Below are 57,671 nucleotides of genomic sequence, written 5' to 3'. Positions count from 1 at the left end.
GGTGAACGAGCGCTTCTGGGAGCGGATCGGCAAGCCCGACCTGCGTACCCACCCCACCGTCGTCCTGCCAGGGCGACAGGACACCACGGCGGTCGTCGTCGGCGTGGTCCCGTCGTACACGTACGAGGTGGATCCCTCGATGTACATGCTCGCCGACCAGGCGGCGCTGCTCGCGGAGCCCGGCGCGGCTGAGCAGTACGGCCCGCCGCAGTTCGAGGCCTGGCTGCCGCCCGACGTGTCCGACCAGCTCGGCACTCGCATCGCCGACGACATGGGCGCTCAACTCGGCGACGGCGTCCAGGTGCAGTCGTACCGCCAGGACTTCGCCGAGCAGAACGCGCAGTCGCTGGCCCAGGTGCAGCTCATCGTCGGCGGCATCGCGCTGCTGGTGCTTCTGCTCGGTGCCCTCGGACTCGTGAACATCGCCCTCGTCACGGTCCGAACGAGGATCCGGGAGATCGGCATCCGCCGCACCTTCGGCGCGACCGCCGGCCGGGTGTTCTTCGCGGTGATGATGGAGAGCGTCGTGGCGACGGTCGCTGCCGGAGTGGTCGGGGTCATGCTGGCGATCCTGCTGATCAAGAACCCGATCACCGAAGGCTTCATCAGCCAGGGGGTGGCGGATGTTCCGGCCTTCCCGACCTCCGCGGCCTTCGTCGGCCTCGCGGCAGCCACGGCCGTCGGAGCGCTGGCCGGCTTGATCCCCGCCCTCGTCGCGGTGCGGGTGAAGGTGATCGACGCCCTGCGCTACTGACCGTCGGGTCACCGGGCATCGGCGAGGCGGTTGCCCGGCTCGTGCGAGCGGGTGAATTGCCTGATCGGGGCATCATCCCGCGGTTCCGCGTGTGGCAGAGTTGCATCGTGAGCGGATTTCAGATCCGGGACGCCGGTCCTGCAGACACTCTCGCGCTCAGCGAGGCCCTCGTCGAGGCCGCCAACTGGAATTCGAACCGCATCGAGCCGCGGGTCAACGTGCTCTCGCACCCGGTCCGCAGCCGCTACGTGGCGGGCTGGCCCCGTCCGGGAGACGGCGGCCTGGTGGCCGAGACGCCGGAGGGCGAGGTCATCGGCGCCGCGTGGTACCGGCTCATGTCGGCGGACCGCCCCGGCTTCGGCTACGTGACCGCGGGCGTGCCGGAACTGACCCTCGGCGTGCGACCGATGTGGCGAGCGCGCGGCGTCGGGCGGGCGCTGCTGCAGGGACTGCTCCGCAAGGCGGCCGAGTCGGGTCACGCCCGGATCAGCCTCAGCGTCGAGCACGGCAACTTCGCCCAGCGGCTCTATCGCAGCGAGGGGTTCACCGTGCTGAGCTCCGGCGAGACCTCCGACGTCATGGTCCGCAGCCTGAACTGAGCGGCGCCCTCCGGTCGTGGGGGAGTCGCCGCGGGCCTGATGGGGGCCTGATTCGCCGTCCTTCGGAGTGATCCTCCGAGGACCGCTGCGTGTCACCCGGTCCGTGTCGCGCCCCCGACGTATCGTGGCCGAATGGCTCAGAGTGGCAGGTCTCCCAGTCGTGCCCGCACAACGGGCACGGGTGCGAAGAAGACGACGAACGCGGCGCGATCGACCGGCACCACCCGCACCGGCTCGGCGCGCACGGGCTCCGGCACGCGCGCCAACGCCACCTCGTCGCGCACCAAGAAGTATCCGGTCGTCCAGGAGGAGCAGGGCCTCATCGCCCGCGCCTGGCTGGGCCTCGCCCACGTCGCCGGCGCAGCCGCCCGCGCCATGGGCCCCGAGTCGCTCGCCAAGGAGGAGCGCCGCGACGGGATCCCGTTCCTGCTCCTGGTGCTCGCCGTCATCGGCGCCTTCGTCGAATGGTTCGGCGTCGGCAAGCCCATCGCGATCACCCTCGACATGTGGACCTTCGGCGGGCTGATCGGCCGCGTCGCGTTCGCGCTGCCCGTCATCCTCTTCGTCTTCTCGATCTGGCTGTTCCGTCACCCGAGCTCCGTCAACGACAACGGACGCATCGGGATCGGCCTTGCCATCCTGCTGGTCTCCATGGCCGGCATCTGCCACATCTACGGCGGGACACCGCTCCCGTGGGAGGGCATCGACACGCTCGCGCAGGGCGGCGGAGTCTTCGGCTGGGTCGTGGCCGACTTCCTCACCTCGGCCATCACGCCCGTCGGGGCGACCATCGTGATGAGCGCGCTGGCCCTGCTCTCGGTCTTCATCATCACCCGCACTCCGCCGAACCGGGTCGGCCAGCGCCTGGAGGAGCTCTACAACTACCTCTTCGGTGCCGAGGCGCCCGAGCCGGAGCCCGCGCCACGAGGCCGCGCTGCGCGCAGCACCGGCTCCGGAGCGACGACCACCGCCATCCCCGACTTCACGATCGATTCCGAGCCCGACCCCGACAACCTGCCGTGGTGGCGCCGCGGCAAGAAGCGCGAGGCCGAGCCCGCCTACGACACCCCGATCGTGGGCACGTCGGCGACCGACATCTTCAGCCCGCTCAACGCGCCGCACACGGGCCCGGCCGTGGCCGGCGGTCTCACGGGAGGGGTCTCGGGTGCCATCCCCGGCTCAGGTCCCGCCGACGACCAGAGCGACAGCGGCGACTTCGGGATCGAGCTGTTCGAGGACATGCTCAAGGCCGAGCGCGCAGTGGACCGGGTGACCGGCGAGCTGTCCGTCGGCGCCACCGGCATCCGCGAGGACGACATCGCGGCCACCGCCATCCTCATCCCCGCCGCCGGCGCGGGGGAGACCATCGCGGTCGATCGGATGGCGACGCCCATCCCCAACGGCAAGTACCGGCTTCCCCCGGTCAACTCCCTCTCGCAGGGCCCGCCTCCCAAGGAGGCGACGGCCGCCAACGAGGAGGTCAAGCAGGCGATCACCAACGTGATGAGCCAGTTCAACGTCGACGCGACCGTCACCGGCTTCTCCCGCGGTCCCACGGTCACCCGCTACGAGATCGAGGTCGGGCCCGGCGTCAAGGTCGAGCGAGTCACCGCCCTCGCCAAGAACATCTCCTACGCCGTCGCGAGCAACGAGGTCCGCATCCTCTCGCCCATCCCGGGCAAGAGCGCGATCGGCATCGAGATCCCGAACCCCGACCGCGAGACGGTCGCCCTCGGTGACGTGCTGCGCTCCGCGGCCGCCACCAAGAGCGCGCATCCCATGACCATCGGCGTCGGCAAGGACGTCGAGGGCGGCTTCGTCGTCGCGAATCTCGCCAAGATGCCCCATCTCCTGGTCGCCGGATCGACAGGCGCGGGCAAGTCGTCCTTCGTCAACTCGATGGTCACGAGCCTGCTCATGCGGGCGACGCCCGACGAGGTGCGGATGATCCTCATCGACCCCAAGCGCGTCGAGCTCACGGCATACGCCGGAGTGCCGCACCTGATCACGCCCATCATCACGAACCCCAAGAAGGCGGCCGAAGCGCTGCAGTGGGTCGTGAAGGAGATGGACATGCGCTACGACGACCTCGAGTCGTTCGGCTTCCGGCACATCGACGACTTCAACGCCGCGATCGTGGCGAAGGAGGTCGTCCTGCCCCCGGGCAGCGAGCGCGTGCTCAAGCCATACCCGTACCTGCTGGTCGTGGTCGACGAGCTCGCCGACCTGATGATGGTCGCCCCGCGCGACGTCGAGGACTCGATCGTGCGCATCACGCAGCTCGCGCGCGCATCCGGCATCCACCTCGTGCTCGCCACGCAGCGCCCGAGCGTCGACGTCGTCACCGGCCTGATCAAGGCCAACGTGCCGTCCCGCCTCGCCTTCGCGGTGACCAGCGTCACCGACTCCCGGGTCATCCTCGATCAGCCCGGCGCCGACAAGCTCATCGGCCAGGGCGACGGGCTCTTCCTGCCCAGCGGCGCCTCCAAGGCCATCCGCGTGCAGGGCGCATGGGTCAACGAGGCCGAGATCGCCCGCGTCGTCGAGCACTGCACCAAGCAGGCGCGCCCCGACTATCGCGAGGACGTCGCGGTCGTGGTCGAGAAGAAGGAGATCGACGCCGACATCGGCGACGACTTCGACCTGCTGGTCGCCGCCATCGAGCTCGTCGTGACCAGTCAGTTCGGCTCCACATCGATGCTGCAGCGCAAGCTGCGCGTCGGCTTCGCGAAGGCCGGGCGCCTGATGGACCTCATGGAGTCGCGCAACATCGTCGGCCCGTCGGAGGGCTCCAAGGCGCGCGACGTGCTCGTCCAGCCCGAAGGACTGCCCGGCGTGCTCGCCGGCATCCGCAACGGCAGCACGACGGGCGCCGGCTCCTCAGGTGCCCCGTCCGCTGGCGGGAGTGCGAAGCCGGCGGCGGCGCAGCAGCCGACGCTCGACGCCGTCGACGAGATGTATGCCGGCCTCGAGGTCGTCGAGGCCGAGTCGGACGAGGACATGTGGGGGCTGACCGGCCGCGACTGAGCCCGCCGCGACTGAGCTCGGCTGCGGCTCGCGCACAGCGCTCTCGGACGCGCTGTGACGGCGCGGCCGGGGTCGTTCTCCCAGCGGTCGATGAGCGGCCCGTCAACTAGTCTGGACTCACCAATGATGCGCCGAGCCGGCAACGGCATGGCCGAGCGGTCGGGAGCAGCAGGTGTCGCGGAGCGACGGCGGAGACGCCCGAGAGCGAGCCAGGGAGACTGCGCGCCGCGCCCGCGCGGAGGTCGTCGAACGGGCTCGCGGCCGCGTCATCGAGAAGGGTGACGGCAAGGCCAGCGACGGCAATCTGGCCAACCTCATCACCATCGCCCGCATCCTGCTCGCGCCGGTCTTCATCTGGCTGGTGCTCATCGACGGCGGACAGGATGTCACCCTCCGCTGGGTCGCGACGGTGCTGTTCGTGCTGGCGATCGCCACCGATGGGGTCGATGGCCAGGTCGCCCGACGCCGCAACCTGGTCACCGACGTCGGCATCATCCTCGATCCGATCGCGGACAAGGTCCTCACCGGCGGAGCACTCGTGTCGCTGAGCATCATCGGCGAGCTGCCGTGGTGGGTAACCATCGTGGTGCTCGTCCGCGAGATCGGCATCACCGTGATGCGGTTCAGCCTGCTGAGGGACCGGGTGATCCCGGCCTCCCGCGGAGGCAAGCTGAAGACCGTCGCGCAGTCGGTCGCGATCTCCGCCGCCCTCGCCCCCTTCGCCGGCACCGCTCAGGCGATGGGCGCACCGGGCGCCGTGCCCTGGATCATGGGCGCCGACGTGGCGCTCATGTCGATAGCGGTCGTGCTCACCGTCGTGACCGGCATCGACTACCTCGTCCAGGCCTATCGGCACAATGCCAGCAGCAGGGCGACGGGACGATGAGCATCGGCGCGATGAGCGACGGCGCGATCGGGTCCGGGAGCGACGCCAGGACCGGCGGGCGGGCCGCCGACATCGTGCGGGCCATGCAGGAGCGCGGTCTGAGCATCGCGACCGCGGAATCGTTGACGGGCGGGCTCGTGGCCTCGGCCCTCGTCGACGTGCCGGGGGCGTCGGCCGTGCTGCGCGGTGGCCTCATCGCCTATGCGACCGACCTCAAGCACGACCTGCTGCGCGTGGACGAATCCCTGCTGGCCGAGCACGGCGCCGTGCATCCCGATGTGGCCGTGGAGATGGCGGCGGGTGTCCGCGAGCTGTGCGGCTCGGACTACGGCGTCGCGACGACCGGGGTGGCGGGACCCGAGCCACAGGACGGGCATGCGGTGGGGGAGGTGTACGTGGCGGTCGTCACGTCGACCGGCAGCGAGGTGCGCGGTCTCTTCCTGGCTGGCGACCGCGGCCATGTCCGCGTTCGGACGGTGGAGGCGGCACTCGAGCTGGTGTGGGAGCGGCTCAGCGAGAGGGCGCTCGTCGATGCCCTCGATCTCCCAGTCCCGACACAGGTTGAGTCGGAATAGCGCAAGTTTCCGTCAGGTTACATCTCACGTGTTCACACGCAATACTCACGACGCGTCATTAGATTTGAACGTGTCTCATCAGGACGGGTGGGATATCGTTTCCCAACCCGAGCTCCCATCAGCCGCAGCATCACACGTGAGGAGGGTCACATGGTCCTAGTTCGACAGGAGCTGGGCGACGTTCTGCGAGACTTCCGTCTGCAGAAGGGACGCACCCTCCGCCAGGTCGCGAGCCGCGCGAGCGTCGCGCTCGGCTACCTCAGCGAAGTGGAGCGCGGTCAGAAGGAGGCCTCCTCCGAGATCCTCGCATCGGTCGCCGACGCGCTCGACACCCCCATCTCGGTCATCATGCGCGAGGTGGGCGACCGTCTCGCCGTCATCGAGGGCATCGACGTGCCCGACGCCCTCCCCGCCGACTTCGGTCGGCAGTTCGGCGGAGACTCGTCGTTCGACTTCGACGCCGATCTGGTCGCGCGCTAGTCGCACATCCGACTCCGAAGGAGCCCCGCTGCATGCGGGGCTCCTTCGTCGTTTAACGTGGATGGATGCGCCTGAGTGAGTTCCGCCTCGCCGTCACCGAGGAGTTCGGGGACAGCCTCGGCCGAGCGCTGGTGCGCGACCTCGTCGTGGACGGACTCGACGGCCGCACGCCGCAGCAGGCGCTCGACGCCGGCGTGCCCGCAGCCGAGGTCTGGACGGAGCTGTGCCGCTCCAGCGACGTGCCGCGCGAGCGCTGGCACGGTCGCGGTCAGCGCTCGCCCGCCTAGCCGCCACGGCACCTGACGCGATCCCGGCCACCGGGCGCGCGTCCGCGGCGTATTCGAGTTGGCGTCGACACGCCGCCCGCCTCTGTCGAAGCTGTGTTCGATCGGCGTACTGTCCTCAACAGGCGGCGAATTCCGAGATTCTCCACCGAATGTCGTGGCCTCCGGTCAATGTCGGAGGCTCCGCGTACGTTCGGAGCAACAGGGAGAACCCACCGGGACGACCTGCCGCGGACACCGTGCTCACCAGTCGCGCAGCCGCACAACTCAACAGCCTTGTCGCAGTGCCGAGCGACCTCCCACCCCTGGGAGCGCTCGGGGGACGACAGCCTATAGGCGCCGATTACGACACGAAACAGGAGACATCATGCCGTCAGCAGCAGACCGCGAGAAGGCCCTCGAGACCGCTCTCGCTCAGATCGACCGCCAGTTCGGCAAGGGCTCGGTGATGCGGCTCGGCAGCGACGAGCGCGCACCGATCGAGGTCATCCCGACCGGCTCCATCGCACTCGATGTCGCACTCGGCATCGGAGGCCTCCCGCGCGGCCGCATCGTCGAGATCTACGGTCCGGAGTCGTCCGGAAAGACCACGCTCACCCTGCACGCCATCGCCAACGCGCAGCGCGCAGGCGGCATCGCGGCGTTCATCGACGCCGAGCACGCGCTCGACCCCGAATACGCCAAGAAGCTCGGCGTCGACATCGACGCCCTCCTGGTCTCCCAGCCCGACACGGGTGAGCAGGCGCTCGAGATCGCCGACATGCTGGTCCGCTCCGGATCCATCGACCTCGTCGTCATCGACTCCGTCGCCGCCCTTGTGCCGCGCGTCGAGCTCGAGGGCGACATGGGCGACTCGCACGTCGGTCTCCAGGCCCGACTCATGTCGCAGGCGCTGCGCAAGCTGACCGGTGGTCTCAGCCAGACCAAGACCACGGCCATCTTCATCAACCAGCTCCGCGAGAAGATCGGCGTGTTCTTCGGCAGCCCCGAGACCACCGCCGGTGGCAAGGCGCTCAAGTTCTACGCGTCGGTCCGTCTCGACATCCGCCGCATCGAGACCCTCAAGGAGGGAACCGACGCCGTCGGAAACCGCACCCGGGTCAAGGTCGTCAAGAACAAGATGGCGCCGCCCTTCAAGCAGGCCGAGTTCGACATCCTCTACGGCATCGGCATCAGCCGAGAGGGCAGCCTCATCGACTTCGGCGTCGAGCACAACATCGTCAAGAAGTCGGGCTCCTGGTACACCTACGAGGGCGACCAGCTCGGCCAGGGCAAGGAGAACGCGCGCGCGTTCCTCATCAAGAACGCCGACATCGCCAAGGAGATCGAGCTCAAGATCCTCACCAAGCTCGGTGTGGGCGTCGGCAAGGAGACCGCTCCTGCCGCCATCGACGCTGCAGCGCCGGCCGAGGCCGCGGCGACTCCCATCGAGCCCAAGCTGGCAGCCCGCAAGGTCGTCAACGCCTGATGTCAGAAGGTCAGGAGCTCGCCCCCGTCATCCCGCTGTTCGGCACGCGTTCCGCCGAGCCCGAAGACGGCGGCGAGCTCCCGGCCGCACCCGACGGCGTCCCCGTGCGGCCGCGCCTCACGGTCGTCGCGCCGGTCCCCGCCGACACCTCGTCGGATCACGTCGAGCCGGCCGATCCGATGTCGGCCATCGCGCGGATGTCGCGCACGATGTTCTCGTCGAACGATTCCGATCCCGATGCCGACCCCGATGCCGGCAGCGTCCGCGAGGCGGACGTCGACGACGAGGCGGATGAGACCTCGTCATCCCGACCCACGAAGGACATCCGCGTGGTGAGCCAGTCGGCGCTCGCCCGACGCGGACTGTCGGTCAAGGAGCTCAGCGACAAGCTGACCACGACCGGCTACCCCGAGGACGACGTGCTCGCCGAGATCGACCGACTGAGCGATCTGCATTACCTGGATGACCGGCGTCTGGCCGAAGAGGTCGTGCGCGTCGAGTCGGAGCGGAAGGGCAAGGGCCGATCGGCCGTCATGACCGAGCTCCGGCGTCGCGGCATCGCCGCGGAGGACTACCTCGAAGCGCTCGACGTGCTCGAGCGCGACAGCGAACGCGAGCGCGCCACCGAGATCGCCGAGAAGCGCATCCGCCAGCTGAGCGGCTATGACGACGCCACCGTCCGTCGCAGACTGCACTCCTTCCTGTCCCGCCGTGGGTTCGGCGGCGACACGGTGGGCGCCGCAGTCGACGCCGCCATGCATCCGCATCGCTGAGATCCTCACCGACCCTCGCCCTTCGCCGACCGGGCATGGCGCCTTCCGCTCGGGTGCTCGGCGGAATATCGTTCAGCCATGACGCGACGTCGATCTCTCGCAGTCCTCGCCCTCTCGGCGATCATCACCATCGGCCTCACCGGCTGCATCGGTCTGCCGTCCCTCCCGGGAGCCGACAGCGGCACATCGGGTGGCACGTCAGGTGGCACATCGGGTGGATCGTCGTCCGAAGAGGCGAGCGCGTCGATCGAGGGCACGACATGGGCCGGCACGGACTCCGACGGCGACACCTGGCAGATCACCTTCCAGAGCGGAGGCGGTGTCGCGTTCAGCTACAACGACGGCACGTTCGATGACGACACCGACATCTGGAGCCTCGACGGCCAGGACCTCACCATCACGATCGTCTTCGATGAGGGCACGGCCACGATGACGGGCACCTACGTCGACCCCACGACGACCATCTCCCTCGACGGGCAGGAGGGGTCCGCCACCTGGACCCTCGACCTGCAACCGGCCTGAGGCCACGAGCGCGGGTCTGAGGCCGCGGCCTCTTCCTGCCTGTCCGCTCGTCGCGGTCGATCTAGGCTGGTGCGCACCATGACACTGCTCGACGACCGCCCCGTGCAGACCGCTCCCGTCCGCACCTATGAGGTGCGCACCTTCGGCTGCCAGATGAATGTGCACGACTCCGAGCGGCTGAGCGGATCGCTCGAGGCGGCCGGATACGTCCGCGCCGACGGAGTCGAGGCCGACGTCGTCGTCATCAACACCTGCGCCGTCCGAGAGAACGCCGACAACAAGCTCTACGGCAACCTCGGGCAGCTCGCGTCGATCAAGCGCGGTCACGAGGGGATGCAGATCGCGGTGGGCGGGTGTCTCGCGCAGAAGGACAAGAACGTCATCCTCGAGAAGGCCCCATGGGTCGATGTGGTGTTCGGAACCCACAACATGGGCTCCCTGCCCACCCTGCTCGAGCGGGCTCGACACAACGGCGAGGCTCAGCTCGAGATCCTCGAGTCGCTCGAGGTCTTCCCCTCCACCCTGCCGACCCGCCGGGAGTCGACCTACAGCGGATGGGTGTCCGTCTCCGTCGGCTGCAACAACACCTGCACCTTCTGCATCGTGCCCAGCCTCCGCGGCAAGGAGAAGGATCGCCGCCCGGGCGAGATCCTCAGCGAGGTGCAGGCGCTCGTCGACGACGGAGCCATCGAGGTCACCCTCCTCGGCCAGAACGTCAACTCCTACGGCGTCGAGTTCGGTGACCGCGGTGCCTTCGCCAAGCTCCTGCGCGCGGCAGGTCGGATCGAGGGACTGCAGCGCATCCGCTTCACCAGCCCGCACCCCGCCGCCTTCACCGACGACGTCATCGACGCGATGGCCGAGACGCCCTCCGTCATGCCGCAGCTGCACATGCCGCTGCAATCCGGCTCCGACCGCATTCTCAAGGCGATGCGCCGGTCCTACCGGTCCGAGAGGTTCCTCGGCATCCTGGACCGGGTCCGCGACCGGATCCCGGACGCCGCGATCACGACCGACATCATCGTGGGCTTCCCGGGCGAGACCGAGGAGGACTTCGCCGAGACGCTGCGGGTCGTCGAGCAGTCCCGGTTCTCCTCCGCCTTCACCTTCCAGTACTCGATCCGCCCGGGCACGCCTGCTGCGACCCTGCCCGACCAGGTCCCCAAGGCCCTCGTGCAGGAGCGCTACGAGCGGCTCGCGGCCCTGCAGGATCACATCTCCTGGGAGGAGAATCGGGCGCAGGTCGGCCGCGAGGTGGAGCTGCTGGTCTCGTCCGCCGACGGCCGGAAGGACGCCGACACCCACAGGCTCACCGGGCGCGCGCGCGATGGGCGACTCGTGCACTTCGCGATCGCCGAGGGCGGCATCGCGCCGCGGCCCGGCGATCTCGTGCGCACCGTGGTCACCGACGCGGCGCCGTACCACCTCATCGCCGACGCGCCCGCCGGAGTGCGGATCACGCCGACCCGCGCGGGCGACGCCTGGGATCGCGCGGAGCAGGAGTCCTGCGGCGTCCCGACGCCTGCCGCAGGCGGAGCCGGCACAGGGGCCACCGCGAGCCGGCGTCCCGTCTCCCTGGGCATCCCGCTGCGCCGACCGGGACAGTGAGCTCGGCCGACCCCCTGATCGTCGTCGCCGGCCCGACGGGGACCGGCAAGTCGGGGCTCTCCCTCGACCTCGCGGAGCTCCTCGCGTCCCGCGGCCGCACCGTCGAGATCGTCGGTGCCGATGCCATGCAGCTCTACCGGGGGATGGACATCGGCACCGCCAAGCTGCCGCCGGCAGAGCGGCGCGGGATCGCCCATCACCTGATCGACACCCTCGATCCCTCCGAGATCTCGACCGTCGCCGACTATCAGGCCGCGGCGCGTGCCGCGATCGCCGACATCCGGTCGCGGGGGAGCATCCCCCTGCTCGTCGGCGGATCGGGTCTCTACATCTCGTCCGTGACCCAGCCGCTCGACTTCCCCGGCACCGACGCCGCGGTGCGCCTGCGGCTCGAGGCGGAGCTGGCAGAGCTCGGATCGGCGGCGCTCTGGACGCGGCTTCGCGACACCGACCGGCCCGCCGCGCTCGCCATCGATGCCGCCAACGGGCGCCGGATCGTCCGTGCGCTGGAGGTGATCGAGATCACCGGTCGGCCGTACTCGGCTGTGCTCCCGCAGGAGAGCAGAGAGCAGGCCGAGCCGATCCGTACGGTCGTGCTCGATGTCCCGGTCGATCAGCGTGAGGCGCTCAAGGCGACCTTGGCGGCCCGGGTGGAGCGGATGTTCGCGGACGGCCTGATCGCCGAGGTCGAGTCGCTCGGTCCCAAGGCTCTCGGCACGACCGCACGGCGGGCCATCGGCTACGCGCAGGCCGTCTCCGTGCTGGAGGGCCGTTCGAGCGTCGACGAGGCGATCGCCGAGACCGTCCAGCTCACCGTGCGGTACGTGCGTCGGCAGCGGTCGTGGTTCGGACGCTATCGGGACGCGCACCGCCTCGACTCCCAGCGGAGCGACCTCGTGGCGGCGGCCGACGCGTTCATCTCGGCATGAGCGCCGGCCCGCGCGCCCTCCGACGAGCATGGCGAGCGGCGGGCGTGCGGAAGTTCGCCAATAGGCTGGCCGCATGACCACGATCCCGTTCACCAAGGGGCACGGCACCGGCAACGACTTCGTGCTGATCGCCGATCCCGACGGTGAGCTCGACCTGACCCCCGCGCAGATCGCGGCGCTCTGCGATCGGCACTTCGGCATCGGCGCCGATGGCGTGCTCCGAGCCGTCCGATCCGCCCGCATCGATGCGGGTGCCGCGGCCCTCGCCGAGGACCCGGATGCCGAGTGGTTCATGGACTATCGGAACGCGGACGGCAGCATCGCCGAGATGTGCGGCAACGGCATCCGGGTGTTCACCGCCTTCCTGCTCGACGAGGGGCTCGCCGAGATCCCCGGCGGCGGCACCATCGCCATCGGCACCCGCGGAGGTGTCCGTGACGTGCACCGAGCATCGGTCGGGTTCTCCGTGGACCTCGGCCGCTGGACGCTCGACTCCGCCGAGCCGCTGGTGCACGTGAAGGACGTCCCGGTCGCCCGTCCTGGCATCAGCATCAGCGTGCCGAACCCGCACGTGGTGATCGCGGTGGCGGATGACGACGAGCTCGCCGCCGCAGACCTGACCTACATCCCGCAGCTCGATCCCGCACCGGCGGAGGGCGCCAACGTCGAGCTCGTCCTGCCGGGGGATCCGCTCGTGCAGGACGGGGTGGGCCGGATCAGCATGCGCGTGCACGAGCGCGGCAGCGGTGAGACGCTGTCCTGCGGCACCGGCGCGGCGGCGGCGGCCCTCGCCACCCGCCACTGGGCCGGAGCCGGCGCGCCGAACGCCTGGCGCGTGCAGGTGCCCGGCGGCACGCTCGGCGTGCGGATGTTCCCGGTCGAGGAGGGCGAGCACGTCTCGCTCAGCGGCCCTGCCGACCTCGTCTTCTCGGGCACCGTGGAGATCTGAGCCGGCTCGCTAGAGCCGGCCCACCCGCAGCACTCGGAAGCCCTTGCTGATCTGCTCGCGCGTCGTCGCGAAGTCCTCGGCGAAGCGCTCGTCGAGCCATCTCTGCAGGGAGTCCGCCCCGAGGTTCTTCTGGACGACGAGCCACGCCTCGCCGTCGGGCTCGAGACGCGGCAGCCAGTGCTCGAGCATGCCGTGCAGCACGGCCTTGCCGACGCGGATCGGCGGATTCGACCAGATCGCGGCGAATCTCAGGTCTCCGGGAACATCTTCGGGCCGGGATGTGTTCAGATTGAGTATGGACAAGTGATCAGCGTTCGCCCGCGTCAGCGCGAGGGCCCGGTCGTTCACATCGACGGCCCAGACCTTCGCCTCTGGCGACGCGAGCGCCAAGCTGATCGCTATCGGCCCCCATCCGCAACCCAGATCCAGCAGGTTGCCGAGCGGAGGGGGCGACGGCACGGTGTCCAGGAGCACCTTGGTCCCCTGATCGACATGATCCGGGCTGAAGATGCTCCCCGACGTCGTGACCTCGATCTCGCGCCCGCCCAGCGAGACTGCGATCCGCCGAGTGGCGAAGGGACCCGACGGGCTCTGCGAGAAGTAGTGCTCGCTCGTCATCGAGGGTCCGATCCGATGGGGATCGACGAGCAGGCCGATGCGCGACTCGGCGCCGAGAGCGGCGGCGCGCACAGCGAAGCTCCGACCCCCGACATAACAGGCAACCTAGCGGAAAGCAGGAACTAGTGTTGAAGCCCATGAATGAGCGCGAGGACGCGGCACCCGAGGACGAGACGACGACGCCCGACCTCGGAGACGACGTCGTGGCCCGCGTGCTCGCACGAGCCGAGGGCCGCGCGGCGGGATACGAGCTCTTCCCCGCCTCGGAGGGAGCGCAGTCGCGCACCCCGTTCCGCTCCGACAGCGACGGCGACCAGCTCGACCTCGAGGAGCGCAACGCGCTCCGACGCGTGGCCGGACTGTCGACCGAGCTCGAGGACGTCACAGAGGTCGAGTATCGGCAGCTCCGACTGGAGCGGGTCGTGCTGATCGGCGTGTACCAGAGCGGCGGCCTCGTCGACGCGGAGAACTCGCTTCGCGAGCTGTCCGCACTCGCCGAGACCGCGGGTGCTGTCGTGCTCGACGGCCTGCTGCAGCAGCGGCCCCATCCCGATCCGAGCACCTACCTCGGCAAGGGCAAGGCGGAGGCGCTGCGCGACACCGTGCGCGCGCTCGGGGCGGACACAGTGGTGGCCGACACCGAGCTGGCACCCAGCCAGCGGCGCGCCCTCGAAGACGTCGTCCGGGTGAAGGTCATCGACCGCACCGCGGTCATCCTCGACATCTTCAGCCAGCACGCCAAGAGCCGCGAGGGCAAGGCGCAGGTCGAGCTCGCGCAGCTCGAGTACCTCCTCCCGCGTCTGCGCGGCTGGGGTGACTCGATGTCCCGCCAGGCCGGTGGCCAGGTGGGCGGCGCGGGTGCCGGCATGGGATCGCGTGGTCCCGGTGAGACGAAGATCGAGCTCGATCGTCGTCGCATCCACACCCGGATGGCGCGTCTGCGCAAGCAGATCAAGGAGATGAAGCCGGCGCGCGACGCCAAGCGGGCCAACCGCAAGCGCAACGCCGTGCCGTCCGTCGCCATCGTCGGCTACACCAACGCGGGCAAGTCCAGCGTGCTCAATCGCCTCACGAAGGCGGGTGTGCTCGTCGAGAACGCGCTGTTCGCGACCCTCGACGCCACCGTGCGCAAGCACGAGACGCCCGACGGCCGCGCCTACACGCTGGCCGACACCGTCGGCTTTGTGCGCAACCTGCCGCATCAGCTGGTGGAGGCGTTCCGCTCCACCCTCGAGGAGACCGCCGACGCGGACGTCCTCGTGCATGTCGTCGACGGATCGCATCCGGATCCTGCCGCGCAGCTGAGCACGGTCCGCGGCGTCATCGGCGAGGTGGGCGCGCGCGACATCCCCGAGCTGGTGGTGTTCAACAAGTCCGACCTGGTGTCGCCCGACGACCGGATCGCCCTGCGCGGCCTCGAGCCGAACTCGGTGTTCGTCTCCGCGCGCACGGGGGAGGGCATCGAGGAGCTGCTCGAGCGCATCGCGGAGCTCGTCCCGCGGCCGCGGCTCGAGGTGCGCGCTCTCGTGCCGTACGACCGCGGTGAGCTGATCGCTCGCGTGCACGATCGCGGCCAGCTCATCTCCACCGAGTACGAGGAGGGCGGAACGCTGGTGCACGCGTACGTCGAGCCCGAGGAGTTCAGTGCGCTGGAGTCCTTCGTCGTCCGCCCGGCCATCGCCGCCGAGTAGACGCGGAACCGAGAACGGCCCGGGAGCATCGAGCTCCCGGGCCGTTCCGTGTCTGAGGTCTGATCACGGAGAAGGGTCGGATCAGACGGCGCGCAGCACCGCGACGATCTTGCCGAGGATCTCGGCCTGGTCGCCCATGATCGGCTCGAACGCGCTGTTGCGCGGCAGCAGCCAGGTGTGGCCGTCGCGCTGCTTGAAGACCTTGACGGTGGCCTCGCCGTCGAGCATGGCCGCGACGATCTCGCCCTGTTCCGCCGAGCTCTGAGTGCGCACCACGACCCAGTCCCCGTCGCAGATCGCGGCGTCGATCATCGACTCGCCCACGACCTTGAGCATGAACAGGTCGCCCTTGCCGACGAGCTGACGCGGCAGCGGGAAGATCTCCTCGACCTGCTGATCGGCGGTGATCGGCACTCCGGCGGCGATGCGTCCGACCAGCGGCACCATCGCCGCGTCGCCGATCGGCGTCCCCGAATCGCCACCGTCATCGGAGGTCGGCAGATCGATGAGCACCTCGAGGGCACGTGGCCGATTCGGGTCGCGGCGGAGGTAGCCCGAGAGCTCCAGCTGACCGAGCTGGTGGGTCACGCTGGACAGCGAGGCGAGCCCCACGGCGTCGCCGATCTCCCGCATGCTCGGCGGATAGCCCCGCGACGCGACCGATCGCTGGATGACCTCCAGGATGGCCAGCTGCTTGTCGCTGAGGCTCTTGCGGCGGCGGGTACCCGGGCGCTCGGCGGTCATGAGTCGTCTCCATCCATCGTCCGCCCGCGCGCGCCGTCCATGGCGATCCATGGACCCGTCTCACGTCCCCCGGGCGATGTCGGAGGCTGCTGATTGCCTGTCTCCGAACATCGAAACTGTATCCGTCACGAGCGTGACTCGCAATGATTCGTTCGGCTGTGTCTTCGAATGACACACAGAAATGGGGTCTTCGGATCGGGTTTGCAATGTTCGACACTCGAAGATATGTTCGGTACAGATCTTCGGGGCCGACGCTCCGGCCGAGAGTCGGCCCCAGGATCGCCAACTTCCCGCCGGCTGCTCGGCAGCGCGGGGAAACGCATTGGGGGATGCAGATGACCAGCACAGCGCTCCACGGATTCGCCATCGGCGGTCAGCGCCGCTCTCGGCTCCGCATCACCGCCCGCGGGCGTGCCGCCCTGGCCGTCATCGTGCTGGCGCCCGTGGTGGCAGCCGCGATCGCGCTCTCGTCGGCTCCCGCCGTCGCGTCAGATGCGCCTCGGGACTCCAACCCAGTCTCCTTCAGCTACATCACGGTCGAGTCGGGGGAGTCGCTGTGGTCCATCGCCGAGCGCATCGCGCCCAAGGCCGATCCCCGCGACGTCATCACCGAGATCTCCGCGCTCAACGGCCTCGACGGCGCATCCGTGTCCGCGGGCCAATCTCTAGCCGTGCCGCAGCAGTACGCCCCCTGAGATCCAGCACTGCCGTGCGGACAGAACACGTCCGTCTGCAGCAGTGTTCGGTCCGCATGACAGTGTTCGGCGGATCGGCCTCAGCGTGGCTGCGCCCGTAAGCTCGTCCGGTGACTTCGCTCGACGACCTGCCCATCCGCGACAACCTCCGCGGCCTCTCGCCATACGGGGCTCCGCAGAAGCACGTGCGAGTGGCGCTCAACGTCAATGAGAACACCCACGGTGTCCCGGCGGACGTCGCCGACGACATCGTCGCATCGATCGCAGCGGCGATCTCGCAGATCCACCGCTATCCGGATCGTGAGTTCACCGAGCTCCGCGAGAGCCTCGCGGGCTATCTCAACGAGGAGAGTGCCGGCGCCGGGCTGAGCGCGGAGCAGCTCTGGGCGGCCAATGGCTCCAACGAGGTCATCCAGCAGATCCTGCAGGCGTTCGGCGGTCCCGGGCGATCCATCCTGGGCTTCCCGCCCACCTACTCGATGCACTCGATCATCGCCTCCGGCACGGATACGGCATACATCACCGGGCAGCGCGACGCGGAGTACCGCATCTCGCCCGAGACGGTGGTCCGCGAGATTGCCCGCACCGAGCCCGACATCGTCTTCCTCTGCGCACCCAACAATCCGACGGGCACGCCCGTCGGGCTCGACACCATCGAGGCCGCATACGACGCGACCCGAGGACTGGTCTTCGTCGACGAGGCCTACGCCGAGTTCATGCCGACCGGCACCCCGAGCGCGGTCACCCTGCTGCCCGGCCGCGAGCGCCTGCTGGTCTCCCGCACCATGAGCAAGGCGTTCGCGTTCGCGGGCGCACGCGTCGGATATCTCGCGGCCGACCCCGCCGTGATCGATGCTCTGCGCCTCGTCCGGCTGCCCTATCACCTGTCCGCGCTGACCCAGGCGGCGGCCGTCGCCGCGCTGCGGCACTCCGCCGAGATGCTGGCTCGGGTCGACGAGATCAAGGAGCAGCGCGACCGGATCATCGCCGAGCTGCCCGCCCTCGGCTACTCCGGCTGGGAGAGCCACGCCAACTTCGTCCTCTTCGGCGGCCTCAAGGATCCGCACGCCACCTGGCAGCGACTGCTCGACGAGGACGTCCTCATCCGCGATCTCGGCATCCCCGGCACCCTGCGGGTCACCGCGGGCACGGAGGAGGAGACGACGGCGTTCCTCGACGCCCTCGCTCGTGCTGACGGCGCCGAGTAGCGGAGTCATTCGGGTATTCGAGCCGGGCGGAAGGCCGGACCCCTCGGCGCTTCTAGAATCGGTGTCATGAGCCCATCCGGAAGCGGCGACCGCACCGCCCGTCTCCAGCGCGAGACGAGCGAGTCCTCGATCGACCTCCGCCTCGACCTCGACGGCACCGGAGCGTCGTCCATCGACACCTCCGTCCCCTTCTTCGACCACATGCTCACCGCCTTCGCGAAGCACTCGCTCACGGACCTGACGGTGAAGGCGAACGGCGACATCGAGATCGACGTGCACCACACCGTCGAGGACACGGGCATCGTGCTCGGCACCGCCATCCGCCAGGCCCTCGGCGACAAGGCCGGCATCGCCCGCTTCGGCGACGCCCTCGTCCCGCTCGACGAGGCCCTCGCTCGCGCCGTGGTCGACATCTCGGGCCGCCCGTACCTCGTGCACGGCGGCGAGCCGGCCGGCTTCGAGTTCCACCTGATCGGCGGTCACTTCACCGGTTCCATGGTGCGGCACTTCTTCGAGGCGCTGACGATGGCGGCCGGCCTCACCGTGCACCTCGAGCTGCTCGCCGGACGCGACCCGCACCACATCGCCGAGGCGGAGTTCAAGGCCTTCGCGCGCGCGTTCCGTCAGGCCAAGGAGTTCGATCCGCGAGTCAGCGGCGTCCCCTCCACCAAGGGCGCGCTGTGAGCGGTCGGTCGGCAGCGGCGGTGGCGTCGTGAGCGCGCCGAAGGTCGTCGTCTTCGACTACGGCAGCGGCAACGTCCACTCTGCGGTCAAGGCCCTGCAGCTGGCCGGAGCCGATGTCGAGCTCACCGGTGATCGGGCGCGCGCGCTTGAAGCCGACGGTCTGGTCGTGCCCGGCGTCGGCGCATTCGCCGCCGTCATGGAGCAGCTGAACGCCGTGAACGGCGCGCAGCTGATCGACCAGCGCCTCGCCGGCGGACGCCCGGTGCTCGGCATCTGCGTCGGGATGCAGGTGCTCTTCGAGCGCGGCATCGAGCGAGGCAGCGATGTCGACGGCCTGGGGGAGTGGCCCGGAACCATCGATCTGCTCGACGCGCCCGTGCTGCCGCACATCGGCTGGAACACCATCGATGCGCCCGCCGACTCGCGCCTCTTCGCCGGTCTCGCGGACGAGCGGTTCTACTTCGTGCACTCCTACGGCGCCCGTGAATGGACGATGGACGAGCAGCCGCAGTACCGGCCGCCGCTGGTGACCTGGGCCACCCATGGCGCGCCGTTCGTGGCAGCGGTCGAGAACGGGCCGCTGTCTGCGACGCAGTTCCACCCGGAGAAGTCGGGGCAGGCCGGCATCCGACTCCTCTCCAACTGGCTGGGCACCCTCGCCGCCTGAGCGTCGCACCTGTCGATCGCCCGCCCGGCGTCGCCGGTAGAGTCGTTGGCGTTTTGACCGCCGCCCGGAAAGCAGCCATGACCGACTTCAGCACCACACCTCCTCTCGTCCTGCTTCCCGCCGTCGACGTCGCCGACGGCCAGGCCGTGCGGCTGACCCAGGGGGAGGCCGGCACCGAGACCGGCTACGGCAGCCCTGTGGATGCGGCCCGCGACTGGGTCGACCAGGGCGCCGAGTGGATCCACCTCGTCGACCTCGATGCGGCATTCGGCCGCGGCAACAACGCCCATGTCATCGCCGATGTGATCAAGGCGGTCAAGGGCGTCAAGATCGAGCTGTCCGGCGGCATCCGCGACGACGCATCGCTCGAGCACGCCCTGGACAGCGGGGCGACTCGCGTCAATCTCGGCACAGCGGCGCTCGAGAACCCGGCCTGGGCGGCCGGCGTGATCTCCCGGTTCGGCGAGGCGATCGCCGTGGGGCTGGATGTGCGCGGCCACACACTCGCCGCACGCGGCTGGACGAAGGACGGCGGCGACCTGTGGGAGGTGCTGGAGCGCCTCGAGGATGCCGAGTGCGCCCGCTACGTCGTCACCGACGTCACCAAGGACGGCACCCTCAAGGGTCCGAACCTCGAGCTGCTGTCCGAGATCATGAAGCGCACCGAGCGGCCGGTCATCGCCTCCGGCGGCGTCTCCAGCCTCGCCGACCTCGTGGCGCTCCGCGGCCTCGTGCCCGAGGGCCTCGAGGGCGCGATCGTCGGCAAGGCCCTGTACGCCGGCGCGTTCACCCTCACCGAGGCGCTCGGCGTCGCCGCAGAGTAGCCGACCCGTGGCGGAGGAGTCGAAGCAGCCGGACGATCCGGAACCCGCGCTGCACGGGCACGATCCACTGACCGACTCGGCGGGACAGCCATGGGCGGGGCGGCACTTCGAGCCGGTCGCCTACGACGGCGACGACGGGTCGGCTCCCGCGGCGATCGTGGACGCGATCGCACAGTTCCGGGCTGGAGCGATCGGCGCCGGCGAGGTCCTGGAGGCGCTCCGCGGCGAGCGCCTGCTCGTGCCGCTCGTCGCCCGCCTCGGCGAGGGCGGCGACGGCGCCCACGGCCTGCGGACGGACAAGTCGGCGGAGCTCTCCATCGTCACGGTGCGGGGTCCGGATGAGCGCACCGTGCTGCCCGCGTTCACCTCGATGGCGGCGATGACGAGGTGGAACGCGAATGCGCGGCCGATCCCGGTGCAGGCGGAGCGGGTCGCGCTGGCCGCCGCCGCCGAGGGCACCGATCTCGTGGTGCTCGATCCGCTGTCCGACACCGAGTTCGCGCTGCGCCGACCCGGCGTGTGGGCACTGGGAAACGGATCCCGCTGGCTGCCCGCGCCCGAGGATCCGTCCGTCCTGGCCGCTCTGGAGTACGCGACGCAGGGCGAGCCCGACATCCGCCGGTTCGAGGTGCTGGACGGCGACCCCGAGGCGCGACTGATCGCCCCGGAGATCGTCGTGCGCCTCACCCTGCGCGAGGGGCTCGATGCCGCTGCGGTATCCGAGCTGCTCGCGCGACTGAGCGCGCGCTGGAGCCTCAGCGAGCTGATCTCCGAGCGCGTCGACTCGATGATGGTGCGCCTCGCCTGATCCTGATCAGGTGACGGGGCCGGTCCACTTCTCGCCGGGACCCTTGCCGATCGGGTCGGGGAACGGCGACGCCTCGCGGAAGGCGAGCTGCACCGAGCGCAGACCGTCGCGCAGCGCCCGTGCGTGGTGGTCGCCGATGTGCGGCGCGGTGGCGGTCACTAGGCCCGCGAGCGCGTCGATGAGCTTGCGCGCCTCGTCGAGGTCGGGCTTGGCATCGGGCTCCTCCCCGAGCCCGCACTTCACCGCGGCGGCGCTGAGCAGGTGGACGGCGACCGTGTTGATGACCTCGACGGCCGGCACGTCGCCGATGTCGCGGGCGTAGTCGTCGTAGCGACCGTCGTCGTGACGGCCATCGGCGTCCGCCGAGGACCCGGCCGACGAGCCCGTCGGGGCCTCGGAGTAGACGTAGCTGTCGGACATGGATCGACCCCTTCGATGCGAGCGCGGTCTCTGCTATCATTCTTCAGGCCGTCGGAGAGATCCGACGCCGGAAAAGTGGAGGAAACTCCCACCCGCGATAACCGCTTCATCAGGTTACCGGGTCAGTGACACCCCCTCGCCCGTCCGATCAGACCCCGTCTGAGCACGACGGCGCAGCGTGGGTGTGGCGCGTTCGCGCGCAGAGCGAGACTCCTCTTTTCCCCAGCCGGTGCCAACCAGGCATCGGACATCGTGAGAAGGAGCAACGCATCAGCGATCCCCGTACAAACGACCGTATCCGCGTCCCCGAGGTCCGCCTCGTGGGCCCGGCCGGCGAGCAGGTCGGCGTGGTGTCCATCGACGTCGCGCTCCGCCTCGCCCAGGAAGCCGATCTCGACCTCGTCGAGGTGGCCCCCAACTCTCGGCCCCCCGTGGCCAAGATCATGGACTACGGGAAGTTCAAGTACGAGGCGGCGCAGAAGGCCAAGGAGGCTCGTCGCAACCAGGCGAACACCATCCTGAAAGAGGTCCGGTTCCGCCTCAAGATCGACAACCACGACTACGAGACGAAGCGCAAGCGCGCCGAGGGCTTCCTCAAGGCCGGCGACAAGGTCAAAGCCATGATCCTGTTCCGCGGCCGCGAGCAGTCCCGCCCCGATCAGGGCGTGCGCCTGCTGCAGCGATTCGCCGAAGACGTCAGCGAGTACGGCACCGTCGAGTCCACCCCGACCATCGACGGCCGCAACATGGTGATGATCATCGGCCCGCTCAAGAACAAGGCGGATGCCAAGGCCGAGGCCGACGCCCGTCGCAAGACCACCCGCCCCGCGGAAGGCGCACCAGCCGCCCCCGAGGCTCAGACAGCAGGAGCCGACGCTCCTGTTCCCACCAAGGAGACAAATGCCTAAGCAGAAGACGCACTCAGGTGCGAAGAAGCGCTTCAAGATCACCGGCACCGGCAAGCTCATGAAGCAGCAGGCCGGCATGCGTCACAACCTCGAGGGCAAGCCGAGCAACGTGACCCGTCGTCTCAACCAGGACCAGGTGCTGTCGCCCGCCGACGCCAAGGTCGCCAAGAAGCTGCTGGGTCTCTGAGCCTCGGCTCGCGACTCGCACCCGCATCCAGATAAGGAACACGCACCATGGCAAGAGTGAAGAGGGCCGTCAACGCCCACAAGAAGCGTCGGGTCATCCTCGAGCGCGCAGAGGGCTACCGCGGACAGCGGTCGCGCCTCTACCGCAAGGCGAAGGAGCAGGTCACCCACTCCCTCGTCTACTCCTACCGTGACCGCCGTGCGCGCAAGGGCGACTTCCGTCGTCTCTGGATCCAGCGCATCAACGCGGCCGCCCGCGCGAACGACATGACCTACAACCGCTTCATCCAGGGCCTCGGCCTCGCGGGCATCGAGGTCGACCGTCGCATCCTGGCCGAGCTCGCGGTCAACGAGCCCGCCACCTTCGCGGCCCTCGTCGCGTCGGCCAAGGCAGCCCTCCCCGCCGACACGTCGGCGCCCAAGGTCGCGTCCGCCTGAGTCGCTCCACCTGAGCTGCCCTCCTGAGGTCGGCAGCTTCGGCGAACTGCCCAGTTCTGCCGCTTGGAATGCATTCCGAGCGGCAGAACTGGGCAGTTCGGCGTTTTAGGAGCCCGTAGGGTTGGCGGGTGCTTGAGAACCCGCGTGCCGCCCAGGTCAAGGCGATCGGCCGCCTCGCCTCCCGTCAGACCCGAGAAGAGACGCGTCAGTTCCTCGTCGAGGGCCCTCAGGCGGTGTCCGAGGCGATCGCCTGGCGCGCCGATCTGATCGACGAGCTGTACGCGACGCCGACCGCCATCGAGCGGCATCGCGAGATCGCCGAGGCCGCCGAGAGCGCCGGGATCGAGCTCGAGTTCGTCACCGAGGACGTCCTCCTGGCCATGGCCGACACCGTCACCCCGCAGGGATTCGTCGCCGTCGTCCGGCAGTTCCCGGTCTCCGCCCGACGGATCTTCGAGGACAGCCCGACGCTCGTCGTGATCCTCGAAGAGGTCCGCGACCCCGGCAATCTGGGCACCATCATCCGCGCGGCCGATGCGGCGGGCGCGGATGCGATCGTCCTGACCGGGCGCACGGTCGACCTCTACAACCCCAAGGTCGTGCGATCCACCACCGGATCGATCTTCCATCTGCCGATCGCCGTCGGCGCCGACCTCGAGGCGATCCTCCCGCGTGCCCGTGAAGCGGGCCTGCAGATCCTCGCCGCCGACATCAAGGGCGACGATCTGCTCGCCGTGCGCCGTGACGGCGGACTGGCCGCCCCGACCGCCTGGCTGTTCGGCAACGAGGCCCACGGCCTGCCGGACGACAAGCGCGCCCTCGCGGATCGGTCCGTCAGCGTGCCGATCTACGGTCACGCCGAGTCGATGAACCTCGCGACCGCGGCCTCGGTCTGCCTCTTCGAGAGCGCCTTCGCCCAGCAGCCCTGATCTCGCGTGAGCTGCCCAGTTCTGCCGCACGCGAGGCGTCTCGGGCGGCAGAACTGGGCAGCTCACTCCGATCGTCCGCGCCAACCACCGGGTCAGTAGACTTTCCAACCGTGTCTGGAGCCAGTCCTGTGAGCGCGAGCGAACCGAATCCCATCAGCGAGGTCGCTGTCGAATCAGCGGTCGAATCGGCACTCGCCGCCGTCGCTCAGGCGGGCTCGCTCGCCGAGCTCAAGCAGGCCCGCGCGGCCCACGCGGGGGAGGGATCGCCTCTCGCCAAGCTCAACGCCGAGCTGCGCAACGTCGCTCCAGCCGACAAGGCTGCGACCGGCAAGCTCGTCGGGCAGGCCCGCGGCCGGGTGAACACCGCCCTCGCCGCCCGCGAGGTCGAGCTCGTCGAAGCCGAGACCGCCGCCCAGCTCGTGGCCGAGGCCGTCGATGTCACCGCAGCCTCCAGCACCTGGACCGCCGGCGCTCGTCATCCCCTCTCGCTCCTCCAGGAGGAGGTGTCGGACATCTTCGTCGGCATGGGATGGGAGATCGCGGAGGGACCGGAGCTCGAGCACGAGTGGTTCAACTTCGACGCCCTCAACTTCGATGAGGACCACCCCGCGCGCGCGATGCAGGACACCTTCTTCGTCGATCCGCCCGAGCGTCATCTGGTGATGCGCACCCACACCTCGCCCGTGCAGGTCCGCTCGCTGCTCGAGCGCCCGCTTCCGGTCTACGTGCTCTGCCCGGGCCGCGTGTACCGCACCGACGAGTTCGACGCGACCCACCTGCCCGTCTTCATGCAGTTCGAGGGACTCGCCATCGACAAGGGCCTGACCATGGCGCACCTGCGCGGCACCCTCGAGCACTTCGCCCGGATCATGTTCGGCGACGAGGCGAAGATCCGGCTGCGTCCCAACTACTTCCCGTTCACCGAGCCGTCGGCCGAGATGGATGTCTGGCAGCCCAACGCCAAGGGCGGGGCGCGCTGGGTCGAGTGGGGCGGATGCGGGATGGTGAACCGCAACGTCCTGCGGGCCGCCGGCATCGACCCCGACGTCTACCAGGGCTTCGCCTTCGGCACGGGAATCGAGCGGACCCTCCAGTTCCGCAACGAGCTCAATGACATGCGCGACATGGCCGAAGGCGATGTCCGATTCAGCAGGCAGTTCGGAATGGTGCTCTGATGCGCGTCCCCCTCAGCTGGCTCGCCGAATACGTCGACCTCCCGGCCGGCACGACGGTCGCCGACCTCCACGCGGCCCTGGTCCGGGTCGGATTCGAAGAGGAGACCGAGCACGGCTTCGGCGTCTCCGGCCCGGTCGTCGTCGGCGAGGTGCTCGAGTTCACGCCCGAGCCGCAGTCGAACGGCAAGACGATCCGCTGGTGCTCCGTCCGCGTCGCTCCCGAGGGGCAGGTAGCGGCCGATGGCGGCGCCGATGTGCGCGGCATCGTCTGCGGTGCCGGCAACTTCCTCGTCGGCGACAAGGTCGTCGTCACCCTGCCCGGCAGCGTGCTGCCCGGCCCCTTCCCGATCGCCGCGCGCAAGACCTACGGCCACATCTCGGACGGGATGATCGCCTCCTCCCGCGAGCTCGGCCTGGGGGAGGAGCACGACGGGATCCTCCGCCTCGCGTCGCTCGGCCTCGATCCCGAGGTCGGCACCGACGCCCTCCAGCTGCTCGGCCTCGACGATCAGGCCGTGGAGGTCAACGTCACCCCCGACCGCGGCTACGCGTTCTCGATCCGCGGCATCGCCCGGGAGTACGCGCACTCCACGGGGGCGACCTTCCGTGATCCCGCCGACCTGCCCGCGCTGCCCGCGTCGAGCGGCTTCCGCGTGCGGATCGACGACCAGGTACCGATCCGCGGCCAGATCGGCTGCTCGGTCTTCGTGACCCGGGTCGTCCGCGGCATCGACGCCGGCCGCCCGACGCCGCCGTGGATGGCATCCCGCCTGCGCCTGTCGGGCGTGCGCTCCATCTCCCTGACCGTCGACATCACCAACTACGTCATGCTCGAGCTCGGCCAGCCGCTGCACGGCTACGACCTCGACACCCTCGTCGGCGGCATCACCGTGCGTCGGGCGACGGCCGGCGAGACGATCGAGACGCTCGATGGTCGAACCAGGAAGCTCGACCCCGAAGACCTGCTCATCGCCGACGACGAGGGTCCGATCGGCATCGCCGGAGTCATGGGCGGCGCGCGGACCGAGTCCGGCGCCGCGACCCGCGACGTCCTGATCGAGGCCGCGGTGTTCGACCCGGTGTCGATCGCCCGCTCGGCTCGTCGACACAAGCTGCCGAGCGAGGCGTCCAAGCGCTTCGAGCGCGGCGTCGACCCCAAGGTCTCAGAAGCGGCCGCCACACGGGCCGCGCAGCTGCTCGTCGAGCTCGCCGGTGGCACCCTCGACGTCTTCGGCTCGGCCCACCACGCCGCGGTCGCGCCTGCCGCGATCGAGCTGCCGGCCGGCTTCGTGTCCAGGCTCATCGGCGTCGAGTACGACGACGTGGAGATCCGCTCCGCCCTCGCCGAGCTCGGCGCGGCGGTGGAGGAGAGCGTCGACGGCTTCACCGTCACCCCGCCGACCTGGCGCCCCGATCTCACCGACGCATCCACGCTCGCGGAGGAGGTCGCCCGCCTCGGCGGCTACGACCGGATCCCCTCCGTGCTGCCCGTCGCCCCGCCTGGCCGTGGGCTGACCCGCGCCCAGAAGCTCCGCCGCTCCGTCGCCCGGTCGCTGGCCGCGGCCGGGGGAGTGGAGATCCTCTCCTTCCCGTTCGTCCGCGAGGCGGACAACGCGCTGTTCGGCGCCGCGGAGGGCGTGGCGCCGTCCATCCGGCTGGCCAATCCGCTCGATGCCGAGTCGCCGGTGCTCCGCCGATCGCTCATCCCGGGACTGCTGGCTGTCGCCAAGCGCAATCGGGAGCGCGGCTTCGTCGACCTCGACCTCTACGAGGTCGGATCTGTCTTCACGCCGGCCGAAGGAGTCGTGTACGGCACCGACACCATCCCGCCGATCGCCGCACTGCCGACCGAGGCGACGCTGGCCGCCATCCAGGACGGCATCCCGCCGCAGCCGCGTCACGCGGCTGTGGTCCGGATCGGCAACCGGGTCGCCAAGCAGCCCGGCCAGGAGGCGATCCCCACCTCATGGCGGGACGCACTCGACGCCGCTCAGCAGATCGCCGCAGCGGTCCGCGTCCCCATCCGGGTCGAGCAGGGCGCTCACCAGGCCTTCCATCCGGGCCGGACCGCGGTCCTCCTCGTCGACACCGCAGATGGACCACTCGTTGCCGGATATGCGGGGGAGCTGCTCCCGTCGGTCGCCGAGGCGGCGGACCTGCCGCGCGTCGTCGCGGTGGCCGAGCTCGACCTCGACCTGCTGATCCGTGCCGCCGACCCCGACGCGCACGCGGTGGAGATCGCCGCGCTGCCCGCCGCGACGCAGGACCTGTCGCTCGTCGTCTCGAGTGAGGTGCCCGCCGGAACGGTGCTCGACGCCGTCCGCCGTGGTGCCGGATCGCTGCTCGAGGACATCCGACTCGTGGACGACTACCGCGGACCCGGCGTCGGCGAGGGCCAGAAGTCGCTCACCTTCGCGCTGCGCTTCCGCGCGCCGGATCGCACGCTGACCGCCGCCGAGGCCACCGAGGCGAAGCTCGCCGGCGTCGCGACAGCGGCGGAGGAGTTCGGCGCCACCCTCCGCGAGTAGGTCGCAGCGGCCGAGCGCCTTCGGCGGCGGTCTGCTCGGCCACCTTTTCCGGCCGCGGCCACCTCTTCCGCTGACGGCACGTGTTGCATCCCATGCCGTCACGCCGAAAGGTGGCCGAGCGTGCGAAAGGGGTGGCCGAGCGCGAACGCAGGTACAGGACTGCCGCGGATTTGGTGAATCGCGGAGCGCGGGGTTAGCCTCATCCCCGTGGAGAGCACTCGGAACCTGAACGCGCGTCGTCGCGTCATCCGTCGTGCCCGCCGAGGTGCCGAGCGAATGGCGTCGACGCCGCAGCGCTGACCCGGCCCTCCAGCTGGTCGCCCGCGACGTCGCCTTGTCCAGGCCCTCGTCCCTCCTCTCACTAAGGTAGAAACATGCCTTTGTCCGTTGCCGTAGCCGGCGCTTCCGGCTACGCGGGCGGAGAGCTCCTCCGGCTTCTCGCCGGTCATCCGGAGTTCTCCATCGGCACGCTTACCGCGCACTCGAATGCCGGTCAGTCGCTCGTGTCCGTCCAGCCGCACCTGCGCTCACTGGCCGGTCACGTCCTGGTGCCGACCGACGCGCACAACCTCGCGGGGCACGATGTCGTGTTCCTCGCGCTTCCGCACGGCGCCTCTGCGGCGATCGCGGCAGAGCTCGACGGCGACACCCTCGTGATCGACTGCGGAGCCGACCACCGGCTCGAGTCGTCCGCCGACTGGGCGGCCTTCTACAGCGGCGATCACGCCGGAACCTGGGCGTACGGGGTGCCCGAGCTGCCCCTCGCTCCGGGCATCGACCCGCTGCACCTCGGCGCCACCAAGCAGCGGGAGCGCATCGTCGGAACCCGTCGGATCGCGGCACCCGGCTGCAACGCGAGCACTGTCGCGCTCTCGATCGCCCCCGGCATCGCAGCCGGCGTGATCCAGCCCACCGACATCGTCTCGGTGCTGGCCGTCGGCCCGTCCGGAGCCGGCAGGGCCCTCAAGCAGAACCTGCTGGCCGGAGAGATCCTCGGCAGCGCGAACCCGTACGGCATCGGCGGCGTTCATCGCCACATCCCCGAGATCCTGCAGTCCCTTCGCTGGGCGGGCGCCGTCGATCCCACCATCTCCTTCACCCCGGTCCTCGTGCCGATGTCTCGGGGGATCCTCGCGACCTCCACCGCAGTGCTCACTCCCGGGGTGACCGCGGCCGAGGTGCGAGCGGCCTGGGAGCTCGCCTACGCCGGTGAGCCCTTCGTCCAGCTGCTGCCGGCGGGGGAGTTCCCGCGCACCGCCGATGTCCTCGGCGCCAACACCGCCCTGCTCGGGCTCGCCATCGACGAGGCCGCCGGCCGGGTGGTCGTGATCGCGGCAGTCGACAACCTCGCCAAGGGCACGGCGGGTGCGGCGATCCAGTCGGCCAACATCGCCCTCGGCTTCGAGGAGACCCTCGGCCTCCCGCTGGATGGAGTAGCCCCATGAGCGTCACCGCAGCAGCAGGATTCGAGGCGGCGGGCGTCGCCGCCGGGCTGCGGTCCAGCGATGGCCCAGACGTCGCCCTCGTCGTCAACCGCGGACCGCTGCAGCACGCGGCAGCGGTCTTCACCAGCAACCGCGCCAAGGCGAACCCCGTCCTCTGGAGCCAGCAGGTGATCGCCGACGGCACAGCGAGCGCCATCGTGCTCAACGCCGGCGGAGCCAACTGCTTCACCGGGGCGTTCGGCTTCCAGACGACGCATCAGACCGCCGAAGCCGTCGCGTCGGCCCTCGATGTCTCCGCAGGCGATGTGCTCGTCTGCTCCACCGGACTGATCGGAGTGGGCGACGAGACGTTCCGTGCCGGCGTCCTCCGGGGCGTCGCCGCGGCCGCGGCTGCGCTCAGCACCGACGGCGGAGCCGATGCGGCGCTCGCCATCATCACCACCGACACCCACTCCAAGCAGGCGCTCGCCACGGGGGAGGGCTGGACGATCGGCGGCATGGCCAAGGGCGCGGGCATGCTCGCTCCCGGGCTCGCCACGATGCTCGTGGTGCTGACGACCGATGCCGTGCTCTCCTCGCAGGACCTCGATGCGGCCCTGCGCGCGGCGACGCGGACGACCTTCGACCGGCTCGACTCCGACGGCTGCATGTCCACGAACGACACGGTCGCGCTGCTATCGAGCGGCGCGTCGGGGACCACCCCGCATCTCGCCGATTTCGAGGCCGCCCTCGAGGCCGTCTGCCTGGATCTCGCCCTGCAGCTGCAGACCGATGCCGAGGGCGCGAGCCACGACATCACCATCGAGGTGACCGGCGCCGCCAGCGAGGACGACGCCGTGGAGGTCGGCCGCTCCGTCGCCCGGAACAATCTCTTCAAGGCCGCCATCTTCGGCGGAGATCCCAACTGGGGCCGCGTGCTCGCCGCGATCGGAACCACGTCGGCGCCGTTCGACCCCTACGCCGTGGACGTGAGCATGAACGGCGTGCGCGTCTGCTCGGCCGGGGCGCCCGACCGTCCTCGCGACGAGGTGGATCTGACCGGTCGCGCCGTGCACGTACTCATCGACCTCGCCGTCGGCGATGCCTCGGCATCGATCTACACGAGCGATCTCACCCACGACTACGTGCACGAGAACAGCGCGTACTCCAGCTGATGGCCGACACGTCCAGCCAGATCGCGACCCCGAGGGCCGCACAGCCCTCCGTCGAGCTCACCATCCAGACCACCACTCAGGCCGAGGCCTCGGTCAAGGCGGCGACCCTGATCGAATCGCTGCCATGGCTCAAGCGCTTCGCCGGCCAGATCATCGTCGTGAAGTTCGGCGGCAACGCCATGGACGATCCCGAATCGGTCCGTGCCTTCGCCGAGGACATGGTGTACCTCCGCTACGCCGGCATCCGCCCGGTCGTCGTGCACGGCGGCGGACCGCAGATCTCCTCCATGCTCGAACGGCTCTCCATCCCCAGCGAGTTCCGCGGCGGCTACCGCGTCACGACCCCCGAGGTCATGGAGGTCGTGAGGATGGTGCTCTCCGGTCAGGTCAGCCGTGACATCGTCGGCCTGATCAACGAGCATGGGCCGCTGGGAGCAGCGATCTCCGGGGAGGATGCGGGACTGTTCTTCGCCCGCCGCCGCGGCGCGATCGTGGATGGCGAAGCCGTGGATCTCGGCCTCGTCGGCGACGTCGTCCTGGTCAATCCCGAGACGGTGCTCGAACACCTCGAGGCCGGCCGCATCCCGGTGGTCTCGACCATCGCTCCCGACATCGACGAGCCGGGACAGTCGCTCAACGTCAACGCCGACTCGGCGGCCGCCTCGCTGGCCGTCGCCCTCGGCGCCGCCAAGCTCGTGGTGCTCACCAACGTCGCTGGCCTCTACAGCGACTGGCCGAACACGGATTCGCTCGTCTCCCAGATCTCGAGCGACGAGCTCGCGCGGCTGATGCCCACCCTCGACTCCGGCATGATCCCCAAGATGGCGGCCTGCCTAGAGGCGGTCGCCGGCGGCGTCGAGAAGGCGGCCGTCATCGATGGACGGGTGCCGCACTCGATCCTCCTGGAGATCTTCACCGGCAGCGGAATAGGAACGGAGGTCGTGCGATGACACAGACCAGCACAACGGACACCAGCCATGCGGTCGAGCCGGTCGACGACCCGCCCATCGCGGATGAAGCGCTCGGCCGGAGGCCGCTCGCCGACGGCCTCAGCGCCCGGCACGGCGCCGCCCTCATGCGGACCCTGAGCACGCCGCTCGCCGTGCTCGAACGCGGCGAGGGCGCATGGGTCTGGGACGTGGACGGCAACCGCTACCTCGACTTCCTGGCCGGCATCGCCGTCAACTCGCTCGGACACGCCAGCCCGATCGTCGCCGAGGTCGCAGCGCGCCAGGCCGCCACCCTCGTGCACGTCTCCAACTACTTCGCGACGCCCTCACAGGTCGCCCTGGCCGAGCGCCTGATCCGGCTGACCGGCGCGGGGGAGAACGGCCGCGTCTACTTCGGCAACTCGGGCGCCGAGGCGATGGAGGCGGCGTTCAAGCTGGCCCGCCGCAACTTCGTGGACGGACGGCACCGCATCCTCGCGCTGCACAACTCCTTCCACGGCCGCACCATGGGCGCTCTCGCCCTCACTGGCAAGCCGTCGCTGCAGGACCCGTTCCGGCCGATGGTCGCCGGCGTCGATCACATCGACTCCACGATCGCCGCCCTCGAGGAGTCGATCGACGACTCCGTGGCGGCGCTGGTCCTCGAGCCCATCAAGGGCGAGGCCGGCGTGCTGCCGCTTCCCGAAGGCTTCCTGGTCCGTGCTCGGGAGCTGACCCGTCAGCACGGAGCGCTGCTCATCATCGATGAGATCCAGACGGGAGTCGGACGCACCGGCGCCTGGTTCGCCTATCAGCACGACGGGGTCGTTCCGGACGCGGTCGCGATCGCCAAGGGCATAGCCGGCGGCATCCCCATCGGCGCCCTGGTGACCATCGGTGCGGCCAGCGACCTGCTCATCCGCGGTGATCACGGCAGCACCTTCGGCGGCAACCCGTTCGCGACGGCCGTCGCCGATGCCGTGCTCGAGGAGATCGAGCGTGCCGGTCTCGTGCAGAACGCCGCCGTCCGGGGCGAGCAGCTCCGCGAGGTGATCGAGGGGATCGGCTCACCGCTGATCACCGAGGTGCGCGGACGCGGCCTGATGATCGGCGTCGGCGTCGCGGACGGGCGGGCGGCAGAGCTGGCCGACGCCGCCCTGCAGCACGGCCTCATCATCAACGCGCCGAACTCCGACAGCCTCCGGATCGTCCCACCGCTGATGATCGGCGACGACGAGATCGCCGCCTTCGCCGAGCTCTTCCGCCAGACGCTGGCCGATCTCCCGGAGTCGGCCTCATGACAAGGTCCCTCTCCGAAAGGCCCGGCATGGCACGCCACCTCCTCCGCGACGACGATCTCAGCCCGGCCGAGCAGGCCGAGATCCTCGATCTCGCCCTCGAGGTCAAGCAGGACCGCTTCGCGAACACGCCGCTGGCGGGGCCCCAGACGGTCGCAGTGATCTTCGACAAGTCCTCCACTCGCACCCGGGTCTCGTTCGCCGTTGGCATCGCCGACCTGGGCGGCAGCCCGCTGATCATCTCCACCGCGAGCAGCCAGCTCGGCGGCAAGGAGACCGCGGGCGACACGGCTCGAGTGCTCGAGCGGCAGGTCGCGGCCATCGTCTGGCGCACCTATGCGCAGAAGGGACTCGAGGAGATGGCGGCAGGCACGACCGTGCCCGTCATCAACGCGCTGTCCGACGAGTTCCACCCCTGCCAGCTTCTGGCGGACCTGCTCACCATCCGCGAGCACCGCGGCGCGCTGGCCGGGCTGACCGTCGCGTTCGTAGGCGACGGCAGCAGCAACATGGGCCAGTCCTACCTGCTCGCCTGCGCGACGGCGGGGATGAACGTGCGGATCGGATCGCCCATCGAGTACGAGCCGTCTCAGGCCGTGGTGGACGACGCGTTCGCGATCGCGGAGCAGACCGGCGGATCGGTGGCCGTGCTCGCCGACCCGATCGCCGCGGTGGGCGGCGCAGACATCGTGGTCACCGACACGTGGGTGTCGATGGGGTTCGAAGACGAGAAGGCGGCGCGGATCACCGCCCTCAGCCCGTACAAGGTCACGCCCGAGCTGATGGCCCACGCCGCTGCCGACGCTCTCTTCCTGCACTGCCTGCCCGCCGACCGCGGCTACGAGGTCGACGCCGCCGTCATCGACGGACCGCAGAGCGTCATCTGGGACGAGGCCGAGAACCGGCTGCACGCCCAGAAGGCACTGCTCATCTGGCTGCTCCGGCAGCAGGGCTGACCGCCCCACCCGACCCGTCCCGCACCGGGACACCGACCATCCGGCTCAGACCGGGACGCAATCAGGCAACACCCCATCGGAACACAGAAGGAGTGACGTGGCAGACCGCGTTGTGCTCGCCTATTCGGGCGGCTTGGACACCTCAGTCGGAATCGGCTGGCTCAAGGACGCCACCGGCAAGGACGTCGTCGCGCTCGCGGTCGACGTCGGCCAGGGCGGCGAGGACATGGACGACATCCGTCAGCGCGCGCTCGACTGCGGCGCCGTCGAGTCGATCGTCGTCGACGCCAAGGACGAGTTCGCGGCGAACTTCCTGATGCCGGCCCTCAAGGCCAACGCGATGTACCAGAAGACCTACCCGCTGGTCTCCGCCCTCAGCCGACCGCTGATCGCCCGTCACCTCGCGCGAGTGGCCAAGGAGCTCGGCGCCGACAGCGTGGCGCACGGCTGCACCGGCAAGGGCAACGACCAGGTGCGCTTCGAGGCCGCCGTCGCCGCCCTCGCCCCCGACCTGAAGAGCATCGCTCCGGTCCGCGACCTCGCGCTCACCCGCGACAAGGCCATCATCTACGCCGAGGAGCGTGGCCTGCCGATCCGCCAGTCGGCGAAGAGCCCGTACTCGATCGACAAGAACGTCTGGGGACGCGCGGTGGAGACCGGCTTCCTCGAGGACCCGTGGAACGCCCCGATCGAGGACCTCTACGAGTACACCCAGGATCCGTCGGTCCTGCAGGATGCGGATGAGGTCGTCATCACCTTCAGCCAGGGCATCCCGACCGCGATCGACGGCGCGGCCGTCACCCCGCTGCAGGCCGTCGAGCAGCTCAACCTGCTCGCCGGCAAGCACGGCGTCGGTCGCATCGACGTCGTCGAGGATCGCCTGGTGGGCATCAAGAGCCGTGAGGTGTACGAGGCTCCTGGCGCGATCGCACTCATCGCCGCCCACGAGGCCCTGGAATCCCTGACTCTCGAACGCGACCTCGGCCGCTACAAGCGCGGCGTGGAAGCGGACTGGGCGAACCTCGTCTACGACGGACTCTGGTTCTCCGGGCTCAAGCGCAGCCTCGATGTCTTCATCGACGACACCCAGAAGTACGTGTCCGGCGAGATCCGACTGAAGCTGCAGGGAGGGCGCGCCGTCGTCACCGGCCAGAAGAGCGAGCAGAGCCTCTACGACTTCAGCCTCGCCACCTACGACACCGGCGACACCTTCGACCAGTCGCTCTCGAAAGGCTTCATCGAGATCTGGTCGCTGCCGAGCAAGATCTCGGCCAAGCGCGACCTGCGCCAGCAGTGAGCGAGCCGGTCGGCGCGGCCAGGGAAGGCGCCCTCTGGGGCGCGCGGTTCAGCACGGGCCCCTCGCCCGAGCTGGAGGCGCTCAGCCGGTCGACCCACTTCGACTGGCGGCTGGCGGCATACGACATAGCGGGATCGCGGGCTCACGCCCGTGCTCTTGCGGCAGCGGGCTACCTGACGACCGACGAGCTGTCGGCCATGCTCGATGCGCTCGATCGGCTCGATGCGGACGTCGCGTCGGGTGCGTTCGTCGCCGCGTCCTCGGATGAGGACGTGCACGGGGCGCTCGAGCGCGGGCTGATCGAGCGGGCCGGACCCGAGATCGGCGGCAAGCTGCGCGCGGGTCGGAGTCGCAACGACCAGATCGCCACCCTGATCCGCATGCTGCTGCGCGACCATGCGGGCATCATCCGTGGTCAGCTCGTGGACCTCATCGACGCGATCGCAGCGCAGGCCGACCGGCACTTCGACGCCATCCTGCCCGGGCGGACCCACCTGCAGTCGGCGCAGCCCGTGCTGCTCGCCCACCACCTGCTGGCGCACGCGTGGCCGCTGGTGCGTGACCTCGACCGACTGGCGGACTGGGCGAAGCGCGCGGACGCCTCGCCCTACGGCTCCGGCGCCCTCGCCGGCAGCACGCTCGGGCTCGACGCCGCCGCGGTCGCCGCCGAGCTCGGGTTCTCGGCCGTCACCCCGAACTCCATCGACGGCACGTCCTCGAGGGACGTGGTCGCCGAGTTCGCCTACGTCGCGGCGCAGATCGGCATCGACCTGTCCCGCTTCGCGGAGGACATCATCCTCTGGAACACGCGTGAGTTCGGCTTCCTGACGTTGAGCGACGGCTACTCGACGGGGTCCTCGATCATGCCGCAGAAGAAGAATCCCGACATCGCCGAGCTCGCCCGCGGCAAATCGGGCCGGCTGCTCGGCAACCTCACCGGCCTGCTGACGACGCTGAAGGGCCTGCCGCTCGCCTACAACCGCGATCTGCAGGAGGACAAGGAGCCCGTCTTCGACTCGATCGAGACGCTCGAGGTCCTGCTTCCCGCCTTCGCCGGCATGGTGGCGACCGCCCAGTTCCACGTCGAGCGGATGGCCGAGCAGGCGCCGGTCGGTTTCTCACTGGCCACCGACGTCGCCGACTGGCTGGTCCGTCAGGGAGTGCCGTTCCGCGATGCGCACGAGATCACGGGCGCACTGGTGCGAGCGGCCGAGGAGGCGGACACCGACCTCGGCGGCCTGACGGACTCGCAGCTCGCCGGCGTCTCCGCCCGGCTCACCCCCGAGGTGCGCTCGGTGCTCACCATCGAAGGGTCCGTGGCGAGCAGGGACAACATCGGCGGCACCGCCCCGGTGCGCGTCCGGGAGCAGCTCGGGCTGCTCACGGCGAAGGTGCGAGAGATCGTGGAGGCGGCATGAGCGCGCGACGCAAGCAGCCGGCAGGGCCGAGGACTCCTCGGGAGAGCGGGACGTACGGCGGTCGGAAGAAGCCGCCGACGAAGGTGCCATGGCTGCCGTACGCGATCGGCGCCTTCGCCGTGGCCGTGGTGCTCACCGCGATCATCTACACCGCAGTCAACGGGCGCCTCTTCTGAGGCGAGCGGCGACGGCGAGCGGATGACGGCCACGAGATGACGTCTCGAGATGTCCTTGCCGGCCGCGCCGATGCGGTGGCGCCGCTGCTCCTCGGGGCCGTCCTCTCCCGCACCGACGAGGCGGGCACGGTGTCGGTCCGGCTGACCGAGGTCGAAGCCTATGCGGGCACGGGGGAGGACCCGGGATCGCATGCGCATCGGGGAATGACGCCGAGGACCGCGGTGATGTTCGGGCCGGCCGGACATCTGTACGCCTACTTCAGCTACGGCATGCACGTGTGCGCGAACATCGTGACCGGACCTGACGGCGAGGCATCCGGCGTGCTGATGCGCGGAGGCGAGGTCGTCGAGGGGGAGGAGCTCGCGCGAAGCCGCCGAGGGAATTCGACCGCGTTCCGCGATCTGGCGCGCGGGCCGGCGCGCCTCGCGAGTGCGCTGGGCATCCCGCTGACCGACACCGGCGCCGATCTGCTCGCCGCTCCGTACCGCCTGGTGCTGCCGGGTGCGCCCGCTCCGTTCGCGACGAGTCCGCGGACGGGAGTGTCCGGTCCGGGCGGGCTTCCGGAGTTCCCATGGCGGTTCTACCTGCCCGACGAGCCCACCGTCTCGCCGTACCGTCCGGCCGTGACGCGGAGGCGGCCGAGCTGATCCGGGTGCGTTCGCGACGACACTGCGATGCGGACGGAACACGTCGGTCTCCCGCAGTGTCCTGTCCGCAGGGGAGTGTCGAGGCTCGCGGCGCCGTCGAGTCGTGCGGGGACCGTCAGCTGCGGGCGAGGATGGCGACGCCGATGGCGGCCGCCGCCCAGATGAGGCTGACGAAGGTGCCGATGATGAACCGCTCACGGGTGGCTGCGGCGTCGAGCTCGGTGAACCGGCCGACGCCCTTGATCGCGACGATGACCGCGATGCCCTCGGGGAAGCCGGCGAGGATGACGCCCGCCATCGCGAGGCGCTCGAGGATGCCGACCGCTGTACCGCCGCGGAGGACCTCTCCGCCGTCCTGGATGATGCCGCCGTGCTCGCCTTCGGCCACGCCGCGACTGGCCATGCGCAGCGAGAGGGCCGCGGCGGGACCTCCGCCGAGCACGGCGATGCCGAGTGCCAGGATCGAGACGAGCGCCTGCAGGGCGAAGCCGCTCTCGCCCGTCGGGACGGCCGCGAGGATCAAGGAGATGCCGAGCAGGCCGGTCGCCGCGTAGACGAACACGGCCCGCGGAGTGCGCCACGCGAGCACCGACAGAGCCGCTGCAGCCCCGAGTGTGGCGACCAGTGCGAACCAGTAGAGCACCAGCAGCACGCTGCCGACCATTCCACCCGCGTACATCGATGCTCCTCCGTGCTCACTGATGACGTGCTGACTCGTGTCGTCGACGTGCACGCGCTTCTCGACGACCACCGGCTCGGTGCGGCGGTCCGCTGATGCCCGTCAGAGCCTAGGCGACGCAGCGGACACCGGGTCAGGCGGACCGGTCGAGTCCGTCCAGAAGGCTTATCAGGCCGGGCATGGCGGCGCGCTCCAGCTTCCAGCCCGAGGCGGCCACTCGCAGACTGACCGCCTGCGGCGTGATGCCGAGCGAGTCGGCGACGGCGGACTGGCTCATTCCCTGCTCCAGCAGGTCCACGACCGCCCAGCCTTCGGGCGAGCGCCGCGAGCGGAGCGCGAGCACGAGGTCGAACAGGGCCCGCACCCCGGCGGAGCCCAGGGGTCCTTCCGGGCCGCCTTCCAGGCCGAACCGGGTGGGCGAGCGCTTCGCGTACTCCACTGCCGCTCGAGCGTGCACGAACGCCGGACCCGTGGCGGCCCGAGCCGCATCCGGCAGGGGCTGGAGAACCGCCCCCACACCGATGCCGATGCTCCAGTGCCCGTCTCGGGCCAGCATCCCGAGCGCCTCGACGGCGCCGTCCGCCGAGTCGAGCAGCAGCTGGAGCTCGTCTCCGGCTGTCCGATCCGGCGGAAGGAGCAGGCTTCCCGCGACCAGGGACTCCAGGGCAGCGATGGTGCCGGCCACACGATCGACATCGTGGCGGCTGTCGATCTGATCGGCTGTGAGGACGAACACGGTCAAGCTCCTCGCCTTGTGCTGAAGGAATCAAGCTTAGAGGCATGATCACTGAAGATCAAGGGCGGGGACTTGATGATCGGTGACCGGGCGGCGGTAGCGTAGACGCGTGTCAGTGAGCGTCGCCGTGCAGGCCAATGATCCGAGCTTCGAGAACGTCTGGGACGAGCTGAACTGGCGAGGGCTGGTCGCGGTGTCCACCGACGCCGATGCGCTGCGCGCGCTGCTCGGGGGTCCGCCGATCGTGTACTACTGCGGCTTCGACCCGACCGCCCCCAGCCTGCACCTCGGCAATCTCGTCCAGCTGCTCACCATGCGGCGCATCCAGCTCGCCGGTCACCGGCCCCTCGGTCTTGTGGGGGGATCGACCGGCCTCGTCGGAGATCCGCGGCCTTCCGCGGAGCGGACCCTCAACACCAAGGAGACCGTCGCCGAATGGGTGGGCTACCTGCGGGGGCAGATCGAGCGGTTCCTCGATTTCGAGGGCCCGGCGTCGGCGCGGATGGTGAACAATCTCGACTGGACAGCGCCGATGTCCGCCATCGACTTCCTCCGCGACATCGGCAAGCACTACCGGGTGGGCACGATGCTCAAGAAGGACGCGGTGAGTGCCCGGCTGAACTCCGATGCGGGGATCAGCTACACGGAGTTCAGCTACCAGATCCTGCAGGGACTCGACTACCTCGAGCTTCATCGCACGTACGGGTGCATGCTCCAGACCGGGGGGAGCGATCAGTGGGGCAACCTTACCAGCGGCACAGATCTCATCCATCGGGTGGAGGGGCGGTCGGTGCACGCCATCGGCACCCCGCTGATCACCAATTCGGACGGCACGAAGTTCGGCAAGAGCGAGGGCAATGCCGTCTGGCTGAACCCGGAGATGACCTCGCCATACGCGTTCTACCAGTTCTGGCTCAACACCGACGACGCCGATGTGGTGTTCCGGCTGAAGGTCTTCACCTTCCTCGGCAGGGGGGAGATCGAACGGCTCGAGAGCGCCGTCGAGCTCGAGCCCTTCCGCCGCGAGGCGCAGAGGGCTCTCGCCCGTGAGGTGACCGTGCTCGTGCACGGGGCCGATGCGACGGAGGCGGTGATCGCGGCGTCAGCCGCCCTCTTCGGGCAGGGCGCGCTGGATGAGCTGGACGGGGAGACGCTTCGCGCCGCTCTCATCGAGCTGCCGCACGCGGATGTCCGGATCTCGGACACCGTCGTCTCCGCTCTCGTCGCCACGGGCCTCACCACGGGCGCGGGCGAAGCGCGCCGTGCCATCGCCCAGGGCGGGGTCTATCTGAACAACGTGAAGGTCGACGATGAGGCGGCGACCCTCGAATCCGCGCCCCTGGCGGGCGGCTCAGCGGTGCTTCGACGAGGAAAGCGCACTCTGGCCGGGCTCTTCTTCGTGGATTGAGCCGGCTCCGCTCGCGGCGACACGCCCGAGTGTCGCGGCTGAGTTGCGGAGCCCGAAACATCCACGTAGTGTCATCTCTCGTCACCCCAAAGGTGCGGGAAACAGCGAGTCGAACGGCTCGAGTTTCTCGGCCTCAAGTGGGGGCCGATTCAGTCTGGCGAAGTCGCCGCTCCTCACAAGGAAGCATCTGAGAACTTCGGTTCGCAGAAACGCCGAGTTGCGAGCGAGCGAAACAGAGTCTAGAGTGAAGATCTGCTCGGAACCGGGTTCGCCCGGGTCACGGCATCGAGAGATGCAAGACGGACGCAGTGCACACGAGAGTGTTGCCAGCCATCCGGACCACACGAGCAGCAAACAGATTAGGCAGTTGCCCTGATATCCACGCCGAGAGGCGCAGGCTCAGGTGCGCCCGATCCTTGAGAACTCAACAGCGTGCACTAAGTCAATGCCAAATAACCTCGTGACCGAGGAAGTGATCACCATTCGGTGATCAGCAGTCGAGTCAAGAGATTCCTTTGGATTAGACAGATTGTCAGTAGACAGTCTATTTAGTCAGAATCAACTCGCTCTGACCCCGCCTATTCCGGCTGGGTCGGGCTACAGATTTGCCAGTCGCTCTCGAGCAGCTGGCGATCGATTTCTACGGAGAGTTTGATCCTGGCTCAGGACGAACGCTGGCGGCGTGCTTAACACATGCAAGTCGAACGGACTTTCAGGAGCTTGCTCCTGCGAGTTAGTGGCGAACGGGTGAGTAACACGTGAGTAACCTGCCCCCTACTCTGGGATAACCTCGGGAAACCGAAGCTAATACCGGATACGACGCGCGACGGCATCGTCTGCGCGTGGAAAGAATTTCGGTGGGGGATGGACTCGCGGCCTATCAGCTAGTTGGTGAGGTAATGGCTCACCAAGGCGACGACGGGTAGCCGGCCTGAGAGGGTGACCGGCCACACTGGGACTGAGACACGGCCCAGACTCCTACGGGAGGCAGCAGTGGGGAATATTGCACAATGGGCGCAAGCCTGATGCAGCAACGCCGCGTGAGGGACGACGGCCTTCGGGTTGTAAACCTCTTTTGGCAGGGAAGAAGGGAGCTTGCTCTTGACGGTACCTGCAGAAAAAGCACCGGCTAACTACGTGCCAGCAGCCGCGGTAATACGTAGGGTGCAAGCGTTGTCCGGAATTATTGGGCGTAAAGAGCTCGTAGGCGGTTTGTCGCGTCTGCTGTGAAAACGCGAGGCTCAACCTCGCGCCTGCAGTGGGTACGGGCAGACTAGAGTGCGGTAGGGGAGATTGGAATTCCTGGTGTAGCGGTGGAATGCGCAGATATCAGGAGGAACACCGATGGCGAAGGCAGATCTCTGGGCCGTAACTGACGCTGAGGAGCGAAAGCGTGGGGAGCGAACAGGATTAGATACCCTGGTAGTCCACGCCGTAAACGTTGGGAACTAGATGTGGGGTCCATTCCACGGATTCCGTGTCGCAGCTAACGCATTAAGTTCCCCGCCTGGGGAGTACGGCCGCAAGGCTAAAACTCAAAGGAATTGACGGGGGCCCGCACAAGCGGCGGAGCATGCGGATTAATTCGATGCAACGCGAAGAACCTTACCAAGGCTTGACATATACCTGAAAAGGCTGGAAACAGTCTCCCCGCAAGGCAGGTATACAGGTGGTGCATGGTTGTCGTCAGCTCGTGTCGTGAGATGTTGGGTTAAGTCCCGCAACGAGCGCAACCCTCGTTCTATGTTGCCAGCACGTAATGGTGGGAACTCATAGGAGACTGCCGGGGTCAACTCGGAGGAAGGTGGGGATGACGTCAAATCATCATGCCCCTTATGTCTTGGGCTTCACGCATGCTACAATGGCCGGTACAAAGGGCTGCAATACCGTAAGGTGGAGCGAATCCCAAAAAGCCGGTCTCAGTTCGGATTGAGGTCTGCAACTCGACCTCATGAAGTCGGAGTCGCTAGTAATCGCAGATCAGCAACGCTGCGGTGAATACGTTCTCGGGCCTTGTACACACCGCCCGTCAAGTCATGAAAGTCGGTAACACCCGAAGCCGGTGGCCCAACCCTTGTGGAGGGAGCCGTCGAAGGTGGGATCGGTGATTAGGACTAAGTCGTAACAAGGTAGCCGTACCGGAAGGTGCGGCTGGATCACCTCCTTTCTAAGGAGCACTGCAGATCTTCGGATCTGACAGAGCCACTTCACCGGCGAACGTCGGTGGTGGTGCTCAAGGGTGGAACATTGACTTTTGTCTCGGATCGATGATCCGGAAGCCAGTACGGTCGCTGCTTGCAGCGATCTGGAACGCATGCCGGCCGGAGAGAAGAGACGTGCACGCTGTTGGGTCCTGAGGGACCGGGGCCACCGAGTGATCGGGGGTGCCGCAACTCAGGACTTCGACGTGTCTCTCCAGTAGGAGCTGCACGCGGAGTACCGCCCGTACTTTGAGAACTACACAGTGGACGCGAGCATCTTAGATTCGGATGACGCACATGGCAGGAGCTTGCTCCTGGCTTTGCCGACTCCGGATCACAATTAAGTGATCTGACTCTGTCAGACACTGGTCAATTTCGATCGGCAGCTTGCTGCCGTGACAGACGATTCATACTCATGTGATCAAGTTTCTAAGAGCAAATGGTGGATGCCTTGGCATCTGGAGCCGAAGAAGGACGTAGCAATCTGCGATAAGCCTCGGGGAGTTGATAAGCGAACTTCGATCCGAGGATTTCCGAATGGGGAAACCCCGCTGGGCGTAGCAATACGACCCAGTGACTCCCGCCTGAATATATAGGGCGGGTAGAGGGAACGTGGGGAAGTGAAACATCTCAGTACCCACAGGAAGAGAAAACAAACGTGATTCCGTTAGTAGTGGCGAGCGAAACCGGAACAGGCCAAACCGTACGTGTGTGATAGCCGGCAGGCGTTGCACGTGCGGGGTAGCGGGACCTTCAGGCTGATCTGCCGATCAGCACTGGTTACAACGCGATATAGACGAATGGCATTGAATGGCCAATCACAGAGGGTGGCAATCCCGTAGTCGAAATGTCGCAATGACTTGGAAGGTATCCCAAGTAGCACGGGGCCCGAGAAATCCCGTGTGAATCTGCCAGGACCACCTGGTAAGCCTAAATACTCCCAGATGACCGATAGCGGACAAGTACCGTGAGGGAAAGGTGAAAAGTACCCCGGGAGGGGAGTGAAATAGTACCTGAAACCATTTGCTTACAAACCGTTGGAGCAGCCTTGTAGCTGTGACAGCGTGCCTTTTGAAGAATGAGCCTGCGAGTTAGCGATATGTGGCGAGGTTAACCCGAGTGGGGTAGCCGTAGCGAAAGCGAGTTCGAATAGAGCGATCCAGTCGCATGTCCTAGACCCGAAGCGAAGTGATCTACCCATGGCCAGGTTGAAGCGACGGTAAGACGTCGTGGAGGACCGAACCCACTTCAGTTGAAAATGGAGGGGATGAGCTGTGGGTAGGGGTGAAAGGCCAATCAAACTTCGTGATAGCTGGTTCTCTCCGAAATGCATTTAGGTGCAGCGTTGCGTGTTTCTTGCCGGAGGTAGAGCTACTGGATGGTCGATGGGCCCCAAAAGGTTACTGACGTCAGCCAAACTCCGAATGCCGGTAAGTGAGAGCGCAGCAGTGAGACGGTGGGGGATAAGCTTCATCGTCGAGAGGGAAACAACCCAGACCACCGACTAAGGCCCCTAAGCGTGGGCTAAGTGGGAAAGGATGTGGAGTTGCATAGACAACCAGGAGGTTGGCTTAGAAGCAGCCACCCTTGAAAGAGTGCGTAATAGCTCACTGGTCAAGTGATTCCGCGCCGACAATGTAGCGGGGCTCAAGCCCACCGCCGAAGTCGTGGGATTCGTATTTTTGGTAAGCCTTCGTGGTTCAGCCGTACGGATCGGTAGGAGAGCGTCGTGTGGCGAGTGAAGCGGCGGTGTAAACCAGCCGTGGACGCCACACGAGTGAGAATGCAGGCATGAGTAGCGAAAGACGGGTGAGAAACCCGTCCTCCGAAAGACCAAGGGTTCCAGGGCCAGGCTAATCCGCCCTGGGTAAGTCGGGACCTAAGGCGAGGCCGACAGGCGTAGTCGATGGACAACGGGTTGATATTCCCGTACCGGCGAAGAACCGCCAATGCTAATCCAGTAATGCTAAGAGTCCGAATCCTTGGATGGATCCTTCGGGAAAAGTCCTTGGCCTAGCACTCGACCCTACGCTGGTGCGGCAAGCGTATTAACAGGTGTGACGCAGGAAGGTAGCTGAGCCGGGCGATGGTTGACCTGGTGTAAGGACGTAGGGCGAGAGATAGGCAAATCCGTCTCTCACATAGCCTGAGATCCGATGCGTATCCCGAATGGGAGAAATCAGTGATCCTATGCTGCCAAGAAAAGCATCGACGCGAGGTTCAAGCCGCCCGTACCCCAAACCGACTCAGGTGGTCAGGTAGAGAATACCAAGGAGATCGAGAGAATCGTGGTTAAGGAACTCGGCAAAATGCCCCCGTAACTTCGGGAGAAGGGGGGCCGGAAGTGTGAACGGACTTGCTCCGGGAGCACCGCACGGCCGCAGAGACCAGTGGGAAGCGACTGTTTACTAAAAACACAGGTCCGTGCCAAGTCGCAAGACGATGTATACGGACTGACGCCTGCCCGGTGCTGGAAGGTTAAGAGGAGCGGTTAGCTGCAAAGCGAAGCTGCGAATTTAAGCCCCAGTAAACGGCGGTGGTAACTATAACCATCCTAAGGTAGCGAAATTCCTTGTCGGGTAAGTTCCGACCTGCACGAATGGCGTAACGACTTCCCAGCTGTCTCAACCGCGAACTCGGCGAAATTGCACTACGAGTAAAGATGCTCGTTACGCGCAGCAGGACGGAAAGACCCCGTGACCTTTACTATAGTTTGGTATTGGTGTTCGGAGTGGCTTGTGTAGGATAGGTGGGAGACTTTGAAGCTTGGACGCTAGTTCAGGTGGAGTCATTGTTGAAATACCACTCTGGTCACTTTGGATGTCTAACTTAGAACCGTGATCCGGTTCAGGGACAGTGCCTGATGGGTAGTTTAACTGGGGCGGTTGCCTCCCAAAAAGTAACGGAGGCGCCCAAAGGTTCCCTCAACCTGGTTGGCAATCAGGTGTCGAGTGTAAGTGCACAAGGGAGCTTGACTGTGAGACTGACAAGTCGAGCAGGGACGAAAGTCGGGACTAGTGATCCGGCAGTGGCTTGTGGAAGCGCTGTCGCTCAACGGATAAAAGGTACCTCGGGGATAACAGGCTGATCTTGCCCAAGAGTCCATATCGACGGCATGGTTTGGCACCTCGATGTCGGCTCGTCGCATCCTGGGGCTGGAGTAGGTCCCAAGGGTTGGGCTGTTCGCCCATTAAAGCGGTACGCGAGCTGGGTTTAGAACGTCGTGAGACAGTTCGGTCCCTATCCGCTGCGCGCGTAGGAAATTTGAGAAGATCTATCCCTAGTACGAGAGGACCGGGATGGACGAACCTCTGGTGTGTCAGTTGTCCTGCCAAGGGCACCGCTGATTGGCTACGTTCGGAACGGATAACCGCTGAAAGCATCTAAGCGGGAAGCCGGCTTCAAGATGAGATTTCCATCCCTTTTGGGGAGAGGCTCCCAGTAGACGACTGGGTTGATAGGCCGGATGTGGAAGCAGGGACTAAAGACCTGTGCAGCTGACCGGTACTAATAAGCCGATAACTTGATAACACTTCCTCTTCAGTGAGAAGAGTATGAATTGCAACGACTGTTGCTCGCGTCCACTTTGTGGTTCCCGATGTACGGGAGCCGCTCCAAGCTCGGAGAGAACTCTTCGGGTATGGGGCAATGACAACTGAAACATCGAAAGTGTTTCGGCGGCCATAGCGAGAGGGAAACGCCCGGTCACATTCCGAACCCGGAAGCTAAGACTCTCTGCGCCGATGGTACTGCAGGGGTGACCCTGTGGGAGAGTAGGACACCGCCGGACTCCTTTACCGAAGGGGCTGCCCATTGCTGGGTGGCCCCTTCGCTGTTTAACCTGCACTATCGCTCGATCCTCATAACCCCATAGCGTCCACGTCAGTAGAGAAGGTCTTCAGTGTCCGATCAATCAGGTCGCGATCGTCCTCGCCGTCCGCACTCAAGCGGCTCCTCTGCGGGAAGCTCCGGCGGATCATCGGGCGGAGGGCGTGGACAGCACAGCGCCCGTCCGCCGCGCTCGGACCGCCCGTCGTGGCAGCCGCGCGACGAGAAGGGCAAGCATGCTCCTCGTGATGAGCGGCCCCGTCCCTCTCGGGGAGGGCCGGCGGCACGAGATGCACGCGGTGACCTGCCGGAACGTGATGGTCCCGACCTGCGTTCGGTTCGGCCGCGGCATGACGATCCCCTCATCCCCGACGAGGTCAAGCCGGCGGACCTCGAGAAGGGCGCCCGTACGCAGCTCAAGACGCTCTCCAAGGAGAACGCGGACGAGGTGGCCCGTCATCTCGCAATGGCTGCGCGGCTGATCGATGAGGATCCGGAGCTGGCCCATCGTCATGCGCTCTCCGCGGCTCGACGTGCCGGACGCATCGCGGTCGTGCGCGAGACGCTGGCGATCACGGCCTACGCCATCGGGGACTTCGCTCTCGCACTCCGCGAACTGCGCACCTACCGTCGCATCTCAGGTTCGAACGACCAGCTGCCTCTGATGGTCGACAGCGAGCGAGGCGTCGGCCGGCCGGATCGTGCGCTCGAGACGGGGCGCTCGGTCGACAGGTCGACGCTGCCTGTCTCAGTGCAGGTGGGTCTGGCGATCGCGATGTCCGGCGCACGACTCGACCTCGGCCAGACCGACGCGGCGCTGGCGGAGCTCGAGATCCCTCAGCTCGACCCGACGCGTGCCTTCGACTACAGCCCAGCGCTGTTCGCTGCCTACGCCGAGGTCCTCGGAGATCTCGGCCGCGGCAGGGAAGCGGAGCTGTGGCGCACCCGGGCCGATGTGGCCGCCGACGCGCTCGACGACGGCGCCGCCGACGACGTGCTCGAGGTGGAGGACGTGGCCATCGACGATGAGGACATTCCCACTGCTGGGGATGGTCCCGCTGCCGATCCGGCCGTCGATCCGGCTGCCGATCCGGCCGTCGATCCGGCTGCCGATCCGGCTGCCGATCCTGCCGATGGTCCTGCTGAAGGCGACGGCGACGGCGACGATGCTCGGCCGGCGTCCTAGGCCCGTGACGCCGCTCGAGGGCGTCGATGTGCTTCTCGCCGACCTGGACGGCGTGGTCTATCAGGGCCCGCACGCGATCCCGCATGCCGTCGAGTCGCTGAACCGTGCAGTCGACGAGGGGATCCGGGTCGGCTACATCACGAACAATGCGTCGCGCAGCGATTCGGTCGTCGCCGCGCACCTCACCGATTTCGGCCTCACGGTTGCGCCCTCGGATGTGGTCACCTCACCTCAGGCCGCCATGCGGCTGCTCGCTGCGGCGGTGCCGGCGGGCTCCCTCATCCTGGTCGTCGGGGGAGAGGGGCTCACGACGGAGATCGAGCGAGCCGGCTTCCGCGTGACCCGCGCAGCGAGTGACGGGCCCGCGGCAGTGGTCCAAGGGTTCAGTCCCGACGTCGGCTGGAAGGACCTGGCGCAGGCTGCTCTCGCGCTGGCCCGAGACCGATCCGGGAACGGCATCCCCTGGGTGGCGACGAACACGGACTGGACGATTCCCGTGGAAGGCGGCATCGCCCCGGGAAACGGCACGCTCGTCTCCGCCGTGCACACTGCGGTCGGCATCCTGCCTCAGGTCGCGGGGAAGCCCGAGACGCCCATCTTCACGGAAGCGGTCGAGCGCTTCGGTGCGAGCTCGCCGCTCTTCATCGGAGACCGCCTCGACACCGACATCCTCGGCGCTCAGCGGGCGAAGATGCGCTCGGTGCACGTCCTGACCGGGATCGACCGTGCCAAGCAGCTGCTCGCCGCCGATGCGTCATCCCGCCCCGACTTCCTGCTCGACGACCTGCGCCAGCTGTTCGAGCCGTATCCGATCGCGGTGACCAGGAACGATGTGACCACCGTCGCCGGCGCGCGGGTCCGGTTGCGGAACGGCCGGGTCGAGATCCTCGCAGATGGAGACCGCCCGATCGATCTGCTGCGCGCCGCCTGCGCAGCGATCTGGGGATCGGGCCTGCCGATCTACGCGCTCGACGTGCCCCCTCGCCTGTACAGCGAGCGGTAGTCAGCCCGGTCGACGCGCTCGCGATCGATCCGGCGCTGTACCGTGACATCGTGGAGAACGAACGCACGGCAGAGATCGCCACGCGGCTGAGCGAGGTGGAGCAGCTGCCCCTCGCCGAGCGCGCGGACGGCTACGGACAGCTCCTCGACGCATTGCGCACCGAGCTCGAAGCGGCACCCGCCGACTCGTGAGCTCCCGCATCGACGCGGCCCTGGTCGAGCGGGGACTCGCCCGCTCGCGCGGCCAAGCGGCCGGCCTCATCGACAGCGGGGTGGTGAGCGTCGGCGGCCGATCCATCACCAAGGCGTCGCATCGGGTCGACGAGGCGGACGAGATCCTCGTCAGCGCTCCCGATCACTACGTGAGTCGCGGCGCCCACAAGCTCCTCGCAGCCCTCGACGCGTTCGGGGTCGATCCCGCCGGCCGCCTCGCGCTCGATGCCGGCGCGTCCACGGGGGGATTCAGTCAGGTCCTGCTCGAGCGAGGCGCTCGCGAGGTGCTCGCCGTCGACGTCGGCCATGGTCAGCTGGCACCCGCCGTGGCGCTCGACCTCCGCGTGCGCTCCTTCGAGGGCGTGAACGTCCGAGAGCTGGACCGCGCGGCTCTCGCGGCTCTCACCCGCTCCGACGAGCAGCCGACCCTCATCGTGGCCGACCTGTCCTTCATCCCCCTCGGCCTGGTGCTGCCCGCCCTGGTGAGCGCGGGCTCGGCGGACGCCGATTTCCTCCTCCTGATCAAGCCGCAATTCGAGGTCGGCCGGCAGGGCGTCAAGGAGGGCATCGTGCGCGACCTGGGGCTGCGCATCGACGCGATCTCCCGCGTTCTCTGGTCGGCCTGGGACCTGGGTCTCGGACCGATGGGGATCATCCCGTCGCCCCTGAGCGGCGGATCGGGGAACAGGGAGTTCCTCGTCCACCTCCGGGCGGGCGGCCCCAATCCATCCGAGCTGCTGGGCAGCGTGACCCTGGGCTTCGTGGGCTGAGACGGACCGCGGTTGGCACCCGTCCGCATCGGCGTCGGAGCCGCGGCGCCCACGGTGGGGTCGAGACCCGACAGAATGGGAGGGCAGCCTTCCGATGATTGCAGGAGCGTGAACGTGGCGGATCTTCGCTCGATGCTCGTCGTCGCCCATACGGGTCGCGCCGAATCCCTGAGTGCCGCCGCCGAGGTGGTCACCTCCCTCGTCGACGCCGGGATCCAGGTGGTGATGACGCCGTCGGAGCTCCATGACGTGCAGGCCGTCGCGCATGTGCAGTCGGGGCTCGTCGAGTTCGACTCGGTTCCCGTCGACGACCTCGAGATCGTCATCGTGCTCGGCGGCGACGGCACCATCCTGCGCGCCGCCGAGCTGGTGCGCGGATCGACGGTGCCGCTCGTCGGCGTCAACCTCGGACACGTCGGCTTCCTCGCCGAGGCCGAGCGCGACGACCTGGGCGAGACCCTCCGCCGCGTCCTGGTCCGCGACTACGAGGTCGAAGAGCGGATGACCATCGACGTCACCGTGACCGTGGGCGGCGAGATCGTCTACGAGAGCTGGGCGCTCAACGAGGCGACCGTCGAGAAGTCGAGCCGAGAGCGCATGCTCGAGGTGGTCATGGAGGTCAACGGCCGTCCGCTGTCCAGCTTCGGCTGCGACGGCATCGTCATGTCGACCCCCACCGGATCGACCGCCTATGCCTTCTCCGGCGGTGGACCCGTGGTCTGGCCGAACATCGACGCCATCCTCGTCGTCCCGCTCGCGGCCCACGCCCTCTTCGCCCGGCCGCTCGTCGTGGCCCCGACCACGGTCATCGCCGTCGAGGTGCTCGAGCGCACCCACGGAGCGGGCACCCTGTTCTGCGACGGTCGCCGCACCCACGATCTGCAGCCGGGCGCGCGCGTGGAGGTCCGTCGATCCGGTGTTCCCGTGCGGCTGGCCCGCCTGCAGCGCGGCGTCTTCACCGACCGTCTCGTGCGCAAGTTCGACCTCCGCGTCGCCGGCTGGCGAGGGCCGGCCGACGCGTGAGCCGGTGGGGCTCATGATGGGTTCGACGACTCGGGTCCGGTTCGCGAGGGTTCTGGGGGTGCTCCGCTCATGATCGAAGAGATCGACATCCGTGACCTCGGCGTCATCGGACGGACCACGCTGCCGCTCGGGCGTGGCTTCACCGCCCTGACCGGTGAGACGGGCGCGGGCAAGACGATGCTGGTCACCGCGCTGGGGCTGCTGCTCGGAGAGCGGGCGGACGCCGGAGTCATCCGTGCGGGCAGCGACAGGGCGATCGTCGACGGCCGCTGGGAGGTCGACGCCGCAGGCGTCGTCGCCGACCGAGTGCGCGACGCAGGGGGAGAGCTCGACGACGTCTCTCCCGGCCGCGCCGAGCTCATCATCAGCCGGACCATCGCGGCCGAGGGACGCAGCCGCGCCTCGGTCGGCGGGAGGTCCGCTCCGGCCGGGCTGCTCGCGGAGCTCGCCAGCAGCCTCGTCGTCGTGCACGGGCAGTCCGATCAGCTCCGCCTGAAGTCCGCCGTGGCTCAGCGGGAGGCGCTCGATCGCTACGCCGGCGAGGCATTCGCTGAGGCGTTCGAGCACTACCAGACCGCGTATCGGCGCTGGCAGGCGAACCGCGACGAGCTCGGCCGGCTGGTCGCCGACCGCGACCTGCGGGCGACGGAGGCATCCGAGCTTCGGGCCGCGCTCGCGGAGATCGAGGTGGTCGCTCCGCAACCGGGCGAGGACGTCGAGCTGCAGCAGCGGGTGCTGCGGATGGCCAACGCCGAGGAGCTGCGCCTCGCGGCCACCCAAGCGCACGAGCTGCTGTCGTCCGAGAACGACTCCGTCGACGTGCTGGGGCTGATCGGCGAGGCGCGGCGTACCCTCGAGCGCGCCGCGGAGCTCGACCCCGAGCTGGCCGCCCTCGCCGAGCAGGTCACCGCCATCGCCTACCTCTCGGCCGATGCGGCGACCGGGATCGCCGGCTATGCCAGCGGCTTCGACGCCGACTCGGCACGCGAGCTCGAAGCCGCGCAGCAGCGGATGTCCGAGCTGTCCATCCTGACCCGCAAGTACGGTCCGACCCTCGACGACGCCATCCTCCACCTCGCCGAGGGCAGCGAGCGGCTGCTCGAGCTCGACACCGACGGCGATCGCATCGAGGCGCTCGCCGCGGAGACCGAAGCCGACGCGACGATCGTGTCCGAGCTGGCCGATCAGCTCAGCGAGCAGCGCGAATCGGCGGCGACACGGCTGGCCGAGGCGGTCAGTGCAGAGCTGTCCGCCCTCGCGATGCCCGACGCCCAGCTCATGGTCGACGTCCGTCGCCGCGACGAGCTCACCGCGCACGGCCGGGACAGCGTGCAGCTGCTGCTCCAGCCGCACCCCGGGGGAGAGCCCCGACCGCTCGGCCGTGGAGCGTCGGGCGGCGAGCTCTCGCGGATCATGCTCGCGATCGAGGTCGTGCTCGCTGCGACCGACCCGGTTCCGACGTTCGTCTTCGACGAGGTCGACTCGGGGGTCGGCGGCGCATCGGCGATCGAGATCGGGCGCCGCCTCGGCAAGCTCGCCGAGTCGGCGCAGGTCATCGTCGTGACCCACCTCGCCCAGGTGGCCGCATTCGCCACCAACCATCTGCGCGTCGAGAAGGACCGCTCGGGCGAGGTGACCACCTCCAGCGTCCGCCGCCTCGAGGGCGACGACCGCGTCGCCGAGATGGCCCGCCTGCTCTCCGGCCTGCCCGACTCGGCGACCGGCCTCGCCCACGCCCAGGAGCTCCTCGACCTCGCCGCCTCCTGACCCCTCGCAGGTCGACCTGGAACGAGAACGTAACAATGCGGAGGGCTCTCGGGAACCGAAGATGTCGTCTCCTGGCATAGAGTGAAATCCCGTGGCAGACGCACTCGCATCATCCGGGCAGAACTCCTCGACTACCAGCATCACCAAGCACATCTTCGTCACCGGGGGTGTCGTCTCCTCTCTCGGCAAGGGCCTCACCGCCGCGAGCCTCGGCAATCTCCTCACCGCACGCGGCCTCCGCGTCGTGATGCAGAAGCTGGATCCGTATCTCAACGTCGATCCAGGGACCATGAACCCGTTCCAGCACGGCGAGGTCTTCGTCACCGACGACGGAGCCGAGACCGACCTCGACATCGGCCATTACGAGCGCTTCCTCGACATCAACCTCGATGCAGCGGCGAACGTCACGACCGGCCAGATCTACTCCACGGTCATCGCCAAGGAGCGCCGCGGAGAGTACCTCGGCGACACCGTGCAGGTCATCCCGCACATCACCGACGAGATCAAGCGGCGGATGCGCCTGCAGGCCGAGCCCGTCGAGGGATCCACCGAGCCGCGACCGGACGTGATCATCACGGAGATCGGCGGCACCGTCGGCGACATCGAGTCGCAGCCCTTCATCGAGGCCGCTCGCCAGGTGCGGCACGAGCTCGGCCGCTCCAACGTCTTCTTCGTGCACGTCTCCCTCGTGCCCTACATGGCCCCGTCGGGGGAGCAGAAGTCGAAGCCGACCCAGCACTCCGTCGCCGCTCTGCGCTCGATCGGGATCCAGCCCGATGCCCTCGTCCTCCGTTCCGACCGCCCGGTCGCCGAGAGCGTCAAGCGCAAGATCGCCCTGATGTGCGACGTCGACGAGGAGGCCGTGATCAACTGCCCCGACGCGCCGAGCATCTATGACATCCCCCGGATCGTGCACAGCGAGGGCCTCGACGCCTACATCATCCAGGCGCTGCGACTCGACGCTCAGGATGTCGACTGGGCGGTCTGGGACGACCTTCTGCGCGTCGTGCACCAGCCGAAGCACCGGGTCACCATCGCGCTCGTCGGCAAGTACGTCGACCTCCCCGACGCGTATCTGTCGGTGACTGAGGCTCTGCGGGCCGGCGGATTCGCAAACCACGCCAAGGTCGAGATCCGCTGGGTGCCGAGCGACGAGTGCAAGACGCCGGAGGGCGCCGCACGCAATCTCGCCGACGTCGACGGCATCTGCGTGCCCGGCGGGTTCGGCGTGCGCGGGATCGAGGGCAAGCTCGGCGCGCTGCGCTTCGCCCGCGAGAACGGCATCCCCACGCTCGGCCTCTGCCTCGGCCTGCAGTGCATGGTCATCGAGTACGCGCGCGATGTGACGGGACTTCCCGGCGCCTCGTCCAGCGAGTTCGATCCCGACACCGAGTTCCCCGTCATCGCCACGATGGCCGAGCAGATCGCCCACATCGAGGGCGGCGACCTCGGGGGCACTATGCGCCTCGGCCTGTACACCGCCGATCTCGGCGCCGGCTCGCTGGCCGCAGACCTCTACGGAGCCGACGAGGCGATCGAGCGCCACCGCCACCGCTACGAGGTCAACAACCACTACCGCCAGCAGATCGCCGACTCGGGACTCTCGTTCTCCGGCACCTCGCCGAACGGCGAGCTCGTCGAATTCGTCGAGCTGCCGCGCGACGTGCACCCGTTCTACATCGGGACGCAGGCCCACCCCGAGCTGCGGTCGCGTCCGAGCAAGGCGCATCCCCTCTTCCGCGGGCTGATCGGCGCCGCGCTCGACCGCCAGAACGCCAGCCGCCTCTTCGACGACCAGCAGGCGGCAGCGCTCGCGGCCGAGGTCGACGCATGAGCGACGAGTCTCCCGTCGTCGAGCCACTGACCGACGTCCGGTCGCCCGTGAACGTGACCCGGCACGACCGGATGTTCGAGGGCAAGGTGTGGGACGTCGTCTCCGAGGACTTCGACTACAACGGCGAGACCATCACCCGCGAGCTGCTGGACCATCCGGGAGCCGTGGCGGTGCTCGCCCTCGACGACCAGGACCGGGTCCTGCTGATCCGCCAGTACCGGCATCCCGTCCGCGCCCGCGATTGGGAGCTGCCCGCCGGCCTGCTGGACGAGGCAGGGGAGTCGCCGGTCGACGCCGCACGGCGCGAGCTCGCGGAGGAGGTCGACCTCGCCGCCGCCCAGTGGGACGTGCTCGCCGAGTACTGGACTTCGCCCGGCGGGAGCAACGAGACCCTGCGGATCTATCTCGCCCGCCAGCTCACCGAGCTCGACGCCTTCGAGCGCACGGCAGAAGAGGCCGACATCGAGAAGCGCTGGGTCAGCCTCGACGATGCGCTCGCCGCGATCCTCGCCCGGCGCACCCAGAACCCGTCGCTCACCGTCGGCGTGCTCGCCGCGGTCGCCTCACGGGCGGGCGGCTGGACGTCCCTCGGCGCGGCCGACACGCCGTGGGATCGCCACCCCGTGCTCGGCAACGACACCTGGTGACACGCTGAGGGCATGACACCTGAGGCTGCCGTCGCCGGCTTCCTCCGTCACGTCTCCATCGAGCGTGGCCTGTCCGCGAACACCGTGGCCGCGTACCGACGCGATCTCGACGCCTACGTGGCCTTCCTGCGCGCCCGCGGCACGGCGGACATGGCCTCGGTCGGCACGTCCGACGTCGCCGCGTTCAGCCAGTCGCTGCGCACGGGGGAGCGGGCCCTCGCCAGCGCATCGGTCGGACGGATGCTCTCCTCCGTGCGCGGGCTGCACCGGTTCCTCGTCGACGACCGGGTGCTCGACGCCGACGCAGCCGCGGAGGTGAAGCCGCCGAAGCTCGGCCTGCGGCTGCCGAAGGCGCTCACGGTCGACCAGATGGACACCCTGCTCAAGGCGACCGGCGGCGACGAGCCGACGGCTCTGCGCGACCACGCCCTCCTCGAGCTGCTCTACGCCACCGGGGCGCGGGTGAGCGAGGCGGTCGGCCTCGATGTCGACGACCTCGACGCGATGGAGGACAGCGGCATGCTGCGCGTGCGCGGCAAGGGCGGCAAGCAGCGGATGGTCCCGGTCGGCAGCTTCGCCCGTGCCGCGATCGATGAGTACCTCGTGCGCGTCCGCCCCGCATGGGCTGCCGTCGGCGGCTCGACGCCCGCGCTGTTCCTCGGCCCGCGCGGTGCTCGGATGTCCCGGCAGACCGCCTGGCTCGTGATCCAGGCGGCGGCGGAGCGCGCCCAGCTCAGCGCCCACGTCTCTCCGCACACCTTCCGGCACTCCTTCGCCACCCACCTCCTGGCGGGCGGCGCCGACGTGCGGGTCGTGCAGGAGCTGCTCGGCCACTCGTCCGTCGCGACGACCCAGCTCTACACGCTGGTCACGGTGGACACGCTGCGCGACGTCTACATCGGCGCGCACCCTCGAGCTCGCTGATTCGGATCGCGAGATGCCCAGTTCTGCCGCCTGAAACCCGCAGCAACCGGCAGAACTGGGCAGTTCACGGATTCTCCGTCCGCGTTCCGCACGTTCGCGAGCGCCAGACCTTCAACCAATGGATGACACCTGGATGGGGGTGATTCCCGCCACGCCGCGCGTGACCCCCGACGGGTCGGCATCGGCTCCTTACTGTGGCCACGAGGGACGGAAGCGTCCGCTCGTTGGACAGGAATGCGAACAGCAAGGGACGTCGGGATGACGCACAGCAACCAGATGCTCGCGGAGGCACCCACCTCCACCACCACCATGACGGGCCCGGTGCCGACCATCACGGCGCCGACCATCACCCTGGCGGCCATCGGGGTGGACGCGGCGCACGAGGCGCCCACGAGCACCCCGGGCCACGCCGGCACCGGAACCTCCGGCACGGGCACGTCGGTCACGCTGGACAGCGGTTCGATCGGACTGCCCAACGGCCCGACCGGCCGCCCTCGCACCGAGTTCGCGACGCCCGCACCGCTCGCCAAGACCGGTCCGGCACGGATCGTCGCCCTCTGCAACCAGAAGGGCGGGGTCGGCAAGACCACCACGAGCATCAACCTGGGCGCCGCGCTCGCCGAGTACGGGCGCAAGGTGCTCATCATCGACTTCGACCCGCAGGGTGCGCTCTCGGCCGGCCTCGGCGTGCAGTCCCACGACGTCGTCACCATCTACGACCTGCTGATCGGCACCGCCCGCGACCCGTTCCTTGCGATCCAGCCGACCAGCATCCCGGGTCTCGACGTCATTCCCGCCAACATCGACCTCTCGGCCGCAGAGGTGCACCTCGTCAACGAGGTCGCCCGCGAGCAGACCCTCGCGCGGGTGCTGCGCCGCGTCGTCGACAGCTACGACGTCATCCTCATCGACTGCCAGCCCTCCCTCGGGCTGCTCACCGTGAACGCGCTCGCCGCCGCGCACGGAGTGCTGATCCCGCTGGAGTGCGAGTACTTCGCTCTGCGCGGCGTCGCCCTGCTCGTGGAGACCATCGACAAGGTGCGCGACCGGCTGAACCCGGCGATCGAGCTCGACGGCATCGTGGCGACGATGTACGACTCCCGCACCCTGCACGGCCGCGAGGTGCTCGACCGGGTCGTCGAGGCGTTCGAGGATCAGGTGCTCGAGACCGTCATCGGACGCACCGTCAAGTTCCCGGACGCGTCCGTGGCCGGTGTCCCCATCCTGCAGTTCGCCCCGGATCACGCCGCCGCTCAGGCGTACCGACAGCTCGCTCGAGAGCTCATCTCGCGTGGCGCGGTCGACTGACCCGTCCGATCCGACAGCTCTCTGAGATGACCCTCGACCTCGCCGTCGCGGCGAGCGATCCGACACCGGGGTTCTCGGTCAAGGTGGCCGGCTTCGACGGCCCGTTCGACCTGCTGCTCTCGCTCATCGCCAAGCACCAGCTGGAGATCACCGAGATCTCGCTGTCCGTGATCACGGACGAGTTCCTCGGCTATCTGCATCAGCTGAACGACGACGAGTCGGGCGGCGGACCGGACCAGCTCGACGAGGCCAGCGAGTTCCTCGTGGTGGCCGCGACCCTGCTCGACCTCAAGCTCGTCGGCCTGCTGCCCCAGGGGGAGCTGGTCGACGCGGAGGACGTCGCCCTGCTCGAGGCCCGCGACCTGCTGTTCGCCCGACTCCTGCAGTACCGCGCGTTCAAGGAGATGTCCGGCTGGTTCGCCGAGAGCCTGCTGCGCGAGACGTCGCGGCACTACCGATCGGTCAAGCTCGAGGAGCGCTTCCGCGCGCCGGCACCCGATCTGGTCTGGACCGCCGGCCTCGCCGAGTTCGCCGCCTTCGCCACCCTCGCGCTGACGCCCCGAGAGACGCCGACGGTGGCCCTCGAGCACCTGCACGCGCCCAAGGTGAGCATCCGCGAGCAGGCTGCCACCGTGGTCGCCATGCTGCGCGGGGGAGATGCGGGCACATTCCGCGAGCTGGTCTCGGGGGAGGAGAACCCCGTCGTGATCGCCCGCTTCCTGGCGATCCTCGAGCTCTATCGCGCCGGTGCGCTAGCGTTCGACCAGCTGGAGCCGCTCGGAGAGCTGTCCCTGCGCTGGACGGCCTCGACCTGGGACGACGCCCATCTCGACAACCTCGGAGCCGACTATGACGACTGACGACGACCTGTACCGCGAGCCGGTCGCCGTGCTGCTCGGTCTCGCCGCCCCGCCGCGGCCCGTCAGCGCGCCCGAGCCGGATCGGGATGACGACGCCGGGATGAACGCTTCCCTCGACCCGGATGTGGCGCAGCCCGCAGAGCCGTCCTCACCCGATCCAGTCGTTGCCCCCGTTCCCGCTGCGCTCCCGGTGGACCGAGCCATCGAGGCGATCCTGATGGTCGCCGAGGACGCGCAGTCGCTCGTGTCGCTCGCGAGCGCCATCGACCGTCCCGTCGCCGTCGTCCGCCAGGCCATCGAGCGCCTCGTCGCGGACTACGACGGCCTGTCCGGCGGTCCGCGCCGCGGCTTCGAGCTGCGCGAGATCGCGGGCGGCTGGCGGATCTACGTGCGAGAGCAGTACGACGCCGTCGTGCGCGACTTCGTGCTGACCCAGAGCCCCACGAAGCTGTCTCAGGCCGCCCTCGAGACGCTGGCGGTGATCGCCTACAAGCAGCCGATCACCCGCAGTCAGGTCGCCGCGATCCGCGCGGTCAACGTCGACGGGGTGGTCCGCACCCTGTCCACGCGCGGACTGATCACCGAGC

Annotated in this window: 53 protein-coding genes and 3 rRNA genes (1 of these 56 running past the window's edge); 51 read left to right on the top strand and 5 right to left on the bottom strand. The window is 68.5% G+C overall.

The features are described from left to right. The 13 genes from E6C64_RS04520 to dapF form a co-directional block, all read left to right on the top strand. Positions 1-754 carry the 3' portion of an ABC transporter permease gene (locus E6C64_RS04520; protein WP_233255467.1) on the top strand. Its footprint begins 482 nt before the window's first position, so the window shows 754 of its 1,236 coding nt (coding positions 483-1,236); its start codon lies off the left edge, out of view; it ends in the stop codon at positions 752-754. A 107-nt stretch (positions 755-861) separates the two neighbouring features. Continuing rightward, entirely contained in the window at positions 862-1,353 is a 492-nt protein-coding gene (locus E6C64_RS04515; RefSeq protein ID WP_136426457.1) for a GNAT family N-acetyltransferase, read from the top strand. A 132-nt stretch (positions 1,354-1,485) separates the two neighbouring features. Continuing rightward, positions 1,486-4,380: an FtsK/SpoIIIE family DNA translocase gene (locus E6C64_RS04510; protein WP_136426456.1), complete on the top strand. Its 2,895-nt coding sequence runs from the start codon at positions 1,486-1,488 to the stop codon at positions 4,378-4,380. A 268-nt stretch (positions 4,381-4,648) separates the two neighbouring features. After that, on the top strand, positions 4,649-5,266 hold the full coding sequence (gene pgsA, locus E6C64_RS04505) for a CDP-diacylglycerol--glycerol-3-phosphate 3-phosphatidyltransferase (protein ID WP_136426585.1): 618 nt from the start codon (positions 4,649-4,651) through the stop codon (positions 5,264-5,266). Between the two features lie 11 nt (positions 5,267-5,277). Continuing rightward, positions 5,278-5,841, top strand: a complete 564-nt coding sequence (locus E6C64_RS04500) for a CinA family protein (RefSeq protein ID WP_136426455.1) — start codon at positions 5,278-5,280, stop codon at positions 5,839-5,841. 150 nt (positions 5,842-5,991) lie between these two features. After that, positions 5,992-6,321 (top strand): helix-turn-helix domain-containing protein, encoded by a 330-nt coding sequence (locus tag E6C64_RS04495; protein ID WP_136426454.1) that lies wholly within the window; start codon positions 5,992-5,994, stop codon positions 6,319-6,321. A 65-nt stretch (positions 6,322-6,386) separates the two neighbouring features. Then, complete coding sequence (locus tag E6C64_RS04490) at positions 6,387-6,608, top strand: DUF3046 domain-containing protein (protein ID WP_136426453.1); 222 nt, start codon at positions 6,387-6,389, stop codon at positions 6,606-6,608. Positions 6,609-6,972: 364 nt separating this feature from the next. Beyond that, the gene (gene recA / locus E6C64_RS04485; protein ID WP_136426452.1) at positions 6,973-8,073 is read left to right on the top strand and encodes a recombinase RecA; all 1,101 of its coding nucleotides are present in this window, start codon (positions 6,973-6,975) and stop codon (positions 8,071-8,073) included. After that, a complete protein-coding gene (locus E6C64_RS04480) occupies positions 8,073-8,846 on the top strand; it encodes a regulatory protein RecX (protein ID WP_136426451.1) in 774 nt (257 codons plus the stop codon). Before recA ends, E6C64_RS04480 begins: the two co-directional genes overlap by 1 nt. Positions 8,847-8,924: 78 nt before the next feature. Beyond that, entirely contained in the window at positions 8,925-9,368 is a 444-nt protein-coding gene (locus tag E6C64_RS18895) for a hypothetical protein (protein WP_158437736.1), read from the top strand. Positions 9,369-9,446: 78 nt separating this feature from the next. Continuing rightward, a complete protein-coding gene (miaB, locus tag E6C64_RS04470; RefSeq protein WP_136426449.1) occupies positions 9,447-10,976 on the top strand; it encodes a tRNA (N6-isopentenyl adenosine(37)-C2)-methylthiotransferase MiaB in 1,530 nt (509 codons plus the stop codon). After that, complete coding sequence (gene miaA, locus E6C64_RS04465; RefSeq protein ID WP_136426448.1) at positions 10,973-11,905, top strand: tRNA (adenosine(37)-N6)-dimethylallyltransferase MiaA; 933 nt, start codon at positions 10,973-10,975, stop codon at positions 11,903-11,905. Before miaB ends, miaA begins: the two co-directional genes overlap by 4 nt. A gap of 73 nt (positions 11,906-11,978) precedes the next feature. Then, positions 11,979-12,854 carry a diaminopimelate epimerase gene (gene dapF / locus E6C64_RS04460; RefSeq protein WP_136426447.1) on the top strand — a complete coding sequence of 292 codons (876 nt, stop codon included), beginning with the start codon at positions 11,979-11,981 and terminating at the stop codon, positions 12,852-12,854. Between the two features lie 9 nt (positions 12,855-12,863). Here dapF and E6C64_RS04455 read toward each other — a convergent pair whose 3' ends face one another. Then, entirely contained in the window at positions 12,864-13,472 is a 609-nt protein-coding gene (locus tag E6C64_RS04455; protein WP_136426584.1) for a class I SAM-dependent methyltransferase, read from the bottom strand. 137 nt (positions 13,473-13,609) lie between these two features. On the opposite strand from E6C64_RS04455, the gene hflX reads away from it, so the two are divergent. After that, positions 13,610-15,163: a GTPase HflX gene (hflX, locus tag E6C64_RS04450; protein ID WP_136426446.1), complete on the top strand. Its 1,554-nt coding sequence runs from the start codon at positions 13,610-13,612 to the stop codon at positions 15,161-15,163. Between the two features lie 81 nt (positions 15,164-15,244). Here the strand turns inward: hflX and lexA are convergent, their stop codons facing one another. Beyond that, on the bottom strand, positions 15,245-15,907 hold the full coding sequence (gene lexA, locus E6C64_RS04445; protein WP_136426445.1) for a transcriptional repressor LexA: 663 nt from the start codon (positions 15,905-15,907) through the stop codon (positions 15,245-15,247). A gap of 335 nt (positions 15,908-16,242) precedes the next feature. Between lexA and E6C64_RS04440 the strand changes: the two genes are divergently transcribed. From E6C64_RS04440 to E6C64_RS04415, 6 genes are all read left to right on the top strand, one after another. After that, on the top strand, positions 16,243-16,602 hold the full coding sequence (locus E6C64_RS04440) for a LysM peptidoglycan-binding domain-containing protein (protein ID WP_199240956.1): 360 nt from the start codon (positions 16,243-16,245) through the stop codon (positions 16,600-16,602). A 110-nt stretch (positions 16,603-16,712) separates the two neighbouring features. Then, the gene (locus E6C64_RS04435; RefSeq protein WP_136426443.1) at positions 16,713-17,810 is read left to right on the top strand and encodes a histidinol-phosphate transaminase; all 1,098 of its coding nucleotides are present in this window, start codon (positions 16,713-16,715) and stop codon (positions 17,808-17,810) included. Between the two features lie 66 nt (positions 17,811-17,876). Further along, positions 17,877-18,494 (top strand): imidazoleglycerol-phosphate dehydratase HisB, encoded by a 618-nt coding sequence (hisB, locus tag E6C64_RS04430; protein ID WP_136426442.1) that lies wholly within the window; start codon positions 17,877-17,879, stop codon positions 18,492-18,494. A 28-nt stretch (positions 18,495-18,522) separates the two neighbouring features. Beyond that, positions 18,523-19,161, top strand: coding sequence for an imidazole glycerol phosphate synthase subunit HisH (gene hisH, locus E6C64_RS04425; RefSeq protein ID WP_136426441.1), 639 nt, complete (start codon positions 18,523-18,525; stop codon positions 19,159-19,161). A 77-nt stretch (positions 19,162-19,238) separates the two neighbouring features. Continuing rightward, positions 19,239-19,985, top strand: coding sequence for a bifunctional 1-(5-phosphoribosyl)-5-((5-phosphoribosylamino)methylideneamino)imidazole-4-carboxamide isomerase/phosphoribosylanthranilate isomerase PriA (gene priA / locus E6C64_RS04420; protein WP_136426440.1), 747 nt, complete (start codon positions 19,239-19,241; stop codon positions 19,983-19,985). 7 nt (positions 19,986-19,992) lie between these two features. Further along, positions 19,993-20,793 carry an SseB family protein gene (locus E6C64_RS04415; RefSeq protein WP_233255466.1) on the top strand — a complete coding sequence of 267 codons (801 nt, stop codon included), beginning with the start codon at positions 19,993-19,995 and terminating at the stop codon, positions 20,791-20,793. Between the two features lie 6 nt (positions 20,794-20,799). On the opposite strand, the gene E6C64_RS04410 is transcribed toward E6C64_RS04415, so the two are convergent. Continuing rightward, on the bottom strand, positions 20,800-21,213 hold the full coding sequence (locus E6C64_RS04410; RefSeq protein WP_233255465.1) for a DUF1844 domain-containing protein: 414 nt from the start codon (positions 21,211-21,213) through the stop codon (positions 20,800-20,802). Between the two features lie 269 nt (positions 21,214-21,482). Between E6C64_RS04410 and infC the strand changes: the two genes are divergently transcribed. From infC to E6C64_RS04335, 15 genes are all read left to right on the top strand, one after another. Further along, on the top strand, positions 21,483-22,121 hold the full coding sequence (gene infC / locus E6C64_RS04405; protein ID WP_136426581.1) for a translation initiation factor IF-3: 639 nt from the start codon (positions 21,483-21,485) through the stop codon (positions 22,119-22,121). Continuing rightward, on the top strand, positions 22,114-22,308 hold the full coding sequence (rpmI, locus tag E6C64_RS04400) for a 50S ribosomal protein L35 (protein WP_136426439.1): 195 nt from the start codon (positions 22,114-22,116) through the stop codon (positions 22,306-22,308). Before infC ends, rpmI begins: the two co-directional genes overlap by 8 nt. Positions 22,309-22,355: 47 nt before the next feature. Beyond that, a complete protein-coding gene (gene rplT, locus E6C64_RS04395) occupies positions 22,356-22,745 on the top strand; it encodes a 50S ribosomal protein L20 (RefSeq protein WP_136426438.1) in 390 nt (129 codons plus the stop codon). A 128-nt stretch (positions 22,746-22,873) separates the two neighbouring features. Then, entirely contained in the window at positions 22,874-23,674 is an 801-nt protein-coding gene (locus E6C64_RS04390) for a TrmH family RNA methyltransferase (protein ID WP_136426437.1), read from the top strand. 128 nt (positions 23,675-23,802) lie between these two features. Further along, positions 23,803-24,849, top strand: coding sequence for a phenylalanine--tRNA ligase subunit alpha (gene pheS / locus E6C64_RS04385; protein WP_136426436.1), 1,047 nt, complete (start codon positions 23,803-23,805; stop codon positions 24,847-24,849). Continuing rightward, positions 24,849-27,377 carry a phenylalanine--tRNA ligase subunit beta gene (pheT, locus tag E6C64_RS04380; protein ID WP_136426435.1) on the top strand — a complete coding sequence of 843 codons (2,529 nt, stop codon included), beginning with the start codon at positions 24,849-24,851 and terminating at the stop codon, positions 27,375-27,377. The genes pheS and pheT overlap by 1 nt, the downstream gene beginning before the upstream one ends. Before the next feature lie 374 nt (positions 27,378-27,751). Further along, a complete protein-coding gene (gene argC, locus E6C64_RS04375; protein ID WP_136426434.1) occupies positions 27,752-28,822 on the top strand; it encodes an N-acetyl-gamma-glutamyl-phosphate reductase in 1,071 nt (356 codons plus the stop codon). After that, a complete protein-coding gene (argJ, locus tag E6C64_RS04370; RefSeq protein WP_136426433.1) occupies positions 28,819-29,976 on the top strand; it encodes a bifunctional glutamate N-acetyltransferase/amino-acid acetyltransferase ArgJ in 1,158 nt (385 codons plus the stop codon). The genes argC and argJ overlap by 4 nt, the downstream gene beginning before the upstream one ends. Next, entirely contained in the window at positions 29,976-30,926 is a 951-nt protein-coding gene (gene argB / locus E6C64_RS04365; protein WP_136426432.1) for an acetylglutamate kinase, read from the top strand. Before argJ ends, argB begins: the two co-directional genes overlap by 1 nt. Before the next feature lie 125 nt (positions 30,927-31,051). Beyond that, positions 31,052-32,206 (top strand): acetylornithine transaminase, encoded by a 1,155-nt coding sequence (locus tag E6C64_RS04360; RefSeq protein WP_233255478.1) that lies wholly within the window; start codon positions 31,052-31,054, stop codon positions 32,204-32,206. Between the two features lie 26 nt (positions 32,207-32,232). Beyond that, entirely contained in the window at positions 32,233-33,159 is a 927-nt protein-coding gene (gene argF, locus E6C64_RS04355; RefSeq protein WP_136426430.1) for an ornithine carbamoyltransferase, read from the top strand. A 97-nt stretch (positions 33,160-33,256) separates the two neighbouring features. Continuing rightward, entirely contained in the window at positions 33,257-34,456 is a 1,200-nt protein-coding gene (locus tag E6C64_RS04350) for an argininosuccinate synthase (RefSeq protein WP_136426429.1), read from the top strand. Then, positions 34,453-35,874: an argininosuccinate lyase gene (gene argH, locus E6C64_RS04345; protein WP_136426428.1), complete on the top strand. Its 1,422-nt coding sequence runs from the start codon at positions 34,453-34,455 to the stop codon at positions 35,872-35,874. The genes E6C64_RS04350 and argH overlap by 4 nt, the downstream gene beginning before the upstream one ends. After that, on the top strand, positions 35,871-36,050 hold the full coding sequence (locus E6C64_RS04340) for a hypothetical protein (protein ID WP_136426427.1): 180 nt from the start codon (positions 35,871-35,873) through the stop codon (positions 36,048-36,050). The genes argH and E6C64_RS04340 overlap by 4 nt, the downstream gene beginning before the upstream one ends. Before the next feature lie 36 nt (positions 36,051-36,086). Next, entirely contained in the window at positions 36,087-36,698 is a 612-nt protein-coding gene (locus E6C64_RS04335; protein ID WP_136426426.1) for a DNA-3-methyladenine glycosylase, read from the top strand. 115 nt (positions 36,699-36,813) lie between these two features. Here the strand turns inward: E6C64_RS04335 and E6C64_RS19340 are convergent, their stop codons facing one another. Both E6C64_RS19340 and E6C64_RS04325 read right to left on the bottom strand, forming a co-directional pair. Beyond that, positions 36,814-37,449, bottom strand: a complete 636-nt coding sequence (locus E6C64_RS19340) for a hypothetical protein (RefSeq protein ID WP_233255464.1) — start codon at positions 37,447-37,449, stop codon at positions 36,814-36,816. Between the two features lie 61 nt (positions 37,450-37,510). Beyond that, positions 37,511-38,113: a DNA-binding protein gene (locus E6C64_RS04325; protein WP_136426425.1), complete on the bottom strand. Its 603-nt coding sequence runs from the start codon at positions 38,111-38,113 to the stop codon at positions 37,511-37,513. A 109-nt stretch (positions 38,114-38,222) separates the two neighbouring features. Here E6C64_RS04325 and tyrS point away from each other — a divergent pair, with 109 nt between their 5' ends. The 16 genes from tyrS to scpB all read left to right on the top strand — a co-directional run. Next, positions 38,223-39,521 carry a tyrosine--tRNA ligase gene (tyrS, locus tag E6C64_RS04320; RefSeq protein WP_136426424.1) on the top strand — a complete coding sequence of 433 codons (1,299 nt, stop codon included), beginning with the start codon at positions 38,223-38,225 and terminating at the stop codon, positions 39,519-39,521. 639 nt (positions 39,522-40,160) lie between these two features. After that, positions 40,161-41,688 (top strand): 16S ribosomal RNA (locus E6C64_RS04315). A gap of 453 nt (positions 41,689-42,141) precedes the next feature. Beyond that, positions 42,142-45,253 (top strand): 23S ribosomal RNA (locus E6C64_RS04310). Positions 45,254-45,395: 142 nt separating this feature from the next. Further along, positions 45,396-45,512: ribosomal RNA gene (rrf, locus tag E6C64_RS04305) — 5S ribosomal RNA — on the top strand. The 16S, 23S and 5S rRNA genes sit together here, the layout of an rRNA operon. 504 nt (positions 45,513-46,016) lie before the next feature. Then, on the top strand, positions 46,017-46,736 hold the full coding sequence (locus tag E6C64_RS04300) for a hypothetical protein (protein ID WP_233255463.1): 720 nt from the start codon (positions 46,017-46,019) through the stop codon (positions 46,734-46,736). Continuing rightward, on the top strand, positions 46,717-47,739 hold the full coding sequence (locus E6C64_RS04295) for an HAD-IIA family hydrolase (protein ID WP_136426578.1): 1,023 nt from the start codon (positions 46,717-46,719) through the stop codon (positions 47,737-47,739). The genes E6C64_RS04300 and E6C64_RS04295 overlap by 20 nt, the downstream gene beginning before the upstream one ends. A gap of 50 nt (positions 47,740-47,789) precedes the next feature. After that, complete coding sequence (locus E6C64_RS18890) at positions 47,790-47,930, top strand: hypothetical protein (RefSeq protein ID WP_158437735.1); 141 nt, start codon at positions 47,790-47,792, stop codon at positions 47,928-47,930. Further along, on the top strand, positions 47,927-48,721 hold the full coding sequence (locus E6C64_RS04290) for a TlyA family RNA methyltransferase (RefSeq protein ID WP_136426423.1): 795 nt from the start codon (positions 47,927-47,929) through the stop codon (positions 48,719-48,721). Before E6C64_RS18890 ends, E6C64_RS04290 begins: the two co-directional genes overlap by 4 nt. A gap of 114 nt (positions 48,722-48,835) precedes the next feature. Continuing rightward, on the top strand, positions 48,836-49,744 hold the full coding sequence (locus E6C64_RS04285) for an NAD kinase (protein ID WP_233255462.1): 909 nt from the start codon (positions 48,836-48,838) through the stop codon (positions 49,742-49,744). 69 nt (positions 49,745-49,813) lie between these two features. Then, complete coding sequence (gene recN, locus E6C64_RS04280) at positions 49,814-51,511, top strand: DNA repair protein RecN (protein ID WP_136426421.1); 1,698 nt, start codon at positions 49,814-49,816, stop codon at positions 51,509-51,511. Between the two features lie 91 nt (positions 51,512-51,602). Continuing rightward, positions 51,603-53,345 carry a CTP synthase gene (gene pyrG, locus E6C64_RS04275; protein ID WP_269846369.1) on the top strand — a complete coding sequence of 581 codons (1,743 nt, stop codon included), beginning with the start codon at positions 51,603-51,605 and terminating at the stop codon, positions 53,343-53,345. Next, positions 53,342-53,992, top strand: a complete 651-nt coding sequence (locus E6C64_RS04270) for an NUDIX domain-containing protein (RefSeq protein ID WP_136426420.1) — start codon at positions 53,342-53,344, stop codon at positions 53,990-53,992. The genes pyrG and E6C64_RS04270 overlap by 4 nt, the downstream gene beginning before the upstream one ends. A gap of 12 nt (positions 53,993-54,004) precedes the next feature. Further along, a complete protein-coding gene (gene xerD / locus E6C64_RS04265) occupies positions 54,005-54,916 on the top strand; it encodes a site-specific tyrosine recombinase XerD (RefSeq protein ID WP_136426419.1) in 912 nt (303 codons plus the stop codon). Positions 54,917-55,174: 258 nt separating this feature from the next. Beyond that, positions 55,175-56,224 (top strand): ParA family protein, encoded by a 1,050-nt coding sequence (locus tag E6C64_RS04260; RefSeq protein WP_233255461.1) that lies wholly within the window; start codon positions 55,175-55,177, stop codon positions 56,222-56,224. A 26-nt stretch (positions 56,225-56,250) separates the two neighbouring features. Next, positions 56,251-57,084: a segregation and condensation protein A gene (locus E6C64_RS04255; protein WP_136426418.1), complete on the top strand. Its 834-nt coding sequence runs from the start codon at positions 56,251-56,253 to the stop codon at positions 57,082-57,084. Between the two features lie 100 nt (positions 57,085-57,184). Beyond that, positions 57,185-57,671: SMC-Scp complex subunit ScpB (gene scpB / locus E6C64_RS04250; RefSeq protein WP_136426575.1), on the top strand; the 487-nt coding region annotated here is incomplete at its 3' end.

This window comes from Naasia lichenicola, assembly GCF_004801885.1.
Classification (GTDB): domain Bacteria; phylum Actinomycetota; class Actinomycetes; order Actinomycetales; family Microbacteriaceae; genus Naasia; species Naasia lichenicola.
Note: the sequence above shows the minus strand (reverse complement) of the source record. Positions and strands in the feature narration are given on the sequence as shown.

Excerpts from the sequence above, each read along its gene's own strand:
- E6C64_RS04510 (WP_136426456.1), top strand. The coding sequence starts at position 1,486 with ATGGCTCAGAGTGGCAGGTCTCCCAGTCGTGCCCGCACAACGGGCACG.
- E6C64_RS04500 (WP_136426455.1), top strand. The coding sequence starts at position 5,278 with ATGAGCGACGGCGCGATCGGGTCCGGGAGCGACGCCAGGACCGGCGGG.
- E6C64_RS04495 (WP_136426454.1), top strand. The coding sequence starts at position 5,992 with ATGGTCCTAGTTCGACAGGAGCTGGGCGACGTTCTGCGAGACTTCCGT.
- E6C64_RS04490 (WP_136426453.1), top strand. The coding sequence starts at position 6,387 with ATGCGCCTGAGTGAGTTCCGCCTCGCCGTCACCGAGGAGTTCGGGGAC.
- recA (WP_136426452.1), top strand. The coding sequence starts at position 6,973 with ATGCCGTCAGCAGCAGACCGCGAGAAGGCCCTCGAGACCGCTCTCGCT.
- E6C64_RS04480 (WP_136426451.1), top strand. The coding sequence starts at position 8,073 with ATGTCAGAAGGTCAGGAGCTCGCCCCCGTCATCCCGCTGTTCGGCACG.
- E6C64_RS18895 (WP_158437736.1), top strand. The coding sequence starts at position 8,925 with ATGACGCGACGTCGATCTCTCGCAGTCCTCGCCCTCTCGGCGATCATC.
- miaB (WP_136426449.1), top strand. The coding sequence starts at position 9,447 with ATGACACTGCTCGACGACCGCCCCGTGCAGACCGCTCCCGTCCGCACC.
- dapF (WP_136426447.1), top strand. The coding sequence starts at position 11,979 with ATGACCACGATCCCGTTCACCAAGGGGCACGGCACCGGCAACGACTTC.
- E6C64_RS04455 (WP_136426584.1), bottom strand. The coding sequence starts at position 13,472 with ATGACGAGCGAGCACTACTTCTCGCAGAGCCCGTCGGGTCCCTTCGCC.
- hflX (WP_136426446.1), top strand. The coding sequence starts at position 13,610 with ATGAATGAGCGCGAGGACGCGGCACCCGAGGACGAGACGACGACGCCC.
- lexA (WP_136426445.1), bottom strand. The coding sequence starts at position 15,907 with ATGACCGCCGAGCGCCCGGGTACCCGCCGCCGCAAGAGCCTCAGCGAC.
- E6C64_RS04440 (WP_199240956.1), top strand. The coding sequence starts at position 16,243 with ATGACCAGCACAGCGCTCCACGGATTCGCCATCGGCGGTCAGCGCCGC.
- hisB (WP_136426442.1), top strand. The coding sequence starts at position 17,877 with ATGAGCCCATCCGGAAGCGGCGACCGCACCGCCCGTCTCCAGCGCGAG.
- priA (WP_136426440.1), top strand. The coding sequence starts at position 19,239 with ATGACCGACTTCAGCACCACACCTCCTCTCGTCCTGCTTCCCGCCGTC.
- E6C64_RS04410 (WP_233255465.1), bottom strand. The coding sequence starts at position 21,213 with ATGTCCGACAGCTACGTCTACTCCGAGGCCCCGACGGGCTCGTCGGCC.
- rpmI (WP_136426439.1), top strand. The coding sequence starts at position 22,114 with ATGCCTAAGCAGAAGACGCACTCAGGTGCGAAGAAGCGCTTCAAGATC.
- rplT (WP_136426438.1), top strand. The coding sequence starts at position 22,356 with ATGGCAAGAGTGAAGAGGGCCGTCAACGCCCACAAGAAGCGTCGGGTC.
- pheT (WP_136426435.1), top strand. The coding sequence starts at position 24,849 with ATGCGCGTCCCCCTCAGCTGGCTCGCCGAATACGTCGACCTCCCGGCC.
- argC (WP_136426434.1), top strand. The coding sequence starts at position 27,752 with ATGCCTTTGTCCGTTGCCGTAGCCGGCGCTTCCGGCTACGCGGGCGGA.
- argJ (WP_136426433.1), top strand. The coding sequence starts at position 28,819 with ATGAGCGTCACCGCAGCAGCAGGATTCGAGGCGGCGGGCGTCGCCGCC.
- argB (WP_136426432.1), top strand. The coding sequence starts at position 29,976 with ATGGCCGACACGTCCAGCCAGATCGCGACCCCGAGGGCCGCACAGCCC.
- E6C64_RS04360 (WP_233255478.1), top strand. The coding sequence starts at position 31,052 with ATGCGGACCCTGAGCACGCCGCTCGCCGTGCTCGAACGCGGCGAGGGC.
- argF (WP_136426430.1), top strand. The coding sequence starts at position 32,233 with ATGGCACGCCACCTCCTCCGCGACGACGATCTCAGCCCGGCCGAGCAG.
- E6C64_RS04340 (WP_136426427.1), top strand. The coding sequence starts at position 35,871 with ATGAGCGCGCGACGCAAGCAGCCGGCAGGGCCGAGGACTCCTCGGGAG.
- E6C64_RS04335 (WP_136426426.1), top strand. The coding sequence starts at position 36,087 with ATGACGTCTCGAGATGTCCTTGCCGGCCGCGCCGATGCGGTGGCGCCG.
- E6C64_RS04300 (WP_233255463.1), top strand. The coding sequence starts at position 46,017 with ATGGCTGCGCGGCTGATCGATGAGGATCCGGAGCTGGCCCATCGTCAT.
- E6C64_RS04295 (WP_136426578.1), top strand. The coding sequence starts at position 46,717 with ATGCTCGGCCGGCGTCCTAGGCCCGTGACGCCGCTCGAGGGCGTCGAT.
- recN (WP_136426421.1), top strand. The coding sequence starts at position 49,814 with ATGATCGAAGAGATCGACATCCGTGACCTCGGCGTCATCGGACGGACC.
- E6C64_RS04270 (WP_136426420.1), top strand. The coding sequence starts at position 53,342 with ATGAGCGACGAGTCTCCCGTCGTCGAGCCACTGACCGACGTCCGGTCG.
- xerD (WP_136426419.1), top strand. The coding sequence starts at position 54,005 with ATGACACCTGAGGCTGCCGTCGCCGGCTTCCTCCGTCACGTCTCCATC.
- E6C64_RS04260 (WP_233255461.1), top strand. The coding sequence starts at position 55,175 with ATGACGCACAGCAACCAGATGCTCGCGGAGGCACCCACCTCCACCACC.
- E6C64_RS04255 (WP_136426418.1), top strand. The coding sequence starts at position 56,251 with ATGACCCTCGACCTCGCCGTCGCGGCGAGCGATCCGACACCGGGGTTC.